The sequence below is a fragment of the Emergencia sp. genome, from assembly GCF_048465375.1.
Lineage (GTDB): Bacteria > Bacillota > Clostridia > Peptostreptococcales > Anaerovoracaceae > Senimuribacter.
This window is the reverse complement of the sequence record NZ_DBFWLQ010000008.1, coordinates 226605-284275: the sequence shown is the minus strand read 5'-3', so window position 1 is coordinate 284275 and position 57671 is coordinate 226605. Positions and strand designations below refer to the sequence as shown.

The following is a 57671-nucleotide window of genomic DNA, read 5'->3' as shown; positions in this document are numbered from 1 at the left end:
ATATGAATTATCACCGTAATATTTCTATGAAAACTCCAGAAAGTGGTGTTCTCACAGGTAATCCTATTATTGGGAGAGCTAGCGGCGGATATGGCAAACATATTGGAGGTGCAGCTAAAATTAGTACACAGTCAGGTTCAAGTAACCTTGATACAATTCAAGTATTTGTCTCATATGCGCATTCAACCGTTAGTATTGAAAGCTTTTTTGATGTTACGATTGAGTGGAAAAAAATGAGCACCTCAATAAGATTTACGCCAAGATTAAATCAAAATATAATTACAGAGGGAAATCATACTTTTAAATATAATAATAATGATATAGCAGAGGCATAAAAGTGCTCACTGTATTAATAATATTAGGACTTATTTTTCCATTTGAATTAATAAGTGCGATAAGATCAGAAAACGACGATAAGGCTTTAAAACACAAAGTATTTTCATCAATAAGTTTCTCTATGATACTTGTTTTGATTCTCATTATTATTGATCAGCGTCTCTAATAAGTTGATGTAGAATATCTGAACAATTTTGTAATGGTGAATTATTGCTTAAATTGATTGAGAGTGTAATAAAAGTTTTCTGTAGAAAGACATCTTCAGCGGAATCCGAAAAGGAAGTAGATGCCGCGGTAGAGGAAATCAGGAGCCTATCATGAGTAAGAAAAAGATAACAATCTCAATTCAACTGGCAATTATCATTCTTTGCATCGGAATTGCAGGTACTTCTCCGATTTCTATTACGCATTTTCCACGGTGCAGGAGGAAGAAACCAACGTCTTTGGAGCCATTGGGCGCGGTTCCCTGCCTTTTCTCTGGTCAGTGGGGCTGGAGCAGGAGGATGCGGATTCGGAATATATATTGGATGTCATACGGCATTTGAACCAGCTGTTCTATATCGGTGTGGATATCATATATGACCGGCAGCCGGAGATGGAATTGGAAAAAGTCATAGAAGACTGCGATGAGCTCCTATCAAGAGTTGTAGAATTAGAATAAGGTAAAAACAAATACAGCCGCCCATGACACATTGTCCCAGGCGGCTGTTTCTTTATGAATCTGCGTCTCCCTGCGGGAACTTGCCTGAATAGTACCTGCTCTGCAGATAACTCGTGCCCTGGCTATACGGCGCAGCTCCCTTTTTGTATACTGACGTCTTTCTGCCATCCCGAATCCAGGTATAGCTGAGGGGCCTTTTCCCGAAGAAGTCCGCCTCCCCCGCTGTCACGGTGATTCTGCCTGCTTCCTCATTGTTTCCGTCCAGGAGGATCAGACTGCCCTTACCATCATACTTGCATAGGAACATCGTAGTCCTAAATCCCGTTGCCTCATCATACTGGCTGCCGTATGGAAGATTGATATAATAATAGTTAAACCCTTCAAATGTCCCCTTCTTTTCATTTGCAAATATCAGATTCTTTTCATCATAATCTAGGTTTTCATTTCTGAAAAAAATGCAGATGTCATGTCCTGATGTGCCGTCCGCCTTCAGATCCTTTGCAGTATTGAAAACACCGTGAAAAAGGACCGCAGGCCTGTGCAGCTTCTCATCCAGCGCTTTTTCATTATCCCCTCTGATACGGATTAGCAAAAATACCAAGGCAACGATAAAACAGAGAACAACAATTATCGCGCTGATAACGGTTTTCTTTCTACTCTTCATTGGAACCCTCCCCTTTGATTATATATAGAAGTATATTGTAAACAAATTATATCATTGAATATTACCTAATTCAATAAAAACGTTTTTGCCATATATAGTCTGGTCCCAAAATATTAATGCCTTGAGGAAACGTAAAGAAAACTGTCCCAGGATGACATTCTGTTACGATAACGTTATGCTTTTTGGGAATATCTGCACATTCTCGCGTAACCGCCTCACAGTCAGAGGGTTTTGACAGGGGGTATACCAGATTCCGGCTACTTTTTCTATCAATTTCTCCGCCGCTAAGGGCTTCCACAATCCGCAAAAGTAACAGAGCACAGCATATTTGTGAATTCTTCAGAGCATCATGTCCTATCACGAGGTCTATGGAGAGATATGGCGTCTGCTACCGCCGTAGCGTTACGCGAAACCTCTTGGATAGGGCTAAAAAACCTAACTTTATTGTAAAGAATGCTTACTCTGTACCCCCAGCCCGTATACGTCGCGTCAAGCAATTGCTTTACACAACCCCCTTTTTAACGTATATATAAAAACGGAATGCCATTCAACCGAACAGCATGCCGCTTTTTTTCATTTTCATAAAGAATTACTCATACAATTTCTGATCCTTACTGATTTTCTCTTCCTCAGGCAGGTCGAATCCCAATGTGCCGCCTGGGTTCATGATGCCGTCAGGGTCGAAGTGTTCCTTGAGTGTGCGGAAGACTTCGTACTCGTTGTGACCGATAGAATCTTCTAACCAAGGGGCGAACATTTTGCCGATGCCGTGGTGATGACTCATGGAGGCGCCGCTCTTTTGAATCGCATCCAAAATGCCGGCGTGATAGGCTTTGAACTCTGCCGGATCGTGCATCAACGTGATGAAGATCCAGTACAGGTTGGCTCCCTGGGGATAGACGTGGGACATGTGGGTCATACAGATGGTGTGCGGTCTGGATTTGACGAACTTCCGCACTTCAGCGTGCACCTTGCTCATGTTGCTCCAGTTGACAGAACATTCCATGGTATCCATAACCAGGCCGAAGTCCTGCATGGTGTCGCGCATGTAAGGGTCGTTGAACCTGCCTTTCTCCCAGCTCTTTGTCACATAACCGGTCAAAGTCTGCCCGCCGTACTTGCGGCACACCCGCTTTGTATGCTTTGCCAGATTCTTCGAAAAGCCCTTTTCGCCGTTGGTAAAGGCAAGGAAAAGACACATTTTACCCTCCTCAAAGCCTTTTAACTTGAACAAGTGACGGAGCGGCGAGTCAATGACGTTATACATGTGCAGCATGATGTTGGTTTCTTCCGGATCGGAGAGACGGAACACCGAAGGATAACCGGCTTCAGACTGCATGATTTCTTTTGCTGCGGCCTGCGCAGTCTCCCAATCCTTAAACATGTAGGAGAATCTTTTGACCGTTTCCGGTGTGTGACGGAAGATCTTCAGCGTGACATGGGTCAATACGCCAAAGGTCCCCTCACTGCCCATCATGATTTGGTCCAGGTCTGGTCCGCAGGCTTTGCGCGGATAAGTATCTGTTTTGATGGGCCCGATCGGCGTCGCATATTCCTGGGCAAGGACGATGTCAGAGATGCAGCCGTAATAAGTGGAGTTTTGACCGGCACCGCGAGTGACTACCCAGCCGCCTACAGAAGAATATTCAAAACTTTGCGGGAAATGGCCGCAGGTATAGGCTCTTTTTGCTCCGAAGAGCTCTACTGCGTGATTGAGTACCTTTTCCAGCTGTGGTCCACTCATACCAGCCTGGACTGTAATCGTTTGGTCTTTTTCATTAAATTCGATGACCTTGTCAAACCGCAGCCGCATATCGAGGGAAATTCCGCCTTTCATACATTCTACGCCGCGAGTGACGGAAGAACCGCCGCCATAGACATAGACGGGAATCTTTTCTTGCTGACAGTAGGCGACAATCTGCTCCACCTGCTCCTTGGTGTCAGGGTACGCAACCACGTCCGGCACATTTTCCACGATTTTGTTGCGCAGCCGCATGATATCGTACATGGTCTTGCCGTAAGCCACAGACAGTCTTGCATAGTTGTCGCATCTGACAAAATCGTCGCCGCAGATTTCTCTGAATCTGGCAATATGGCGCTCCTCCATCTTGACGGGGATGTCAAAATCCACCTCGTCCAGACCCAGATCCTCGGTATAGCCTTTGAAATCATCGTCTGTCAGTTCGAAAACGTCTTTGATCATCTTGTAAAGAGATTCCCGGGGGGCTTTGATCTGCCTTTTTTCTCCCCATTTAAAAATTGAACGATAGCTTTTGTCTGAGTAGTCTTGGTCGAACCATTTAGGTTCAAATTCTTTATACGGATGTGACATTGTTCTCCTCCATTTTCTTGCTGATGTTATGTAATTAACGCATTGTTCTTACAGCTTCGCTGCTAGGAAACGTTCATTGAATCAGGTGCTTTGATTCCCCTCTTCAGAGGAAAGTACATGATATAATGGTTTTAATTTGTCGAATATCTTTATAAAGATTTCGTTGTAGATCTTGTCGTAGATTTTGTGCACCTCCATGTCCGGCTCAAATTTGTCTTTGATGTGGACCATGGATGCCGCCGCCTGTTCCAGGTCGTCAAAGCGGCCGATTGCTGTGAAGGCAATCATGGAACTGCCAATGACGGCTGCCTCGTAGGTCTGGATGCGGTAGACGGGAAGTCCGAACATGTCGGCAGAGATCTGACAGATTTCATCGCTGCGAGAACCGCCTCCCGCCACATAGACACCCTTCGTCCGCGTGCCCATGCGTCTTTCCAGAGTCTTCATGCCCTCCATCAGCGCAAAGTTGATGCCTTCGACAATGGCCCTGTAAATATGTATCCTGGTATGAACATCGGAAAATCCGATGATAGAACCACGAGCGTTGGGCATGGATACGCCTGGTGTAAAGTATGGCTGAAAGACCAATCCTTCACAGCCAGGAGGAATTTCGGCCAGGCGCCTGTTTAAGAGCTCTTCTGCGCTGACACCCTTTTCTTTTGCTTCCCGTTCCTCTTTTTCAGCAAATTCTTTCTTGAACCAGGAAATCAGCCAATATCCCCTGTATATTTCGATTTCCGGGTTATAGCGTCCTTTAAAGGCTGAGACGTATGGTGGAAAGAATCGCTGTGGCTCTACGTACCGGTCAATGGTATATTGGACTGTAGCGGTGGTGCCGAAACTGACGGCAGCTTTTTCCGGCGTGGTACACGATAGACCGACAGTTTCGCAGCCTTTATCAGATCCAGTAGCGATCAAAGGCAGGCCCTCCGGGATGCCTGTCTCGAGGGATGCCTTGGCTGTAATTGTTCCCAGTACCTCACCGGGTTGTACCAGACTACAGAGTTTTTCTGGCGGAATGGGGAAAACGCAGTTGGTCAGATCCTTAGCGGTCTGCCAGCGGGAATTCTTGTTGTCATAAGGTACGTGGCCGATAATATTTGCGGTAGAATCAATCATTTTGCCGGTAAGACAAAAATTCATGTAGCCTGAAAGCATCAGATACTTATCTGTTTTCTGCCAGGTTTCTGGTTCGTTCTTCATAATCCAGTTGCAATGACAGATTTTGCGAATAAAATTGGCTGTGGCAGTCATACCGGCAGCCTTGAACAGCATGGCGTTCTTGGCTGGAAAAGGTTCCTCCATCTCGACTTCCCTTTTGTCTAGCCAGAGGATGGCAGGGCGTACAGGCACGCCATCTTTGTCCACGCAGATATCCGTGTCTCGAATGGTCGTGATACTGACAGCTTTGATGTCATGCCAGAGGTTTCCTGCTGCCGCTTTCAACTCTAGAGAAGCCTGGCAGATCGTTTCCCAATAAAATTCACCCTTTTGCTCTGCCCAGCCGGGGTTTTGGGAAAAATACGGCTGTTCAAAATGAATCTGTCTTTTACAGACCAGGTTTCCCCGGTCGTCAACCAGTACACCTCGCAGACTCTGGGTTCCGATGTCAAATGTGAGTACCAAAGGTTCCATCTTGCACCTCCTTATGCTTTGGGGGACCTAATCCGATTCAGCGAAGGGGAATCGTTGGCAGATCCCCTGTCAAGAGTGCAGCCGGTCAGCGCGTGGCACTCGGGCGGCCGCGTCCCACGAACAAAGTGAGTGGTTAGGCGTATAAATTGGCTGTAGCTATGATTTTGACTCCTGTATCAGCGGCATTTTCAAGAACAACATCACCACAAGTCATTCTCTCAGTTACCAACACGCTTCGCAGTTCCTCTAAAACCTTAGCAATGGCATATTTGGGGATTTCTCCATCTGTCCGCACGGGCAGATAAGGAAAATCATCAAAGGCCGTCTTGACCGTAGTGGTAAGGGAGCGAGTAGGATCAGTCAGTTCCCTGCCAGCAAAGGTTTTGCCTCTGATACAGCGATTACCTGTCACTTCCAATTCCCCACCCTCCGTCAATATGCCGTGGAGACGACACCCGTTGGGACAGATGATGCAGATCAGATCTTTTTCTATTTTATGACTCATGTTCTGCCACCTCCATAACAAAATGTAAATCATCTCTTAAATCAATTTGCGCGAAATCAACTTCGATTTTTTCCATTTCCGGAGGTCGCAGCCCAATATATTTTTTCCTAAATATTTCCTCATCGCCTAAATACACTTTGACGGTGGTATTACCCCGCGTCGCTTTTGTACGGAAAAAAAACGGTACGTTTTCTTTCACACCTGCTGTGACACGGGAAGGGACAATATAGGCAAAATCACTACTGTGCTTTATAGAAACGTAATTAGACGATTTATCGCCTGATACATTACAAATTGGCGGATCTTGCTGGCAGACAGACGCTGCAGCAGCGTAATCGGCCGCAGCCAGACCCGCTTTTTCCCCACTCTCTGAAACATAGTCAACCAGATCGTTAACATGCAATGCATTTCCGCAGCAGAAGACGCCGGGGACTGTAGTTTGGCAGTTTTGATCGCACAAGGGACCTTTTGTTCCAGGCGAAATGGCCGCGCCTAACGCTTCAGAAAGTTCGTTTTCCGGAATCAACCCCACTGACAAAATCAAGGTATCACAGGGAATATATTCTTCGGTTCCTGGTATTGGCTGCATTTTTTCATCTACAGCACAAATTGTAATGCCGGTCAGCCGTTCCCGCCCATGGACTTCGGTTACGGTGTGAGAAAGATGAAGCGGAATATCGAAATCCACGAGACACTGATAAATGTTCCGTGAAAGTCCACTCGGTTCCGACTTTGCTTCATATACCCCGAGCACCTTTGCCCCCTCTAGGGTCAGGCGTCTGGCCATAATCAGACCGATATCGCCGGAGCCGAGGATGACGCAATTCTTCCCTGGCATCTGCCCCAGGACGTTGATGAAGTGCTGTGCAGAACCGGCTGTCAATACGCCGGCCGGCCTGGTGCCATGGATAAAGACTTGCTTCGCCGTTCGTTCCCTGCAGCCGGTGGCTAAGACCAGCGTTTTGGAAAATACTCTTTCATAGCCGCTGCGTTGTGTAAGGGAAAGTGCAAAGCCTTCTTTGGTATTGTTTATTTGCGATGCAAAGGTTGAGGTTCTGATTTCTACAGGAGTCTGTCTTATTGTTTCTATGTAACGACAGGCATATTCACAGCCTGACAGCTTCTCCCCAAATCTGATAAGACCAAAACCGTCGTGAATGCACTGTTTGAGTACGCCGCCCAGACGTTCTTCCCTTTCTATGAGCAGCACCTTTGCTCCCTTTTCGGAGGCAGAAATTGCAGCGGCAAGACCTGCCGGACCTCCGCCGATTACAGTAACATCATAAATGTCCATGACTGCCTCCCTTCTCGCCGAGAAGAATTTCGCTGCCGGGATATCCCTTGCGGACCTGGTCTAAAGGAATCTGTTTTTCAGCAGCAATCAGTCTGATGACTTGCTGTCCGCAGAAACTGCCCTGGCATCGCCCCATACCGGGACGAACGCGTCGTTTGATACCGTCTACTGTGTCACAGGGTAAACTTCTTCTCATAGCATCGAGAATTTCCCCTTTGCTGATTTCTTCGCAGCGACATACAATTTGACCGTAATCGGGATTTTCTTCAATCAAGGAGACCCGCTCCCGATCTGTCAGCATTTTTGGTTTCACAATTGCTTTGCGATGGGGATGGAAATGCAGATTCTTTTCCGTCTTTCCCAGCAATCTTGTAACGATGGATGCTGTCTCCAGGCCGATGGCCGGAGCGGCGGTAAGACCTGGAGACTGAATACCCGCAGCGTGAACGATGTTATCAGTGGCGCGCCCCTTCTCTATGATAAAATCTTCCTCATAAGTTGCTGCTCGGATACCGGCAAAATAGGTGATGATATCACTAGCGGTTAGCCATTTGCCAGCGTGGGCGTGTTTATCAAAAGTATAATAGATACTATCACTGTGCGTGGAGAAATCTTCTTTTTCCATGGTTTCCACCGCATCCGGTCCGATCAGGACATTGCCGTCCACAGTTCCGACAATGCCACCGCCTTTGGTATGGCTGCTTTTGGACTGTGTGCCCATTAAAGTATAGATTGTTTTGATATGTCGCCTGGCTTTCTTGTCGAGAATCGCGGTAGTTCCTTTACGAGGATGAATAGAGAAAAAGCGATCTTCTGCCAACTGAGCGATATCCTCAGCAAAAACGCCGGCTGCGTTTACCACGACGGCAGGATAGATGGTGCCCCTGTTTGTGGACACACTTTCGATGTGGCCGCTTTTGACTTTCATATCGCAGACCATGGTGTTGAGTGAAATCTGGGCGCCGTTATCGATGGCATTTTCAGCATAAGCAATGGTAAGGCCGTATGGACAGACCATTCCCGCACCGTCAAAGAAAAGAGCACACTTGGCTTCTGATGATATGTCCGGCTCCAGACGACGGAGCTTCTTTTCTGTGATGACGCGAGCCTTCCCTGCGATTGTCAAGTTCCAGTAAGGGATCGTCAGGAATAACAGTGGCAGATAGCTCTTTTTCTTGAAACAGAGGAACTGGCCACTCCGTTCAAAAGGCACTTCCAAGTCTCTGCAGACCTGATCGTAGAGAGCGTTGCCTCGGTTGTTCATTTTCTTTTTCAGCAGGCCGGGACGGATATCGATTCCGGGATGTACCATACCATCGTTCCGCGACGAAGCGTGGAGCGCCACATCGTATTCCTTGTCGATTAACAAAATGTCTAATTTCTCTTTTGTCAGCTCCCGGGCAATCGCACAACCTACTACCCCGCCACCAATGATGAGCACATCGGGGCGCCTTCCTTCCAAGGCCTGGTCATGGATTTCTGGCGGTATAGCGGCGGGTTTTTCCAGGCCAGCTGCAGCAATATCATTAATGATGTGTTTCTTGCTGCCGTTTTTTGCACACATGAGGCCTGCTTCTACCGCCTGTTCCCAAGAATCAACGAGACCAGTAAGACGAAAGCCATACTCAATATCTTCAATACGGACCTTTCCGCCAAAACGGACGTCCAGCCGTTTCTGTACTTTTTTGATGTTCAAAAGAATCCCACCTCCCCGAAAAAAGGTCTCTTTCTGAGTCAGCCATACGGCTAACTCTTTCTTACGTTCATTTTACCATTGAAATTCTCGTTGGTCAATGCTATCCTAGATAAGAAGTACCTGAACAACAGTTTTTTCATCTCTTGCATCGCATTTTGCCCATGCAGAGAAAACGAAGGCTGCTAGGCAGCCGATGAAAGGAAACCATTTATGGCAGCACCACATAATGATAATATAAAAGACAAGATTTTGGATGCGGCTACGGTGCTGCTGGCAGAAAAATCTTTTAACGATATATCGCTTTCTGAGATTGCAAAGAAATCCGGGGTGACCAAGGGCAGTGTCTACTATTATTATAAGAACAAAGACGACATTCTCTATGACGTAGCTGACGGTTATCTTCAGCAAATGTATGACGAGCTGATTGCCTGGGTAGAGAATAAGGAAAAGGATACGTCCCTGCCCCGCCTGCTTCGTTATATTTTATCCCGCGGCGTAGATGATCCGGGAAAAAATTTGCGGCTGCATCTCACAGCTGATGCCATAGCAGGCAACGACCAAATCAGAGAGAAGCTGATCGACCGGTACCGTACCTTTCGAAAAGTGATTGGAGAAAAAGTTGCGCAGCGAAAGCCGGGCGCGGACGAGCAGTATTACGGCTGGCTGATTCTCACCATCATCGACGGGCTGATGATTCAGAATCTTTTAGGAAATACAGAGATAGATACGAAAAGTTTCATAGAAGACTTTATTAAAGATACAGAAAGGTAAATGCAGATGTTACAATTTTTGATCGTATGTCCCCTGCTGTTTTTGGCAGGGTTTATTGATGCCATTGGCGGAGGCGGAGGCTTGATTTCAATTCCGGCTTACATTCTTTCAGGTGTACCCGTCCACAATGCCATTGCGACCAACAAACTCAGTTCCTGCATGGGTACGGGACTGACCACCTGGCAATACTGGGTCAACGGGTATATTCAGCCAAAGCTGGCGTTACTCTGTGTGGCCGCGGCTCTGGTCGGCTCTCCCATCGGAGCGGAAATCGCCTTGCGTATTGACGCTGATATCTTTAAACTGTTGATGCTAGTCATATTGCCAGTGACTGCTTTTTATGTGTTGAAGAAAAAAGAGATTGGCGAAGAAGCTGAGAAACTGTCTTTTAAGAAAACTGCGGCCATTTCTGTGGCGGCGGCTTTGATTGTGGGAATGTATGACGGTTTTTATGGACCGGGAACGGGCACTTTTTTGATGCTGTTACTGACTGGCGCAGCAAAGCTTGATATTTACACGGCTGCCGGCACCACAAAAGCAATCAATCTGACAACAAATATTGGCAGCCTGGTCATCTATCTGCTCAACGGCAAAGTGCTTTTCCTGCTTGGTCTTGCCGCCGGTGTTTTTAATATGGCTGGGAATTTCCTGGGGGCTAGATTTTTCCGAGACAAAGGGAGTGATATTGTCAGACCGATCATTCTGGTGGTACTAGTCATCTTCTTTATCAAAATCATGATTGAAATGGTCGGCTGAGTATTTTGTCACTCTTTTCCCAACATATTTACAGCACCCCGCCCTGTTACAAACATGCCCGAAAACAGCGAGATTTTGAATGGGGATGGAAAACTGGCGGCTATGGCGAAGATTTGTCACCGTTCATCTTGAAATGCAATATACGACGAAACGCAGCCAAATCATGGATTTGGGCGTTTAAAGCACAAGGGCTGCCCATCATTTTCTTTCAGAAAATGGGCCAGAACCATGAAGGAGGATATCAGATGTATTACTCAACAACCTACTCATCACCTATCGGCATGCTCACCCTCGCCTGCGATGCAGACGGCAGAAATCTAGTTGGATTGTGGCTTAAGGGTCAGAAGTATCACGGGGATACCATTCTAGAAACCATGACAGCTAACGATGAGATTCCATTATTTGCTACAGCAAAAGAGTGGCTGAATCGTTATTTTGCTGGGGAAAAGCCTGCTATCTCAGAACTTCCTTTGGCCCCCATCGGAGGAGAGTTTCGGCAAGGGGTATGGAGCCTTCTCTGTGAAATCCCTTATGGTGAAGTTGTGACGTATGGAGAAATTGCAAAAAAAATGGCGGCAAAGATGAACAAGAAGAGTATGTCGGGCCAGGCCGTAGGAGGTGCTGTAGGACATAATCCTATATCCATTATGATTCCATGCCACCGCGTTGTCGGCTCCAATGGCAGTTTGACAGGTTATGCGGGAGGAATTGAAATAAAAAGAAAGCTGCTAGAATTGGAAGGCGTTGATTTGTCGCAGTTTTTTGTACCTAAAAAGGGCACTGCCCTTTGATTGACATGGCAAAATAGTATGGAATGTATCAGCACCCAGCAGCATATAAAAGAATGCTGCTGGGTGCTTTGTTGTTTTTTGCAGAAAATTTTTTTAAAAATATGTAAATATTATCTTGACTATTTTCGAAATTGTGAGATAATTAGACTATAGTCAAATTGGACTATAGTCCAATTTAAGAAAGGCAGACAGATAAGCCTATGGAAGTCGGAAAGAAAGAATTGACAAGACGCACTATCATGCGTGCGGCTAGAGGGGTTTATGAAGAGAAAGGGGTTGAAAACACAAATTTTCGTGATATAGCCGAGGCGGCTGGCGTTTCCCGCAGCACAGTATTTAATTATTTTGCAGGCAGCAACGAACTCTTGACAGCGTTATGCGGTCGGGAAATCAACGATTTGGAAAAGGCGTACTGCGAGAGCGGCCATCGCGGGAAAAAAGGCATCATCAGTATTTTTGACAGATTTATCGAAGATACGGCCCGTTATCCTCAACTTGTGACTCAGGTCATATATAACACGATTACCAGTGACAATGAGAACAATCCACTAAAATCCATTGAAGGATTGATTGCCAGAAATCTGGATCACGACCCGAATGGTGAAACGACGATGCTTCTTATGGGAGCGTATTACGGACTCATCAATCATCATCACCTGTACGGTAAACCTTTCGACGGAGAAGAGATGAAGATACAAATGAGAAAGATGATAGACAGAATTATAGGGGAACCACAATACGACTAAATTCACCCAATCGAGCGGTAAAAATACTTGCTCTCTTGGGAATTGTCCGCCAGAGTGCACGGATCATAGAGCCTGCACTCTTGACCGAGGACCTAGCAGCGATTTCGCTTTGCTAAATCGGGTTAGGTCTCCCAAAGCATAAGGTCTGCCAAGCCAAAACAAGCTTTGGGGCAGAACCATTATACGACTAGCGTCAAGCCGCGCGCTATGCTTGCGGGACGCAAAAGCATAAGGTCTGCCAAGCCAAAACAAGTTTTGGGGCAGAACCATTAGGAGGAATGAAAAATGGCAGTAAAGGTAATCACTTACGACGTTGGAACGACTGGCATGAAAGCCTGCATGTTCAATATTTCTGCCGAGGATAGTGTACAGTATATTGCAGGTGAAACCGAAGGATATGAACTTCATGTTCTGAAAAATGGCGGTGTCGAACAAGAACCAGATGATTGGTGGCAGTCTATGTCTGTGGCGACAAAAAAACTTTTGGAGAAGACTGGCATTGCAAAGGAGGAAATTAAAGGAATTTCTTTCTGTTCTCAATTCCAGACAGTTGTCATGGTAGATGAGAACGGTACGCCGCTTCACAGAGGTATGAGCTGTATGGACAGCCGAGCTGACAAACAGCTGAAGGCCTGTATGAACACAGGAATCAAAGTAGAGGGATTGAACATCTTCAAGGTGCTCAAGTACATGAAGATCACCGGCGCAGTTTCAGCCAGTGCCAAAGACCCGGCTTGGAAATATCTCTGGATTAAGGAAAACGAACCGGAGACATTTGCTAAGACATACAAATGGTTAGATGCAAAGGAATATCTGACCTGCCGAGCTACGGGGAAAATGGCTGCTAGCAAAGATGATGCAGGGGGCACATTCCTATACGATGTTCACAACAACTGTTGGAGCCCAACTTTATGTAAAATGCTGGGAATTAATATGGATCATCTGCCAGAGATCTGTGATTCTACAGATGAAGTAGGAAAGCTGCTTCCAAAGGCGGCAGAAGAACTGGGGCTGGCTCCAGGAATTCCAGTCATTTCAGGCGGAAGTGACGTCAGTCTCTGCTCCGTCGGTGCTGGTTGTGTGAACGTGGGAGACGTGCTTGTTTATTCAGGAACCAGCGGCTGGGTAGCAACCACTGTTGACAAGCTGCATTTGGATCTGGGTAACCTGATCGGAGCTTTGGTGGGAGCAGACCCTACTACATATAACTACGTCGCAGAAGTTGAAACTTCCGGTAAATGTATCGAATGGGTAAAAGACCGTATGGATCAGCTGCATATGAGCTACGAAGAAATGATTGATTATGTGCAGGAATCCCCGGCTGGCAGCAACGGTGTCATTTTCTCGCCGTGGATGCACGGCAACCGCTGCCCGTTTGACGATGCCAATTCCAGAGGTGTATTCTTCAACCTGGATATCACCACTAAGGGAAGTGATCTGATGAAGGCCGTTATAGAGGGTGTGTGTATGCATATGCTCTGGCTTTTGGAAGCGACAGAGACCAAGTTCAAGACCAATCCTGCAATCAGGTTTTCTGGCGGAAGCGCCATTGCACCGTTTATCTGCCAGGTTATGGCCGATGTACTCGGCAGAGATGTGGAGACGATTGAAAATCCGAGACAGGTCGGCGCCATGGGAGCTGCGGCACTGATGGCGGTCAGCTTCGGGATGCTGGATGACATCAAGGATATCAAGAAGATTATCAAAGTCAGCAATACTTATAAACCAAATCCTGAGAACCACGCAGTATATCAAAAGCTGCTGCCGGTCTTCAAGGATTTATATAAAAATAATAAAAAGAGTTTTGCCGCCTTAAACGGCTAAAATGGAGGTAAGGAAATATGGAAGCAAAATACGGCGTATCACGTTGGCCGGACGAAAAAGAAGTTTTTAAGAAGATGGAGAGATTGGTCAATGAACCACTGCATCATATCAAACCAGAAGCAATGGCCAGATACATGAAGCATTTTGATGAGAAATGCAAAGGCTCCAAAGCGATGATTGAGGAAGCAAAGAAAGTCATTCCGGGAGGCGTTCAGCATAATCTGGCGTTCAACTATCCGTTCCCACTAGTTGTGGAAAAAGCAGAAGGCGCCTATCTCTATGATATCGACGGTAACCGTTATGTTGACTATCTGCAGGCGGGCGGCCCGACCCTCCTTGGCAGCAACTATGAGCCTGTCAACCAGAAGGTCTGGGAAGTTGTAAAAGAATCCGGTCCTGTTACCGGTCTGTTCCATCCATATGAGATGAAATTAGCAGAGAAAATACACGAATGCATGCCATGGGTAGAGATGTACAGATGCCTTGCCAGCGGCACAGAAGCTGACATGGTAGCCATCAGAATTGCTCGTACATATACCGGTAAACAGAACATTGTCAAAGTCGGCGGCGCATATCACGGCTGGAGTGACCAGTTGGTATATTCCCTGCACATTCCATACACACAGACTTTCGAAGCCCACGGTATTCCTAAAGAAGCAACCCAGAACACGAAAGAATTCTTCCCTGGCGATGTAGAGGGTCTGCGCAAGGTTTTGGAAGAAAACGAAAAGAACGGCGGAACAGCAGCTGTCATCATCGAACCGTTCGGACCAGAGAGTGGTACACGTCCGATCGCTATGGATTTCGCAGCAAAAGCAAGAGAGCTCTGTGACGAATTTGGCGCACTGTTGATCTTTGACGAAGTTGTAACTGCCTTCCGTGTAGGACCTGGCGGAGCACAAGGGTTCTTCAATGTAAGACCTGATCTGACAGTATTTGGCAAGATCGTTGCAGGTGGTTATCCGATGGCTGGCGGTGTAGGCGGCAGTGAAGAGATCATGTCCTGTGTTGCTGCAGGCGTCAAAGCTGGCAAAAAGAAAGCATATGTAGGCGGCACACTGACAGCAAATCCGCTCAGCTGTGCAGCAGGCTACTTTGCTATCGACGAGATCATCAAACAGGATGCAGCTAGAAAAGCCGGAGAAAACGGCGATAAACTCTGCGACGGTATTCAGGCACTGATCGACAAGTATGATCTGCCGTTTGTAACTTGGAATACAGGTTCTATCGTACACTTCGAGGTTTCCGGCGTCATGTACTTAAGCGTAACTGATCCTGATATCTTCAAGAAGATTCCGGAACGCCAGCACTATATCGAAGAATTCGGCGCAGCACTGACTGCAAACGGCGTCATCACCCTGGCAGGCAGCAGGATTTACACCAGCATGGCGGATAATGACGATACCATTGCTGAAACCCTGGCTGCATTTGAAGAAGTATTCTCTAATGTTGAAAAATAAAGTGATTTTACCACGAATTTAGGAGGTATATTATGATTCGTAAATTAGACATGGAAAACCTGACATACGCATTCCCAGAAGTCGCATTTTCTGAGGACTATGTCATTGCAACTTATCAGGCAAAGGTACAGACTTCTAACATTGAAAAGCTGGCCATGGCCATCGCCGCAGAGCAGACAACCGGCACCTGGATCAAAGTAGGCGCTGACTCCCTTGACAAGACAAAACGTTTCGGTTCCAAGCTGGTAGCAATCTATGAAGTTCCAGACATCGGCTGCGACTACAATTCAGATGAACCGCCTATGTACATCATCCAGGTAGCTTATCCGATGGAGAATTTCTCCACCAGCATGTCCGCTATTGAGACAATTTTGTTCGGAAATATTTCTGCATCTGGCATGATCCGTCTCATCGACGTGGCATTCCCGAAGAAATTTATCGAAAAGTTCCAGGGACCAAAGTTCGGTGTAGAGGGCATGAGAGAAGTTTTAGGCGTCAAAGAAAGACCGCTGCTCAATGCGATGATCAAACCGAATATCGGCTGGACGCCTGACGAAGGCGCAGAACTCTTCTATAATGCCTGCAAGGGCGGCGTAGACGTCATCAAAGACGACGAATTGATGTTGGCTGACAGCCCGTTCTGCCCTCTCGAAGAACGTGTTTCCAAGTTCATGGCGATGGAAAAGAAGGTTTATGAAGAGACTGGCGAACACAGCTTATATGCTGTCAATATTTCTGACAACACAGACAAAGTAAAAGAAAATGCCTACAGAGCATTGGAAGCAGGCGGAAACTGTCTCATGGTCAACGTTTACACTACTGGACACGACACGCTGAAGATGCTGGCTGACGACCCTAATATCAACGTACCAATTCTGGCTCACGTAAACTTTGCCGGAACCATGGCAGCTTCTACTTATACAGGTATCGCTGCACCTGTAATCGTCGGCAAACTGACACGTCTGGCAGGTGGAGATTTCCAGATCAACGGACATCCGTTTGGTAAGTTCCCTGTATCCCACAAGGTATTCTACCGCTGCTTCAAGTTCTTCACGCAGCCATGGTGGAACATCAAGCCGATGATGTACGCATGCTCTGGCGGCACGACACAGCTGGCTGTGGAGAAGATCGTCAAGGAAATCGGTACGGATATCATGCTTGCTGCAGGCGGCGGCGTACACGGTCATCCAAATGGCAGTGAAGAAGGTGCAAAATCCATGCGTCAGGCAATCGATGCTGCAATGCAGGGAATCCCTGTTCTGGAATACGCAAAGGACCACGGCGAACTTGCGAGAATGCTGGCATTCCTCAATCCTGACCTTATGAAGAACTTTGACTTAATGCAGTAATTTCAATTCAAAAAAAATGGGGCTGTTATTACAGCCCCATTTTGGTAAGAATAATACGAAAAGAGAGGTGACAGTATTGTACAAAAATATTGTATTCGTCGATTTTGATGGAACCATTACGACTGAAGATACTTTGACGGGAGCGATTTTTCCATTTGTGGACCATAAAGAATTCTTGGAGTATAACGGTAAGCTGGAGAAGGGCGAAATGACCCTGAGTGAAGTCGTGCGTTATGCTTATGACGACAGACCGGCGGAATGGATGCCCAAGATGCTTGAATATATTGATACCGTGAAAATTCGTCCCGGCTTTGAAGAATTTCTCGACAAGATGGCAGAGAAGAAAATTCCAGTCGTGGTCATTTCCGGCGGTTTCCGGCAGTTTTCTGAACGAAAGCTGGCGCCTTATATGGACAAAATTGCAGCCCTTCACACGGTTGAGATGACTGTGGAGGGGGATAAGATTAAATTAGTGTCTCAATACGACGATGGCAACGAATTGCTCAAGAAGACCGACGTCATGAAACTTTATGAGTACGAACATGCTATCGGTATCGGCGACAGCTATACGGACAAAAATATGGCCCAGGCCGTAGACACCTGCTTCGCGCGAGATGTGCTGGCAAAATACCTGGACCAGATCGGTATACCTTATCACCCTTATGAAGACTTTTATGAGGTGCTGAGGGGCCTGGAAGAAGTATTATAAGAATAATCAGGGATTATCTTTGCATCAGTAATTCCAGATAGGATTTCCTGGTCAGATGATCCCTGGATATACCCAGCTTATCTAACAACTGCAGTAACTGCTCTACTGCAGCGTCTCGTTCCCCCTCTGCCTTTGTCAGAGTTTCCAGTTCTAAATAGTCACCAAGTCCTGCAACGCTATCCAGACAAAGGGTGACTGCTGCTTTGCCGTCCGCAGAGGGCATCTTCCATTCCCGCCTAATTTTATCTACTGTAAACACTTCCTTGTAGCCCAAAGCCGTTAATAAATTTCTCATTACCGCAAGAGTCCCGACAGCGGTTTCGTATTCCTGCCGTGTGCTGGATTTTTGGTCCAGCTTAGGTCCTTTGTAGGTGATAAAGGTTTCGGAGCTGCCTGTGGTCAGATTACGACAGCTGCGAAGGCGCAGGGCTTCATCTGTCTTGATAAAGTTGCGGTCGTTTCCGTTGAAATAGATGTCGATTTCTTGCAGACTGTCTGCCGGGACAAAACCCATCTCCGCCACAGATCCTTGAATCTCCTCTTTTTTCAACTCCCCTAAATCAGCTTTGATTTCCACTTCTAACATATTACTTTCCTCACTTTCTGCTGTATCCCTATTTTCTTCTTATGTATTAAATTATATCAAAGTAAGGTCAGACAATCAATCAAAGGACTTGAAACCAATTTCAATAACAATATATATTCCTCGTTTTTCAGTGTAACGAAAAGAAAATACACAGGCAACCCTAGTTTTCGGAAGATTTGAAATCTTTGCTTTACATTCCGCGAGAACGTGATATTATGAGAATAGAAACACTGTTCCGGAATATCGTTCCGAAAAGTTAATGGATTTGATTGCTGCATGAATGCATCTTCAGGCAAGTGTTTTTTTCAATTCTTCGACAGTGTAATCCGCAGTTTTTAGAATGGCAGATATTTTGTGAGTAGCATCTAGAAGCCTGCTCTCAATATCCTCTTTCTTCGAGAGAATGCGGGACTTAGGACCTGAAACGCTGACTGCTGCAATGAGATTGTCGTTGGCATCATAGATTGGCGCTGCAAAGCACGATAAACCGTATTCAAATTCTTCATCGTCATACATGATGCCACACTGAAGATATTGTTCCTTTGCCAATTGGAATGATCTGTAGTCGATTACGGTGTTGGGGGTGCGCTTCTCCAAAGTATGCGAAAAGTATTCCTCCGCCGATGCCTCATCCATATGGGAGAGAATGGTCTTGCCCATAGACGAACAATAGAGTTCAGATAAAGGCAGTAAATTAGCCACTAATAGATAAGATGCAGCAGGGATGTTAAAAAGTGTAAGGACATAGTTTTTATAGGCGATACCTAAATTGACATTTTCTTCAATAGCAACCGCTAATTCAGTTAATATTGGTTCAGAAATATTTTTTAAAGATAATGAAGCATGCACTCGATTGCCATAGATGAGAAACTTAGGGCTGAGACTATACAAATCATCTGCGTTTTTGAAAAGCAGGCCAGCGGCTACCAGAGAGTTGAGGATTCTAAATGTTGTCACCTTAGGCATATCCAATATTTTTGCCAGGGTGCTGATACCAAGAGGTTCTGCTGATTCGCATAAGGCATCCAATATATCTACGGCGCGAATCACTGCGCTGCTGGTATCGGATTTATTATCGGCTTGTTTATCTATCATTGTATATCTCCTAAATATTCTGTATTTTAAATTAAATATAGCATATTTGGAAGAATATAGCAAGATTTGCAAATGTGACAGAGATAGAAAGAATGAAACAATTTGGTGGGAAAAGATATGGAAATAAATAATCTGGATAAGTTTACAAATGTCTATGGCAGAATTGACGCCATACTGATTGTGAATAAAAATAACATCATAGAGTATTCGGCAATGGTCACAGAGGATAAGGAGTATCTGCGCACAGATGATATTTTAGGCAAGAATTTATTTGACGTATATCCGGAACTGGACGAAAAGAGCAGTACACATGCCAGAGTGATGACCACAGGGCTGCCGGTGATCAATCAAAAACAGACGCTGACTGAACCGTCTGGAAGGCGGCATACTTCGATAACCAGCACCTTTCCTATTGAAAATGGCGGGGAATTGATCGGCAGCATTGATTTGTCGGTGGATTTGTCTGAGAAGAGCAGCACTGCCCAAAGGCGAAAGCTTTTCTCCATGAATGACATTGTCACCTGCAACGAGTCAATGAATCTGATTAAGGAGAAATTGGCGAAGATTGCCAAAAATGATTCTCCGGTCATGGTGATTGGTGAATCCGGTACCGGCAAAGAATTGATCGTAGAATCAATACATACTCACAGTCACAGATGTCAGTATCCGTTCATCTCTTTGAACTGTGCGGCTGTACCGGATGCCTTAATTGAAAGCACACTTTTTGGAACCGTAAAGGGCAGCTTTACGGGGGCTGAGAATAGAAAGGGACTTTTTGAATTGGCTGACAAAGGCACATTGTTCCTGGATGAGATCAATTCTATGAATATAGAGCTGCAGGCGAAGTTATTAAAAGTTGTAGAAGAACAGAGATATATGAAAGTCGGCGGTGAAAGCTATATCGATGTAGATGTCAGACTGATTTCGGCTATGAATATCAGCGCGCAGGAAGCAATAGATGCCAAAAAGCTGCGGCAGGACCTTTTCTATCGACTCAGTGTAGTGCAGTTTCTCGTGCCGCCGCTGAGAAAACGAAGAGAAGACATTACATTGCTGGCAGAACATTTTATCACCATATATAACGAGAAGATGAATAAGCAAGTTTCTGGCATCAATGACTTTGCCATGAAAGTATTACAGGATCATTCCTGGCCCGGAAATGTACGTGAGTTTAAAAATGTCATGGAGTCGGCCTTTAATGTGGTCGAGGGACAACAGATTCGTATGACAGATTTGCCAGATTATCTGATTACAGGCAGTAATATCCTCAGCGATTACGCAGAAGATGGCGTAACGGGGAATCTTGCACAAATGGTAGAGGATTATGAGAAAAAAATCATTTTGAAAGTTCTCAAATCATCGACATCGCTTAATAATGCGTCGGCAAAATTGGGCATTACCAGACAGACGCTGAAATACAAAATAGAAAAAATGCATATCGATTACCAGACGTTACTTGGCAAGTGAGGCAAATTTTTATACCGGCAAGGTGGTAAATTTTTTTGCATTCCTTCTATAAGAATTAGAAAAGTGTTGAAATTTCAACACTTTTTTCTTGGCATGATTGTTGCGATATAAAGAGATAAGAACAATCGCTTTAAGCTAATTGGTTTTATTTGACGCATATAGAAAGGAGAAACAATGAGCAAGATTAACGTCTATTCGGAGATCGGAAGACTGAAGAAGGTCATGCTCCACAGACCAGGGGACGAGATCGACGGCGTGATCCCACAGACCATGCCCCGCCATCTATTCGATGACATCCCGTGGAAGAAGGGGGCGCAGTACGAACACGACTGCTTCGCGGACATCCTGCGGGGCGAAGGCACGGAGGTGGTCTACATCGAAGACCTGTTCCGGGATTCCTTTGACAGGGAGGGGAGCCGAGAGGCCTTCCTGGAGCGGTTCCTGGACGTCCACGGCATATATAACAGGCACCTAAGGAGCCAGCTGACGGAATACCTGCTGTCCCTGGACGCCCGCGGCATGGCGGATAAAGTCATGGCGGGGGTCAGGAAGAGCGACATCGGGGGGAGGGAGGCTTCGGACTTCCGCCGCTTCTTTCCGGACGAGGAATACGAGCGGTACCATACGGAGCCCCTGGCGAACCTGTATTACACAAGGGACCCTGGTTCCTCCATCGGACGGGGCATGAGCTTCCACAACATGGAGAAGCTGGGCAGGGAGCTGGAGACCGTGGTCTGGCAGCAGATCTTCGAGAACCATCCGGACTTTGCCGACGAGGACACGCCCATGTGGCTCAGTAACGAGAGCCCCTTCGGCATCGAGGGCGGAGACATCGCAGTCCTGTCCAAGGAAGTCATCGCCATCGGCAGCAGCCTGAGGACAACGCCGGAAGCCATTGAGCAGCTGGCGCGCAGCATCCTGCCGCGGGATTCCTTCAAGAAGGTGCTTGCCTTCACCATCCCCCACGACAGGAAGTTCATGCACCTGGATACGGTGCTGACTATGATCGACCATGATAAGTTCACCATCCATCCGGGCATCGAGGCGACACTGGACGTCTTCGAGATCAGCCTGGGCAGGGACGGGGAGCTGGCATACAAGGACCGTTCCGCCCCGGTGGAGAAGGTGCTTTCCCAGGCTCTGGGCCTTGACAGCGTGCAGGTACTGCGCTGTGCGGGCGGCTCCTACATCGATGCCGAGAGGGAGCAGTGGAACGACGGAACCAACACCCTTGCCATCGCGCCGGGGACGGTGGTGACCTACAGCCGCAACGAGGTGACCAACGAACTGCTGGAGAAGAATGGCATACGGGTGCTGCAGATGCCGTGCGGCGAGCTTTCAAGAGGCCGCGGCGGCCCGAGATGCATGAGCATGCCGCTAGTGAGAGAAGATTTATAGGAGGAAATAAACAATGGAAGTAAGACACTTTATTGAGACAGATGATTTTACAAAGGAAGAATACCTTGAGATGCTGAAGGTGATCAAGTCCTTGAAGGATGCGGAGAGCAAAGGCATCCGCCTGCCGTTGCTGAAGGACCAGTCCCTGGCCATGATGTTCGACCAGCCATCCACCAGAACCAGGGTCTCCTTCGAGGCGGCTATGACCCAGCTGGGCGGTCACGCCCTCTATCTGGAGACCAAGACACTGCACTGCGGGGAAGACCGTGAAACGATTAAAGACACGGCACAGGTGCTGTCCGGTATGTGCGACGCCATCGAGATCAGGACAGAATCCCAGGACACCATCATCGAACTGGCAAAATATGCAGGTGTCCCTGTATTCAGCGGCATGAGTTCCAAGTGCATGCACCCGACCCAGGCTCTCTGCGACCTGTTCACCATGACAGAATACATGGAAGAGGGCAAGGAGATTGAAGACCTGGTCTACATGTTCATCGGCGATAACTCCGTGCTGGGCGACAACATCGGCGGCGTCTGCAGGACAGAGGCGAGACTTCTGTCAAAGATGGGCGTCACCTTCATCTCCTGCGCACCGAAGGAAGCGGAGATGGCGCCGGAAGACGTGGCATACTGCAAAGCGGAGATGGAGAAATCCGGCGGGAAATTCATCCAGACCAACGACCCCTATGAATACATCGACCAGGTGGACTTCATCGCCACGGATGCATGGTGGTACCACGGCAGCGACCATCTGAAGGACAAGAAAATCGCAACCTTCTATCCGATGTACGCGGTCAATAAAGAACTGCTGGCAAAGGCGAAGCCGTCCGTCAAAGTGATGCACAACCTGCCGGGAAACCGCGGCTACGAAATCGCTGACGATGTTTGGGACAGCGAACAGTCCATCTTGATCCCACAGGCGGAGAACAGATTACATACAGAGAAGGGCCTGCTCGTCTACTTCATGTACCCGCTCCTGAAAGAGAAGGAAGCGCTGCACACAGAAGAAGATATCGTTTACTACAAGGATGTTGTCGACGAACTGGTCTTAGGAAAATAACGGTAGGATGACCGGGCGGATGGCAGAGCCGTCTGTCCGGGATTCAGTGATTTATTCAGAGTTCTGGCAGAAATCAATAACTGAAGACAGCTGAATAGAGATAGGAGAAAGAAAGATGGGGAAGAAAATACCGTTCTGGCAGGCGATACTGGTTATCGTGGTCACTGCCTTTAACATCTGTTATTGTCTGGGCGTGCTGGAGAATGTCTTTGGCAAAGCCTTCGCCTGTTCTTACGGCGACATCCACGTGGGTCTGATCATATCAGCGATTTTTGCAGCCCTGGTGGCTGCAATCAATGGCTGGAAATGGCCAGTCATGGAGAAGGGTCTGCTGAAGTCCATCAACAGCACTATGCAGTCTATGCTCATCATCATTGTAACCGGCGCACTGATCGGTTCCTGGATCCAGGCGGGCATTGTGCCGGCCATGGTCTATTACGGATTGGGAATTCTGAGCCCGGGCTTGTTCCTGGTGGCGACCTGCATCATCTGCGCCATCGTGTCCTTATCAACAGGTACTTCCTGGGGCACCGCCGGCACCGTGGGCATTGCCCTGATCGGCATCGGCGGAGGTCTGGGGATTCCCACTGGCGTCGCAGCAGGCGCGGTCATTTCCGGTGCCTATTTTGGCGACAAGATGTCTCCGCTGTCTGATACGACCAACATGGCCTCAGCGGTAGCTGGCGTCAACCTGTTCGAGCATATCCGCCACATGGTCTATACTGTGACGCCGACCATCATCATCGCCTTGGTTTTGTACGCGATCCTCGGCATGCGTTATTCGGGAGAAACAGACATGTCCCAGGTGGAGGTTCTGCGCAGCGGTATTCTTGACTGCTTCAACATCAATCCTCTCCTGGTGCTGCCTCCGCTGTTCGTCATCGTCATGATCGCCTTGAAGCTTCCGGCTTTACCAGGTATGCTCTTTGGTGCAATCCTGGGGAGCGTCTTTGGCGTGATCTTCCAGGGCATTCCGATAGGCGACATCCCGTATGTATGGCATTATGGGTTTGAATTTGCAGACCCGGACAGCGTCCTGCCTGAACTGGTCGAGCTGCTGACACGCGGCGGCATGGATTCCATGCTGTGGACCATCCACCTGATGCTCTGTGCCCTGGCGCTGGGCGGCATCATGGACTGCACCGGCATGCTGGGCGTCATCACGGAAACCATGATGCGCCATGTTAAGAGAAGGGGCTCCGTAGTCGTAACGACCCTGTGCACGGCCATCTTCATCAACATCATCCCTGGCGATCTGTATCTGTCCATCGTCATGACAGGCAGGATGTACAAGGAAGTTTTCGAGGACATGCGGCTCAAGAGGAAGAACCTGTCCCGTATTCTGGAGGATTCGGCGACGCTGACCTCCAACCTGGTGCCGTGGAATGCCTGCGGTGCATATATGCAGGGCGTCTTCGGCATTCCTCAGTGGGGCGCGGGCGGTTATGCACCCTATGCCTTCCTCAATCTGATCTGTCCTTTCGTTTCTGCCTTTTATGGCTTCACCGGCATCACCATGGAGAAGATGACGGAAGAAGAGTATCAGCAGATTCTGATTGAAAGGGAAAAGGAGAAACAGGAAGCGCTAGCGGCTATTGAGGCATAGACAGACAACAAATTAGACAAAAAAGGACGCTCTCTGTGCAGGGAGCGTCCTTTTATAGATTTGACGGCAACGCATTGTCAATTGTCATTGTATTTTTCCAGCATGCGATAGAACGTGTTTCTGGAAACGCCAATCAACTCCGCAGCCTCTTTTTTGTTCCCGGCAGTCAGTTCTAAAGCTTCCTTTAACAGGCTGGCATAAGCATTGTCTATTTCGGCCAATTTTTGGTTCACCCGTTCTGCAGGCGTATCTGTAGAGATTGCTTTCAGCATGTAGCCTTTTGAAGCAATCGATTCTTCCAAGATCTCTTTGCTGATGATCTTGGACTTAGAGAGAACGGTAGCTCTGGTAATCACATTGCGCAGCTCCCGCACGTTCCCCGGCCAGTCGTATGACATGAGGATTTTCTTCGCCTGGCTGCTCAAAATCTTTGGCGTGTCGCGATAAGGTGCGGCTGCCTGACTGAGAAAGGTGTCAGAGAGCAAGACTAAATCGTCCTTTCGATCGCGAAGCGGCGGGATTTCTAAGGTCAACACCTGTAACCGGTAGTAGAGATCCTGACGAAACAACCCTTCTTCCACCATTTCTGCCAGATTTCTGTTTGTAGCGGTAATAAGCCGGACATTCACCGGAATCTGTTTGGAGCTTCCGATTCTCGTAACCATCCAGGTTTCCAGGACTCTCAGCAGTTTAGATTGAAAATGCAGCGGAAGTTCCCCTACTTCGTCGAGGAATAGGGTGCCGCCGTCAGCCAGTTCGAACTTACCGATCTGCCCGTTTTTAGATGCTCCTGTGAATGCTCCGCCGACATAACCGAAGAGTTCGCTTTCAATCAAACCGTCAGAGAAGTTGGCACAATTCAGAGCGACAAAGGGACCCTTGCGCCGCGGGCTGTAATTGTGGATTGACTGCGCGAACAGTTCCTTTCCTACGCCGCTTTCTCCAGTAATCAGAAAATTGAAGGGGCTGCTGGCATATTCTTTTGCCGTTCGTATTTTTTCTTTTATGGCTTTGCTCGCACCTACAATATCATGAAAGGTATATTCTGCAGCAAAACCCATGATTTTCCTTGTCCGCTTGATATCCTGCTGGCGGGAATGGGTGAGTTCGACCATTCCTCTGACCTTGCCTGCATCGTCTAATACGGGATACATATCGTTGGAAACCAGCTTGGACTCTTCCCCTGAATCAACAGGTTCAATGCGCACTTCCCAGTCGATGACTTCTTCTCCATTTTTTAGAACATCCATCATTTTCAGGCTGCTGCTGTTATCCTCCATGGAATGGACTTTTGCACCGATGTCTCTGATCACATCATTAATGTTGCGCCCCAGAGCGTCTTCTAAGTTGGGGATTGATAAATCCTTACAAAAACTGGTGTTTGCATATAACAGCGTCGCATTTTCGTCATAGATGGAAATGGCATTTTTGACAGAGTTCAGGCAGTGAAGGAGATGGCGGCTGTTGTTTTCATCTTTGCTGACCATTTCAAGTAAGTTGACGAGATCTTTTTGAATTCGCGCGACTGCCGCCGACTCCTGATGGCTGCAAAGAGAAATGATAATATAATCCTCCGCTTCACGAAAGAAGTGCAGTTCGTCATACTTCCCAAGCTCGGTCAGACTCAGCGTATGACCGGCTATTTCATCGCCTAAGGCAGCGGCATTGCAGTGGAGAACCAGACCGTCCTGCCTGCAGAAGAGCATGAGTTTTGTGGGAGGTTCGCTCTGCGCACACAGAAATTGAAAGAGGTTTCTGGCGAGGGCTGCTGATCCTGTGATCTGGCGATGCCCACTGGTTAGAGCCATTTCCTTAATATGCGTAATCAAAGTGTTTGTCGTTTCCATAAGCATTCCTCTCCTTTTCTGTGCTTTGCGGTACATCTTTTTCTACACAAAGGATACCACGGCTGCAAAAAAAATACAAGAACGGTCATCCATAATGATAATGTAATGGGAAGTGTCCGGGGGATCGGAGCTTTGCCGGCGGATGGTCATAAAAACTGCCGTAAAATAAGGGGCTGCCCCATAAACTAAGAAACGGCGCAGAGCATTGTTTTGATATGCTTTACGCCGTCTGGGCTGATTCATGAAAAATGAGGTCCGGTTTTGAGCTTATTGGGACAGCACCTTCATCCTATATGGGCAGGCTCCCCCTGCGGCTTCTTTCAGCCCGCCACGCTCAATTTATGCAGGCTTATCAAAATCAATGCAAAAAGCTCGTTACTCTATACGTCTAGTAAAAAGCCCTCTTGAAACGGATCTTTCGGATCCAGAATCCAGGTGGCGAATCCGATGACACAGGCGTTGCCGGTAATCTTTGGCACGATGGCCTTGATGCCTCCTACTTCGGTCTCTTCTACGATTTCACATTTAAATTTTGATCCGATGACGCTCTCGTGAACAAAGGACTCACCGACTGACAGCCTGCCTTCTGCATACAGGAGGGCGGCTTTGGCTGAAGTTCCCGTGCCGCAAGGGGAACGGTCGATGACCTTCGGCAGTGCGACGACCACATTTTGGATATCGGCGTCAGGGCTCTGCGCGGGACCAGAAAATTCAACGTGAGTCACCTGATCTACAAAAGGCAGCTCTGGATGGCGGACGACGACCTGTTCGTTGATGTCTTTGGCTATGGAGCGGGCGATTTCTGTAAACCTGCCGCAGTTTTCTGGCTTGATCTCAAGGCCGACCTTCTCTGCCGGCAGAATCGCATAAACATTTCCTCCCCAGGAGATATCCATGGTTAATTTCCCGAACGCAGCAGTTTCTACTTCGACATCTCTATTGAGGACCAGGGCTGGCGCATTGACAAAGGAAACCTCTTCTACCACGCCGTCTATGACTTTGGCTTCTACTGTAACGACACCGGCCGGCGTATCCAATTTTATCACCGTAATCGGCTCTTTTACGTCGACAAGCCCGGCTTCGATGAGAGCTACGGATACACCCATGGTATCATGTCCGCACATCGGCATCCAACAGCTGGCTTCAAAATACAATACGCCTACATCAGTACCAGGTGTACAGGGCTCTGTAATCAAAGTACCAGACATGATTTCACTGCCTCTCGGCTCAAACATCAAAACCTTACGGAACCAGTCTTCATGTTCTCGCATATATTCGAATTTTTCCTGCATTGTTTTTCCGGGAACATGGCGGAATCCGCTCACCACATTACGTGTAGGCTGTCCCAGGGTGTGTGTTTCGATGGTCCTGAAAAGTTTTCTGGCTTTCAAGTTAACACATCCTTTCTATTCATTATTTCTTTTTCAATTATATAAAGCAAAAAATGTGCCAATGGCATATATGGGGCAAAACGCACTTTTTTAGCATGGAATCGTAAAAAAGTGTCATAAATTTGGTACAAATCGATATTAGTGTGTTTCAAAATTGGAGCATAACGAAGTGGGTGCTTTTATTTGCAGGCATCTGGCTGGATAAGCGCATTCAATATGTGCCAAAAAAGGGACACGACTCCCTCGTTCTAAGCGATATATCTGAGAAAAATCGGCAAAATGTGATTGCTTTTCCCTATTTTAGCACAAAAAACATGCCTAGACAATCTTTTGACGATTGGCACGGAATTTGCTTTATATATGGCAACAGAAGAAAACAGAAAGGAGGTGTCAGGGTGATATTCAATATACAGAAATGTTCCATACATGATGGAGAGGGACTCCGCACCCTGGTATTTTTCAAGGGATGTCCTTTGAAATGCAAGTGGTGCGCAAATCCTGAATCACAGAACTATGATGCAGAAATCATGGAATCGCCGATTCGGTGTATTGGCTGCGGCGCATGCAGAGAGATCTGTCCCCAGGCAGCAATTTTGGAGGATGGAACCATTGACCGATCCCTCTGCGATAACTGTATGAAATGCATAGATGTATGCTACGCAGAGGCAAAGAAAATTACAGGCAGAGAATATACAGTAGAAGAATTATATAAAGAAATTGAAAAGGATAAACCGTTTTATTCCATGTTTGGAGGAGGTGTTACCTTTTCTGGCGGCGAACCTCTGACTCACAGTGAACTGCTGAAAGATATTGCGGAGAAATGTCATGAAAAAGGAATTAATGTAGTCGTGGAAAGCTGTGGCTGCGGAGACTTTGAGAAGTTTAAAATGGCACTTCCTTATATAGATTCCATGTTTATGGACATCAAGCATATCGATGCAGCCGTGCATAAGACACTGACTGGAGCTGGAAACGAACTGATTCTTGATAACATTAGAAAAATTTCGGAATACGGGATTCCGCTTACAATCAGAACACCTATTGTTCCGGGGCTTACCGATGCTGAAGAGAATATCAGAGGAATTGCGGAATTTGTGGCAGGTCTTCAGACGGCAAAGGAATATGAGCTTTTAGCTTATCACAGTCTTGGCGAATCAAAATACAAGGCACTGGGAAGAGGTTATGGGTTGGAAGATACAAAGACGCCCGATGATGAAAAAATGAGAGAACTTGTAAAAATCGGCAACAGCATACTGCTTCAATATGGGAAACAGTGCTGCTGGACGAAGAACAACAATAAGGAGGTAGTAAAATGATTTCAGAAAGAATAATTAGGTTAAGCGAAAAGGTGCGCGATACGCCAGTAACAATCTGTTTGGATCGTGCCAAACTGGTCACAAACTTTTACAGCGAGCCATCCATGGAACCGTTTATCTTGAGAAGGGCAAAGGTCTTTGCCCACGTCTTAGACAACAAGAAGATCTTCATCGATGACGATTCGATTATCGCAGGGCATTTGGCGTCCAGACTTCACGCAGCACCGCTGTATCCAGAGATGACAGCATGGCTGCGCGATGATTTGGAGGAACTGGATACAAGAGAATCCGACAACCTGCAGTTCATGCCAGGAGAAAAGGACGAACTACGAGAAATCGTTAAAAAATGGGAAGGAAGAACTTTTGGCGATATGACGGCAGAGCTGGCTGATGAAGATATGGATATCATGGTAGACATCGGTATCTTTACAAAGGGAGTCTCCAACAAGTCCACCATGAACCATGCGCCATGCTACGACGAAATGGTGACAAAGGGCTACCGCTACTATATCGATCAGTGCAAGGCTAACATCGCATCCCTCGATAGAATGAATATTGAAAACATGGAAAAGAAGTACACCTGGGAAGCCATGATTATCGTAATGGAAGCGATTATCCGATTTGCTCATAGATATGCAGATCTTGCTGAACAGATGGCGGCAGACTGCAAGGATAACGAACGCAAAATGCAGCTTCTCAATATGGCAGAAGTCTGCAAAATTGTTCCAGAGAATGCGCCGCAGAACTTCTACCAGGCAGCACAGTTTGTATGGTTTACCCACTTGGCGCTGCAGATGGAATATAACAGTAACGACAACTGTCTGGGCCGTTTTGACCAATATATGTATCCTTTCTATAAGCAGGATATGGAAAACGGAATCAGTGAAGCCTTTATCGCAGACGTCATTCACGAATTTAAGCTGAAAATTGCTGAATTGTGGGAAGTGCGTACTACGAGAGAATCTATCGCTTACCCAGGCTGCCCTCTGTGGATTCATATGATGATCGGCGGTGTTCTGCCTGACGGCAGCGACGGCTGCAATGAACTGACCAGACTGATTCTCCACTGCATGGAGGATCTGCAGACAAAAGAACCATGCGTATCCTTCCGCTACCATGACGGGGTAGATGAAGAGACTTTCAGACTGGCACTTTCTGTTGCAAGAAAGGGCGGAAGCCATCCGGCATTTTTCAACGACAGCACTAATATTTCCCATCTTCTTTCCCTCGGCCACACCCTGGAGGAAGCTAGGAACTGGGGTATCTGCGGATGTATTGAACCGAGCGTTCCAGGTATGACGGACTTCCAGTCTAATGCAGGCTATTTTAATCCGAGCAAGGTGCTTGAAATCACGCTGAACAACGGAAAAGATCCTCTGACTGGAAAGCAGATTGGGCCAGAGACAGGTGATATCAGAACCTTTACATCAGTACAGCAGATTATGGATGCCTATGCAGTCCAGCAGGATTACTTCATGGATAAGTTCTGCGAACTCTTTGACAGAATCGTTTCCTGCCATGCGTGGACAGCACCAACCATTACTGGTTCCTGTTTTACTCATGGATGCATGGAAAAGGGTCAGGTTCTTCAGCGCAGAGGTGCAGACCACAGATATTCCGCAGTGGCTATCACCGGTATTGCAAATATTGCGGACTCTTTAGCAGCAATCGAAGAGTGCGTATTCAATAAAAAGTATCTGTCCATGGATGAACTGATGGACCTTCTCGCTACAGACTTTGAAGGGAAAGAAAACCTGCGTCAGCTTTTGATCAACAAGGCGCCAAAGTATGGCAACGACATCGAAAGTGTAGACCAATATGCCCATTGGCTGACAAAGCTTTGCAACGACCAGATCTGCAAGCATACAGACGGCCGTGATGCAAAATATACAATGGTTATCTCCACGCAGTCTTATAACGTGGTACTGGGGCAGTTGATTGGCGCACTGCCTGATGGCAGAAAAGCCTATACTGCTCTTGCAGATAACGCATCACCGATGATCGGTATGGACGTGAATGGCCCTACTGCAGTCGTCAAGTCCCTTGGCAGAATCGATCCGCTGATTGCGCAGAGCGGCGTCCTGGTCAACCAGAGATTTGATCCGACCATCGTCAAAGGCGAGAAAGGACTGAATATCATTGAAACAGTCATTCGCACCTACTTCGATACACAGCATGGACAGCACATTCAGCTAAACGTAGTGGATAATGAAACTCTCTGTGCAGCACAGAAGGAACCACAGAAATATCGCAACATTCTGGTAAGAGTGGCAGGCTATTCTGCATACTTTGTCGATTTGGAAAAGGATATTCAGGATAATATCATCGCAAGAACACTGCAGCAGTCGCTGTAAAACAAATGTGATTTTCACTCTGCTTCTCTGCCCTGCTTTGCTTGCAGGCGGGGGAGCAGAGTTGAAATAAAAACGGTACTTGAGGAAGGAGGATGATACTTACACAAAAATAGGTCATGTCGGGGGCTTGGAGATGGCGAGAATAATGTTCACATCTTTAACTATGACTAAAAAGGAGAGAAAAATGTCTGGAATTACAATAGCAATGCTAATTGTATATGCGGTCGTATTCGGCGGCGGCAGTATTTTCTTAGTTATGAAATCCATGTCTAAGAAAAACAATACCAGAGGCGAAATTGTAGAAAACAAACAGAGCGATGGATTTGGCTCTAGAATTGGATTTATCTTATCAACGATAGGCATGGCTGTCGGCGTTGGCGCAATGTGGAGATTCCCGATGATGTGCGCACAGTGGGGCGGCGGTGCATTTGTACTGGCATTCATCACAGTCTGTGTTGTAATCGTGATTCCTGCGGGCTGGGCAGAAATCGCTTATGGCAGACACTTCAGAAAAGGCACCGTAGGCTGCGGTGCGGATGCTGCAGGCAAACCGGGCAAGCTGCTGGGCTGGTTCATGAGTTTGGATCAGGTGGCTGTCTGGGCTTATTATCCTGCAATTATGGCAATTGTTATTTGCTATATTTTTAAATCCTTTGGCGGTATTGATTACGCGGCAAATGCGGAGGCGGTTTATGAGACGACCAATGACAACAGACTTGTCATTTACCTGATCGTAATCGCAGTGCTGGCAGTTGTGGCGCTGATTGGTGCCAGAGGAATTCAAAACGGTATTGAGAAAGTTTGTAAAATTTTACTTCCACTGTTGTTTATCATCCTGGTGGTTTTGATTGTACGCGTATGTATGATTCCTGGGATTGCAACAGGGATTGAGTTTTACTTAAAGCCTGACTGGGCACAGCTGGCAAATCCACAGATGTGGGCGGCTGCGGCAGGTATGGCACTCTTTGCAGTAGGCCTTGGACCTGGATGCTTGTTGGTATACGGAAGATATGTAGACGACAAGCAGGACGTGGCGACGGATTTTATCACAGTAAACGTAGTTCAACTCTTTATCTGCCTGCTGTCCGGCTTCGTAATTATTCCGGCAGTGGCAACTTTCGGACTTGACCCGCTGATGGGAAAAGGCGTCATGTTCGTGGCGCTGCCGAAGGTATTTGCGACGATACCGGGAGGCGCGTTCTTCCTGATTCTGTTCTTCGTGGCCCTGCTCTTTGCGGGGATTTCATCCTCCCTCAACCAGGTAGAGATTGCCACTTCGGCGTTCATGGATAAGGAAGGCTTTGGAATGAGCAGGAAAAAGGCGACAATCGTATGCTATGTCATCGCAATCCTCGTTGCCATCCCCTGTGTTTGGAACGATGCATTCTTTGCGGTCTTTGACAATGTATTCGGAAATATCGGATACTGCATCTGTGCCTTGGGACTGGCAATCATCCTGGCTTGGAAGATTGGTGCAAAGAAGGTCAGAGAAGAATGGTACCTGCCTACTTCGGCAATCAAGTGGGGCCCATGGGTTGACTTCTTATATAAATATGTTGTAGTAATTGCTTTAGGCTACTTTACAATTACTGCGGTATTATCACTGTTTTAATAAATGATATCATCGCTGGTCACAGATTGAACTGTGGCCAGCGTATCCAATGAATGATTCTATTTTGTACATATGACATTGATTTTATTTCACTACCGATATACCTGGTACAATGATAAAATATAAATAGCTAGATATAATAGATGCCGGACTCTCGTCGCTATAGGCGGTGAGTTCCGCTTCTGAATCATGATGGTTTTCTTCCATCAAAGTTCAGAGGAGCTTTGCTCCGATTGTAACAGGAGGCAGATCTTGAACTACGCGATTTTATTAGATTTTGGAAGCACTTATACGAAGATTGTGTGTGTAGACTTAGCAGAGAGGCGCGTCGTTTTGACGGATAAATTTCCATCTACTGTACATACCAACGCTGAAATCAGCCTGCATCAGTGTTTCGAGGCTGCAAAGAGGACCATAGGTGAAGACGCTTTTCGAGTGGCACTGAAACTTTCTACTAGCAGCGCTGCCGGAGGCCTTAGAATTGCAGTATCCGGCTTGACGAAATCTCTCAGCATAGAGGCGGGGAGAAACGCCAGCTTTGGCGCAGGCGGCAAAGTCGTATATACTGCCGCAGGTCTGATTACAGAGGAGGATCTGCAAGGGATAGGAGGTTCTCAGGCGGAAATTCTGCTCCTGTGCGGCGGCTATGAAGGCGGAAACCGTAAGACCGTCCTTCACAATGCAGAAGTCCTGGCTGGCAGCAGGCTTAACATTCCGATCATCTATGCGGGGAACTCCCATGTCGCAAAGGACGTGAGAATGATGTTCACCGGCAGAGGAAAAGAATGTTTTATGGCAGAGAATATCATCCCGGGCGTGGGGACTTTGAACATCGAACCGACTGTCGCTATTATCAGAGACTTATTTATGAACCGTATCACCAATATGAAGGGTGTGGGAAAGGTCAAGGAGGTACTTGACGGACCGATTATACCGACGCCGGCTTCTGTGCTTGCTGCAGGGCAATTGCTCTGCGACGGAACGGAAACGGAACCCGGAATAGGGCCTTACATGATGGCAGACATCGGCGGCGCTACCACGGATATCTATTCCTTTATAGAGAACCGCAGCTACGAAGGGGCAAAGCAGGTAGGCTCGCCCGAGCCTTTTGCCAAGAGAACGGTAGAAGGTGATATGGGAATGAGAGAATCTTCCATCTGTCTTGTAAAAGAAGTGGGAGAAGACAACTTTGCTCAGAAATGTGGTATTACGAGAGAAAAATTGAGCGATGCCATACAGAATCGTATTACGGATAGGAAGTATATTGCAGATATAGAATCCGAGAAAGAGATAGACTTGCAGATTGCCTGCAGTGCAGTTCAAATCTCGGCGAGACGGCATGCAGGTTATGCCGTCAAAGAGTTTAACGATGGCTGCAGACTGGTGCAGCACGGAAAAAATTTGACAGACATCAGGACCGTGATCGGAACTGGCGGCATCTTGGTAAATAATTTGAGTACGGCACCGCAGATTTTGCAGAATGTGGAAGTGAGAAAGTCTGAAACGGGGCGGGTTCTGCTGCCGAAAGGTGTAAAACCCTTTGTCGATGAGGATTACGTTTTTTTTGCGGCAGGCTTACTTTGTGAATATGACCAGGAAGCGGCCCTTGCAATCATGAAAAAAAGTATCAGAACAGGAGAAAAGAATGGATATTAAAATCAACAGACGATTTAACGAAAAAGAGCTGCCTGATATGAAAACCATCAAGGCGGATGCGAAAAAAATTGCATCAAATATTACAGTCGGTGAAACTCTTTTCATGAAGAAATACGGCGTCAGATCAGAGGCTGAATATAAGCGTAAAATGATGGATGCCGGCAAAATCATGAAACACAGTATCCTCGGCTGGAATTCATGGAGCGTAACTGAGGACGGCATTCGAAAGGTATATGACTCGCTGGTTGAAGCTGGTTCTTCTATCGACCGTCTCGGCATCTGCTGTGACTGGATCATGGGCGTGCCGGAAGAATACAGAAATCGCTTTCAGGCCAGCGGCAGCTTGATTTTCAATTCACAGGAAGAATGGAATGCAATCGGCCAGGTCGTTCCTGTAAACCCTCATCTGGGCGATCACATGATCGGTTCTTTGAACAGCGTGGAAAATGTTACCAATGGATTGACTGCCGGGGTGACCACCATCGGAAACCTGGCACAGTATTTTACTTACGAATACCCGGGTCTTGATATGGAAGGCTATCGGACAGAAGATTATATCAAAGCAATGGCCATCATGGGGGAATTCAAAGAGAGAGGTGTATGCATGCACTGCAACCTGGATGATGGATACGGTGCGCAGTTCCATGATGTTGCCAACCTTCTGGGATGGGCAAAGCTGGAAAGATATATTGCAGAAGACTTGATGGGCGGCAGAGTTGCTCACTGCTATGGAAATCTGTTCAGCGACTCCATGCTCCGAGTGGTATTCAACCGGGCAATCAGCATGATTGACAAGTATCATACACCAGGAACTTTTGTCAACGGCAACACCATCGACTATGGTTCCAGCTTGCCAAGAAACTATGCGGCGCTGACTTCTTATGCTATCGCTGACGTTGCCTGCCAGCTGACCTATCCTAGCGGTTATGCCGTAGCACCGGTTCCATATACTGAGGCGATCAGAATTCCAGCTCCGGAAGAAATCGTAGAAGCACAGTTAAGTATGGACATGGTCATCGAGAAAGCACCGTATTATGCCAGATATATGGACTGGGACAAGATCAATGCAGATGCAGAACTTCTTGTGACGGGAGCCAACGTCTTCTTTGAGAGAGTCATGAATGCGTTAGATGACCTGGGAGTGGATACCAGCCATGCAGGCGAAATCGCGGCTGTGCTCAAAGCCATCGGACCAGAGCAGCTGGAGGTTGCTTTTGGTGCAGGCGGCAGAGAAAAAGAAGCTATGAGAGGCAGAGTGCCAATCAGACCGACCAGTATCGTGCAGACGATTCAAAAAATTGAAAATGATGCTTTGGCAAAACAGAAGTTTGAAAATGAAGGACCGCTGCAGGGCGTCAACGTCGTTGTCGGCTCTACTGACGTTCATGAGTTCGGCAAAGAGGTCATCAGAAATGTACTTCGCAAGGCAGGAGCTACTGTGTTTGATCTGGGTACATCTGTATCAATTTCTGAAATCGCTGATACGTTGGTAGAGACAGGCAGCAACATCGTATGTATGAGCACATACAACGGCATGGCCTATAGCTTCGGAAGAGATTTGAAAGCAGCACTGGCAGACGCAGGCCTGACCGACACCCATGTGCTGATGGGCGGCAGACTGAACGAAGCCATGGATGGCAGCGATGTTCCGATTGACGTTACAGATAAACTGATCAAGATGGGCATCAACGCCGAAAACGATATCGATACGATCGTCGGCACAGTCGGTTCCTATAGTGGAATCAGTTTACAATAATATATTTGCAAAGGAGAAAATGAGAATGGCAAAGAAAGGTGACTGGGTGCGTATTCACTCAATCGTATTAAAAGCAGACGAAAGAACAGCAAAACTGCCTGAGGACACACAGAAGTGTGACTTGCAGCAGTGGACAAAGGGTTATCTGCAGGAGGAAAGTGCGGAAATCGGCGACGAGGTATCCGTAGAAACAGCAGTCGGCAGAATTGTAAAAGGCACTCTGTTGGAAGTGGGTCCTTATTACACCCACAGTTATGGAAAGTTCGTACCAGAAATCATAGAAATTGACAAGCAGCTGAGAGAAACAATGTTCGGAGGTGACAGATAATGACACTAGCAAAAGATTATGATTCCGTCATGGCAAGATCCAATGAAATCAATTTGAAAGCCCTGGGAATCGACTACAGCGAATTTGAATCAGGATCAGTAGCCTTCGATTATGAAGCGCTGATGTCTTCAACAGGATATACCCTGGAGGAAGTGGCAAAAATCCAGTCTAAAACAGCAGTCGGCAATACCCCGCTGATTGAACTGAGAAACCTGACAGAACTGGCAAGAAAGTGTGCAGAACCTGGCAAAGGGGCAAGAATCTTTGCAAAGGATGAGGCAGCAAACGCTTCTGGCTCTTTCAAAGCGAGAAGAGCAGCCTGTGCAGTCGCTCATGCCAAGAAGCTGGGATACAAGGGCGTCATGGCGGCCACTTCAGGCAACTACGGTGCTGCGGTAGCATCACAGGCGGCGATGCAGGGTCTCAAATGTATCGTAGTACAGGAATGCTACGACTCAAACGGAGTAGGCCAGCCTGAAATCATCGAAAAAGCCAGAAAGTGCGAAGCATATGGCGCAGAGGTCGTGCAGCTGACAGTCGGTCCAGAACTGTTCTATTCTTTCCTCTCCATCATGGAAGACACCGGCTTCTTCAACGCTTCTCTCTATTCTCCATTCGGCATTGCCGGTGTAGAAACCCTCGGTTACGAGATTGCCGAGCAGTGCAGAGCAATGACAGGAAAGAACCCGGATATGGTCGTATGCACAACAGCAGGCGGCGGCATGATTACAGGAACCGCAAGAGGTCTGATCAAAGCTGGCGCTACAGACACAGAAGTGGTCGCTGCATCCATCGACTTGACAGGTCTCCACATGGCTTCAGATACACAGTTCAACAAGAAGTCATGTACCACTGGACATACAGGATTCGGCGTGCCTCACGCAACTGGTCCGGATCACTCCGATACGCCGCGTTCCGCTGCAAGAATTCTGAGATATGCAGATAAATACGTGACAGTTAAACAAGGTGAAGTCATGTACATGACAGAGGCCCTTGCAAACCTGGAGGGAATTGAAAGAGGACCGGCAGGAAATACCGCATTAGCGGCAGCGTTTTCTTTGGCGCAGGAGCTGCCAGAGGATGCAATCGTAGTCATCAGTGAGACGGAATATACAGGCGCAGGCAAGCACATCCAGCCACAGCTGTCTTTCGCGAGAGATAATGGAATCGATCTCAGATTTGGAAACCCACAGGCAGAGGACCAGCCGGGCGAGAATATCATCTTCCCGCAGAGCCCTGCCATGATCAAGCACCAGGTGGCAGATATTAACCGCTTCAGACAGTCTATGATAAAGAGAGCATGTAAAGAAGCAGGCGTTGCACCAGAGGATTTGACGCAGGCAGATATCGCATACCTTGCAGAAGAGACAAAGACAGACGAGCAGTTTGTCAAAAACACACTGGAACTGAAATAGAGGTGAAAAATATGAGCAAGAAAATCGTATTCTGTGGCGGCGGCAATATGGCAGAAGGCGTCATGAGAAGCCTGATAAAAAGAGAAGTAGTAAAGAGCGAAGATATCGCCGTCAGCGAACTGAATCCGGTCCGCTGTGCGTATCTCAAAGAAACGTATGGAGTCAATGCCATGGTAGACGCAAGTGGCGCCATGAAAGAGGCCGACATGATTATCATAGCCGTACTTCCGAAAATCGTACCAGTGGTGGCAAAGACAATTAAGGAAGCAGCAACGGCGGAAACGGTCGTTCTGTCTATCGCAGCAGGCGTTACCATCGCATCGATGGAAGAAATGCTGGGCGCTGACAGGAAGATTGTCCGCGTCATGCCTAACACATTGGGACAGTCGGGAAACGGACATAGTGCTGTCTGCTTAAATGACAATGTGAGCGAGGAAGAAAAGGCTTTTGCTCTCCAGGTTCTGGAGGCGCTGGGGCAGACAATCGTTCTGCCTGAGAACATGTTTGGAGAATTTACAGCATACAGCTGTTCCGGTCCGATGTGGCTGTATCAGATGGCGGACGTACTCATCGATGCAGGGGTTTATGCGGGTTTCAGCCGCAGCGATGCACGCCAGATGGTCATCAAAAACATGCTGGGCGTAGCCATGATTCTCGATGAAAGCGGCGATGAGCCGAAGTCGAGAGTCAGCGAGATGTGTTCTCCGGGCGGCGTAACTATTGAAGGCTACAAGTCCCTCGTAGACGAAGGATTTGCTTCTGCTGTCATGACATCTGTTGATAAAGCAGTAAAAAAAGCGAATGCAATTTAGTAAATAATCAATCAGATCCGGCGCAAATACGTTGTTTTGAACGCAAGTGTGCCGGATCTTTACTTTCATAGGAGCATTTTGATGGAGAAATCCGGGGCGGAGGGTGCTTGAAATTGCCCTGCGCCGGATGACAATGAATAAAGAAAAAGGAAGGAATCATGACAATACAGAAAACACCAGTTGTCGCTGCGCTAGCACTGTTTTGCTGCGTTTTATGGGGAAGTGCGTTTCCATGCATCAAAATCGGCTATGAATGGTTTGCCATTGAAGGGGCTGGAAGCCAGATGCTCTTTGCTGGCTGTCGATTTTTTTGCGCAGGAGTGATGACCTTTTTGCTGTTCAGCTTAAAGGAAAGAAAACTCCTGACAATAAAAAAATCATCCATTCCTGCTGTCTTCGGACAAGGCGTACTGCAGACGACCATACAATACTTTTTCTTTTATCTGGGCCTTGCAAATACTACGGGAGCCAAGGGATCGATTATCACCGCATCAAATGCATTTTTTTCCATCATCATCGCCCACTTTCTCATGAAAGAGGAGCGCTTTACTTGGAAAAAGGCAATAGGCTGCATTGTCGGTTTTGCTGGTGTGGTTGTGGTAAATCTCACACCTGGCGCCTGGAGCAGCGGTTTTGCATGGAATGGAGAGGGTTTTGTTCTGTTATGCGCGATCGCTTATGGGGCGAGTTCTGTGACCACAAAGCTTCTTTCAAAGCGGGAGCAGCCGGAATCCATTACCGCCTATCAGTTAATGATCGGCGGTGCGATTCTGATGATTATGGGATACCTGGCATCAGGTACGATAGGCAGCTTTACAATAAAATCGGCGATCTTGTTTTTTTACCTGGCCTTTTTATCGACCCTTTCCTTTACTATTTGGGCAATCCTGCTGAAATATAACCCTGTCAGCAAAGTAGCGCCCTTTGGTTTCACCATACCCGTGTTTGGAACTGCCCTTTCGGGACTTCTGCTTCACGAAGAAATCCTGACATGGAATAATCTGGCGGCCCTCGTGCTCGTCAGCTGCGGCATCATATGGGTCAACTTAGAACTACCGAAAAAAAGAGGCAGAGGAGGAAATGAAAATGACAAAAGACCAGTTTTACGAAGAACTTGACAGCAGGTTTGACGCGCGGCAGCACCCGGAAGAAATTATGAGATGGCTGAAAGACGTGTACGAACAAAGCCAGGGTGGTGGAGACGTACATATTGCCTGTACCAGTGAGCTGGCAGCATTTTGCCGCAGCATCAGCGAGTATCAGGATTCTGTCAAGTATTACGAAGAGGTTTTGGAGGCTTTGCGGCCGACTTTTGGTGAATCGTCTTTTGAATATGCGGTAACCGTAAATAATCTGGCCGGCACTTATAGACAGATGGGAAAAATGCAGCGCTCTGAGAAACTCTTCTTAAAGGCAAAAAAACTTTTCGAGAATTGTAATGGGGAAAAACATTTTCTCTACGCCTCTGTCCTCAACAACCTGGGCTTGCTGTGCATGGATACGCAGCGGGAGGAAGAGGGTCTGGAACTGATGGAGCAGTCCATGGCAATTCTGGACGAACTGGGCGGACATGAGGAGGATGTAGCTACAGGACTTTTGAATCAGGCGTATTACTATGCGGGGAAAGCGCAGGACGAGAAGGCGATGTCTCTCTTGATGAAATCGATCAGATTGTTTACCTCCCTTGCCTATGAGAACCCCCATGTGATTTCCGCTAAAATGTTATATGGCCAGCTTTTATCTCGCTCAGGCAACGAAAAAGAGGCAACAGAGTGCCTGCTTTTGGTGTTGGAGGAGATTCGAGCAGTTTTTGGAAAAAACAAAGACTACTGCACAACACTGCAGATTTTGGCAAGGATTTGCAGAAAGTATGGTAGAATTGAAGAGGCACAAGGTTATGAGGATGAGGCATATCATCTCCTTGACCAGATGCAGGAAAGCAATTGATAGGAGGGGAAAAGCATGAATAAAGGAATGGATTTGGCCAGAGGATATTACCTGGAATTTGGCAGACCGATGCTGGAAAAGAATTTCCCCCAGTATGTATCGCGGATTGCCTGCGGGTTTGCAGGCGAAGGCTCCGATGCCTTCGGTTTTGATGATCGGCTGTCCCGTGACCATGACTTTGGACCGGGTTTCTGTCTCTGGCTCACTGATGAGGATGCGGAGAAAATCGGGCCTGCTCTGCAGGAAGCATATCAAGGGCTGCCAGAAACTTTTCAAGGCATTGGGAGAAAAACCGATGAAGGCATGGCCTCTGGAAGAACAGGCGTTATACGGATATCGGACTTTTATGCCAAATATACTGGTATGCCGCAAGGGCCTTCTACATTGAGGCAGTGGCTGCAGGTTCCAGAGCAGTTTCTGGCGACCGCTACAAATGGCTGCGTCTTTGCCGACCCTCTGGGAGTCTTTACGAAGATCAGAGAGCGATTACTGGCGTTTTATCCAGAGGACGTTAGAATTAAGAAATTGTCCTGCAATTGTCACAAGATGGGGCAGGCAGGACAATACAACTATCCACGTCTTCTGCAGAGAGGGGATTTTGTGGCAGCGATGCTGGCGCTGTCAGAGTTTACAGAGGCAGCCATGAAAGCCGTATATCTGTTAAACAAACGATATGCTCCATATTATAAGTGGACATTCAGAGGTCTGGCAGACCTGCCCAAACGAAGGGAAATCGCACCGCTTCTTTCCAGGCTCTGTAAAGACCCGTGTTGGGAGGAAAACGTGCAAGTGATTGAAACGATTTGTATTGCAATCAGAGAAGAATTGATGGAACAAAAGCTTACAAAGAAGACGAGCGACTTTCTCTGTGATCAGAGTTTCAGCTTGATTGCGGAGATCAAGGATCCAGCCATAGCCGGGCTGCCACTGACTGTAGGCTGAGGAAAGAAAGGAAAGCCCATGGATATCATAGAGAAAATTATTGAAATAGAGTACAGGATGTTTGACAAAGTCAATGAGGGAGGAGCCAGAGCTTCTTGCCAGGACGACAAAGAAACTTTTTACGCCATGCGCAGGTGCCAGTTCACCGCTTGGAATGAGGCCATGCGTGAATCCTATCTTGAGGATCTGATCTGCGCCGAGGAGGCCGGTTTTAATCTGGTGACAGAGAAATATGCCCGTATGATGAAATACACGGCGCCGGCAGAATATGCGCAGATTGAAGGGCTGCTCAGGCCGGTGACTGCAGAAAAGGAAGAACTGGTGGATCAGATTCACGCTATTTCCATGGAGTGGAGCCGCCAGCTGCACAGGCAGTACCCCCATATTGCTTCTGGCGGACGCAGTCTGGATGACGATGAGACCTCTCAGTTTGGCGGTACATCGATTTCTACGTACCTTAGGGGAGAACTGCTCACCTATTCGGAAAACACGCTGAGCGCTTATCTCGCGTGGCAGAAGGTGTTACTTGAAAAAGGTGAAAACATGGATCAGGCAATTTTAGAGGCGACCGTGAAGCTCTATGGATTTGCCTCTCTAGCAGAGGCTGAAAGCTATCACAGACAGTAGATTGTTCCAATTTGTCAACCTGATGTGAAGATTTATCCAATACAAAAACAAAGAGGGATAAAGTATAATTAACGATAACGAAATATTCTAATTTTTTTAAAAAGGAGGAGACGAAATGTTTCATTTACATGTATTTTATACAGCAAAGGATCAGGAAACTTTGAACCAGTTTTACGATGAGGTCAAAAAGGCTGGCATCATTGAAGCCACCCACGAGGAAGAGGGTAACATTCGATACGAATATTATTTCTCGGCAGAGCGCGACAACGAAATACTCATCGTGGAGCAATGGCAGGACAGAGCGTCCCAAGAATATCATGATACACTGCCCCATCTTGTCAAGCTCGGTGAAATAAAAGCAAAGTATGAAATTGAGACGGTAATAGAAGAGGTCAGATGAAAACAGAACGAAAGAATTCATTTTTAATGGCGCTCTCTGTACTTCTCGTAAACATCCTAGTCCTGTTGACCGGCGTAGTTTTTCTAAAGTTGGAGCCCCATGTCCCCATTTTGATAAACATCGGCATCGTTCTATGTTTTGGTATTTTTCGCAGGATTTCGTGGGCAGAGCTGATTGCGGGCATGCATAAAGCTGTAGCAGATTCAGTCGGTGTGTTTCTGACGATCCTCATGGTGGGTGTCGTAGTCGGAACCTGGACCATGTGCGGAACGGTACCTGTAGTAATTTATTATGGACTGATGTTCTTCTCACCGCAGTGGTTTTTGATATCGATCATGATATTATGTTTTATCATGGCTTTTGTCACTGGATCGTCCTGGACGACGGCCGGCACTATAGGTGTGGCATTTATGGGTGTGGGCATCAGCCTGGGAATACCAGCGGGCTTGACTGCGGGATGCATCATATCTGGCGCCATGTGCGGCGACAAACAATCTCCCCTTGGCGCGGCCACCAATCTCACTGCGGCGATTTCCAAAGTGGACTTGTACGAGACCCTGCATTCGCTGGTTTATGTGACCATTCCTTCCATTGTGGGATGCGGAATCATCTTTACCATTTTGGGATTTCGATATTCAAAGGTAACGGCAGATACGACCCAGGTCGAGGAAATCATGAATGGCCTTGCCAGCACCTTTCACCTGAGTCCTGTTTTAATTCTGCCTATCATTGTTTTGCTGATTTTGATCTTTCTTAAGATTCCAACGGTGCCTACATTGATTACGGCGTCTCTGTGCGGAGTGCTGTTGTCGGTGCTGTATCAGGGCAATTCTCTGGGGGACAGCTTAGGTTCCATGTATTACGGCTATGTTTCAGATAGTGGAATTGATTTACTGGACAGGCTGCTTACCCGGGGAGGACTGATGGCCATGGCATCGACCATCTTGCTGATTATTTTGGCTCTTGCACTGGCAGGCTGCCTTGAACGGACCAGCATTATGAGTACCGTCATCGTAAAAATAAGTGGGATTTTGCAAAAGCGTTTTTCCGTCATCATGACCTCCTATATCATGAGTACGGTTTTGGGTTTCTTTTCTGCCGACTGCCATATGGCAATTGTTTTGACATCAAACGCCATGGGAGAACGTTTTGATAAGCTGGGCATTCATAAATGTGTGCTTGCCCGAACTGTCCATGACGGGGCAACAGGTCTTGCGCCTCTCGTGCCGTGGACGACGGCAGGCGTATATTTCAGCGCAACCCTCGGTGTGACCGTGGCGGAGTATGTGCCGTTTTACATGCTGGCGCTGACCATGACGGCGGCCACCTTGTTTTTTGCTGCAACAGGGCTGGGCGTGCGGAAGGAAGTACGTTGAATGATATTAAGAAGTCAATTTTTAATAATGACTTATATCAAAGTAGTGTTTATATATAATTGACTAATTACAAAAAATGTATCTAGGTTTAGCATCTTAGGAGACTATGAATATGTTAAAAAAGAGAAAGGATCGGTTCGCACGAACTGATCCTTTCTCTTACTTCATTCCTATTTAATAGAGATAATTTCCTGAATAATATGGACGATTTCTCTTTCCTCCATGACAATTCCGCGTACTGTCGTATCCATATCCATCGTAGTCCGCTCTCTGGTTCCAATCAGGGCGGAAATCAGCGTTACGGATAAAATCGCAGATACAATTTCTCTATCACAGATGTGGATGTTCGTGCCTTGTGGGAATGCAGATGTGCACTTTCCAATCTCGTAAACAGATGGTTCTACATAATGAATTGTGAGATGTGGGCGACTTCTTTTTATTGGAGTCATATTTGTACCCTGTGGTACCAACCTGTCAAAAAGTTGACAAGATAGGCAACGGATGCAATGTATATGACCCCCTTAGAGCAAGATATGTCATTTACAGAATTTTAAAAATCAAGTATGATAAATACAACAAAAGCGAATGTACAGACGTAATTGTTTATGTTAAAAAAATAGCAATTGAATACAGGGGAAGGGGAACCCAAACTATTTAGCCGCAATGTTTTGGCGGCAAAAGTACGTAGTACGCAGGAGGAAGAAAATGAATAAAAAAATAAATTGGAAGGCGATGTTTTTGACAGCGGGCGCATTCGTTTCCTTCTCGATAGGATCTGGATTTGCATCAGGAAACGAGTTGCTGCAGTTCTTTGGTTCGTGGGGAAGCGGCGCGCCGATTGCAGTAATCGCCGGGCTCATTACAACTCTGTTATACTGTATATGTCTGTATACTGTTGGGGCTAACGTCAGTTTTGAAAAATCTGAAGAAACGTATTTGTTCTTTGGCGGAAAGATTCTGGGCAGATTCTTTCAAGTCTTTGTGGCTGTCCTGCTTGTAGCGACGGCAATGCTGATGTTCTCAGGAGCAGGATCTTTATTGTGGCAGGAATTCGGACTTCCGCAATGGGTAGGCTCAATTATTTTGGGCGTAATCTCAGTCGTCGTAGTATTAGGCGGGTTGAAGAGGGTGCAGAATGTGCTTGGATTTGCAGGCGTCGGTATGTTGATCTATATTGCAATCTTCGGTATCATTTCTCTAATAAATCCAGATTCGGGACTCCATCAGGCGGAAAATGTCGGACAAATGGTAGAGGATGGACAAATTTATCAGGCCAATATGTTTACGCTGCCGCCGTTCAGTTGGATTCCTAAATTAGAAGACTGGAATTCTCCGGTGCTGGAAGGAATATTATACGGAACCCTATGTGTGACGACGGGTTTCCCCTTCTATCTTTCTTTGGGCAAACGCTCCAAAAACACTGTGGAAGCGGTGGGTTCTGCTGTGATGACTTCTGTTGCATTCTATGGCTGCATCGTACTTGTTCTGCTGCTGATTCTGACGAATTTTGATGCAGTCCTTAATCCGACGACAAACGAAATGTACCCATTCCCGGCGGTTTCTGCGATCGGCGTATTGTGGCCTGCGGGAAGATGGACTTATGTGGTGCTCATCTTTGTAGGAATTTTCACGACCTACACTGGATTCTTATGGTCAATCAACAACATTTTCTTCGAGAACAGAGAAAAGACAACCAAGAGCAGGGTCTTCGTTGCACTTCTGACCGTATTCGGTATCTGCATGGGAAGTGTGATTCCATTTTCGCAGTTCTTGAACATTTTGCAGCCACTCAGTGGAGTCGTCGGCGTGATCATGGTAATTTCTATTATCGTCAAGACCTTTTCTTTTGTGAAAGCGAGGAGGAACTTTGGAGAGGTTCCTTCCGAAACTCAATAAATAACCGTTATAACAAAAGTCATCCTGCCGCCCGTGGTCAGGGCGGCAGGATGACAACATCAAATGTAGTGAGCAAGATATGTCATTTGTATGAAACAAATGACAAAATAGAAATCAGGAGGATATCATGTTTAAGCAGCCATTTTTTGATGGAAACAGTAAAGTAAATGCCCGCTCGGTATATAAGGGATGCGGGTGTACACCGGAGGAGCTTGGAAAAAGACCGCACATCGGCATTGCAAATACCTTTAGCGAAAACTCCGCAGGTCACGCACATCTGAGGCAGTTGGCTGACGCAGTGAAGCAGGGAATCTGGCAGGCAGGAGGCATTCCTTTTGAATTTGGGGTACCTTCTACCTGTGCCGAGGTAGCGATTGGAAGTGATACTATGTGCATGGATCTGGCTATGCGTGACTTGGTTGCTGGCGGAATAGAAGTGGTCAGCAGCATTCAGCATTTTGACGGGGTAGTCATGCTGTCCGGGTGTGATAATATCGTTCCCGGAACCCTGCTTGCAGCGGCAAGGCTGGATATTCCGACCATCTGCTGCACTGGAGGAACGATGTTGACTGGAACTTTGAACGCAAAGCCTTTCATGCAGTGTGATGTTACAGAATTCTGCTATGGAAAAGTATCTAAGGGTGAAGCTGCGGAAGAGGAAATAAAAGAAGCTGTTCACCAGGCCTGTGCTACTATGGGAGCATGTCCTTCCATGGGCACGGCGAACACCATGCAGATTCTTGCAGAATCTCTCGGCATGGCCTTTCCTCATTCGTCTACGATTCCGGCAGTATATACGGACAAAATCGTCAGCTGCAGAGCAATGGGGAACAGAATTGTGGAGATGGTCTTTGAGGGACTTACCCCGTCAAAGATTTTGACAAAGGAAGCATTGGAAAATGCGATCTGCATGGATCTTGCGATTGGAGGGTCCACCAATGCGGTCATGCACTTGCTGGCCCTTGCTAACGAACTGGATATCAATTTGACTCTGGATGATTTTGAGAGATACAACAGCTGCATTCCTTGTATCCTAAATGTCCGCCCAACTGGAAAATATGGAATTGATACGCTGCATTCTATGGGCGGAATTCCTGCTGTATTTAAACAGCTAGAGGACAGGATTCATAAAGAATGTCTGAATGTGAATGGGCAGACGCTTGGGGATATATTGGAAGAAGTATCCGCAGAACCTAATGAAGTAATCAGAAGTATGGAAGATCCGATGACATGGGATGGCGGATTAGCGATCCTGAAAGGAAATCTTTCCCCTTGCGGATGCGTCATCCGTTCCTCGACAGTTCTTCCCAAAATGCATCATTTTGTGGGAAGGGCAAAGGTATATACCAGTGACAGAGCAGCACATACGGCAATTATCAATGAAGAAGTCCAGCCAGGTGATGTTGTCGTCGTGCGCGGTGTCGGACCTGTAGGCGCTCCCGGCATGGTAGAAGTTATGGAAGCGACAGAAGCAATTGTCAATCTTGGTCTGGATGATCAAGTGGCCCTCATAACAGACGGGAGATTTTCTGGATTCTGTCATGGGCCTATTGTGGGGCATGTATCTCCTGAAGCGGCAAAAGGCGGCTTGATCGGCATGATTGAAGACGGTGACCTCATTGAAATTGATATTCCCGCTCGTCGTCTGGAACTGAAGGTTCCTGAAGAAATCATTGCAAAAAGAAAGGAATCCTTTGTTCCTCCTCAGCCGCAGATCAAGAAAGGATTTATGAAACTCTTTGCAGATACCTGTCTGCCTGCTGAACGAGGTGCAGCAATGCAGAGCTGGAAAAAATAGCTTATATCGAGTTGATTTTATCAACTGATTCCAAAAAGGCTTTGGAGATGCCGGTATCTTCTTGAACAGAAAGTAATTTTCGATATTCTGCAGGACTGATGCCTACAATCTGACAGAATGTACGGTAAAATTGGTTATAGTTATGAAAGCCTACAGCTTTACTGATATCCTGAATGGATGCTGTGTCGCTCATCAAGAATTTAGCATTTTCAATTCTTTTGGAGTTGATATATTTGTTCAGCGTCGTACCGGTGTTTTTCTTGAAAATCCGACACAGATGATAGGTGCTGAAGTTGGCTACTTTGGACAGCTGCTCTAATGAGAGATCCTCAGCAATGTGTTCATCAATGTATCGAACCAGGGTGGTAAGGACTGATCGGTGCATGACATCAGCCGATGTGACAGGTTCGTCGGAGTAATATAAATCATAAAGCAAAGCGACACAGTTGAACAGAAGAGATTGTTCTAAATAGCGCTGGCTATGTTTTCTGAGAGGCAGTTTACTTTCGTAGTGATGATACATATCGAGAAAATCCGCCTGCAGAGCTTCGTCCATGTGCACTAGAGGGTAATTGCTATTGGTCCTGCTGTAGATGTTATAGAAGTCAGCGTGTTCAGCACTCATGAAGCTCATCAGAGAAGGGGATATGGAAATACAATATCTTTCGTATTCTGTCTCCTCCTCCATAACGATGTAGTGGGGAATGAAGATATTGATCAGCAAAACATCACCGTTTTTCAGTTGATAGGACTCGTCTCCAAGCTTGACAGTTCCGATGCAGGCATCCTCATCTTTGCAGAAGTAAAATTGTGCTTCGTAAAAATCGTGATAATGGAGGCGATTGGTAAATTCCTTACCAGGTGTTCGCTTGATAATATGATAGTCCCCTTTATAGGTGTTTGCATGGGATATAAAACTTGCAGCCATGATGTAATCCTCCTTTGGCTGGATATGAGTAAATACTACATGATAAAAATAAGAAAATCAAGTGTGAGGTAATAGTTATGAAGGTATTATTAGTAAATGGAAGTCCCAATGAAAAGGGTTGTACATGGCGGGCTTTGATGGAGGCCGCTGGTACACTGAAAGAAGAAGGGATTGATACAGAGCTTCTCCACCTTGGAAAGGAACCGATTGCAGGCTGCATAGGCTGTGGCAAGTGCAGGAGTCATGACAATCGCTGTGTCTTGGAAGATACGGCGATTGTCAACGAGGTCCTTGACAAAATGAAGGACTCTGATGGAATGATTGTCGGGTCGCCAGTTTATTTCGCTTCACCAAGTGGTGCGCTGATTGCATTGATGGACAGAGTGTTCATGGCCGGTGCAGATTTCGAGTTCAAACCGGCGGCTGCTGTAACTTCGGCGAGAAGGGCGGGGACGACGGCAACCCTTGAGGTAATGAACAAATATTTCCTGATGTCCGGGATGCCCGTTGTACCGGCGAATTATTGCAATATGGTACACGGCCATCTGCCAGAAGAAGTAGAGCAGGATCTGGAAGGGCTTCAGACCATGAGGGTTCTGGCAAGAAATATGGCATATATGCTGAAATGTCTTGATGCTGGTGAAAAGCAAAACATAACTAAGCCAAAAAAAGAAACCAAAGTGAAAACCAGTTATATTCGATAAAAGGAGAACAGAGATGATATTACTTACAGCAAACGATATAGATCAAGTATACTCGATGAGGGATGCGATTGAGGCAAATAAAACCGCATTCAGTCTGATGACGGAGGGAAAAGTTGTAACTCCGCTGCGTTCAAACATCGCAGTACCTGCGTACGATGCCTTTTTTCAGCTGATGCCGTCATATTGCGAAGAAATCAACATGTCAGCGGTCAAACTGGTGAACACCTTTCCTCAGAATTTGAAGGCGGGTCTGCCGTCCATTCCCGCACAGGTGATGCTCATGGATGGAAAAAATGGACAATTCCTAGCTTTGATGGACGGTACATATGTAACTAGAGTTCGAACAGGAGCGGCCTCAGGGGCGGCCTTTGATCTGCTGGCAAAGAAAGATGTGTCCAAAGGTGCTCTGATTGGAACTGGAGGACAAGGAGAAAAACAGCTTGAAGCAATGATCACTGCCAGAAGACTTGACTGTGTATATATTTACAGCAATGATGCAGAAGGAAAAGAAATCTTTGTGGAGGAGATGAAGAAAAAACTGGCTCGCTACGATGTGGAATTTATTTCTGCTGACTCTTCCGATGAAGCCATAGAAGATGCCGATTTGATAACAACTGTTACAACGGCTAGACAGCCTGTATTTAATGCGGATAAGGTCAAAGACGGTGCAACGATCAGTTGTATTGGATCCTTTCGCTATGAGATGCAGGAAATAGATCCGCGAATCTTCAGCAGGACATCGAAGATCTTCTTTGATTCTCAAGAAGCAGTTCTCAGTGAATCCGGGGATTTTATCAAGCCGTTAGAGCAAGGAATCATCACCAAAGAGGATTTAGGTGGAGATATCGGCCGCGTGATAAATGGAACGGCAGCAGGCAGAGAACGAGACGACGAGATTATCATCTTCAAATCAGTCGGAGTAGGCGCAATGGATTTAATGGCGGCAAAATCAATCTATGACGGCGCTTTAGAAAAGAACATTGGTACAATTTGGGGTTAATCCTCACAGCAAAACAGCAGCCTTTTGCTCATCGGCAGAGGGCTGCTGTTCTATTTCTGAATTGATTTAGTTGAATATCCCTTGCTGCGGTCTACGCTTTCCCATGAATCTTGTTTTGAATCTGGTCGATAGCGTCGATGACTGCGAATCTAAAACCGTTCTTTTCTAAAGTTGAAACGCCCACAATGGTGGTTCCTGCAGGAGAGCAGACCGCATCCTTCATCTGTCCGGGATGATCTCCCGATTTGAGGGCCATCTTTCCGGTCCCTGCCAGCATCTGGGCAATCAGCTTGTAGACGACAGGTCTGGTGAGACCATGCTTGCATCCGGCATCTCCCAGTGCTTCCATGAACATCGATACAAAGGCCGGAGTACAACCGGCGATGACACCGCCGATTCCCATGTGATCCCGATCCATCCAGAGAACTAGCCCCAGGTTTTCCAAAAGCTCGTGAACAAAAGTTTTCTCCTCTGCGGCTAAAGTGTTTTCTTCTTCGCATATGAAAATCCCTTCACAGGCGGAAACAGGTGTATTAGGTGCTGTAGCAACATGGTGTGAGGCAGGCATGATTTCCTCAAGGACATCATGATATGTATTCGCGGCGAGGGAAACGATGATTTTGCCATCTAAGGCATCCTTTAAAGGAGACATTACACTTTCAACCATATAGGGTTTTACGCCGATAAAGATTACGTCACATGTTTCTATGACCTCAAGGGCTGTCTTACATGGATGAACGCCGTCTGCAGCCGCTTTCCTGCAGAGTTTGTCATAATTATTTGCACAGGCGTAGATCTGCTCCGGCTTAATTGCGCCTGAGAGCATGAGGCCTGCGGAGGTAGCCCCCGCCATATTGCCGTAACCGATGAATCCGATTTTTACGGTGTTCGTATTTAACATATTCATTTCCTCCTTGAAATTTTGTTTATTTCCTTAACTTCGCATACATTTCCAGGTCGGCTTGCAGGTGCTCATAGGCGATTTTTCTCGCCTTCTCACCGTCTCTCGCTTTAAATGCTTCCACAAGTTCTCTGTGCTGCTCTAGGGCATTATCTCTGAAGCTCCCTACACGTTCCTTTAGAAGATAATAAATGGTGTCGATGATATGCTTGTTAAAAATATCATAATATGCAGTTAATGCACTGATAACGAGGTTGTTTTTTGCCTGGATCCTGATGAATTCATGAAAGTTGTAATTGGCTGTGTTGAGCGCTGCGGGGTCCTCAGCGTTAAGTTCGCATTCTATCATCAGAGATTCTAACTGCCTGATGCCTTCTTCGTCAATTTTTTGAGCTGCCAAACATGCGGCTTCTGGTTCAAAGGCGGAAATAAATTCAACCATTTCCTGCTTTGTCGCCAGCTCCAGGCTGGCTGAGAAGTTGCCTTGCATGGCGATGGTTTCTTTACATTTTACATAGGTGCCTTGCTTTGTTCTTTCTATAAAACCTTGGGTGTCCAGCTTTTTGTAAGCATCTCGCAAGGTTCCTCTGCTGACATTGAGAATTTTGCAGAACTCGTTTTCGTTAGGGAACACGAATCCGTCTTCGAATTCCTCGCTGGTTATCATCTGTTTAATTTTGTCTGCCAGATAGTCCGACTGTGTTTTAAACTGCTCAAAAGCAAGTTTGCCTAATAATTCTGTTTTATCCATGTATTCCTCCCCATAAGACAAGCACGTATTCCATTCATAATTCGTAAATATTATATCTACTAACCAATTTGTCGTCAAGCTTCTTTTAGTTAGATGTCTAACAACAAAAGACACTTCCCAAAATTAACCGCTTATTTTTGAGACCAAAAGATGGTAAGATGTGTTTATAACGCGGCAAAGTTCCAAGCAGATCTTCCTGCAATTTGCAGGCTTTCAAACATCACAAAGACGTTGCATCCAGCTCGGCTCACCCATTGTTAACGTTTTATCAAGGAGGGCTTGACGAAATGCGAATTGTCAGAGAATAGATTTTGGGATATTATGTTGTTAAACAACATGCATGTTGAATATTTGGACACACTTAATGTCCAAATCGTATCAGGCCGATTAGGCAGACGATGTTTCTTTTTCAGACAAATCAAAGGAATTATACAAGCACTCTTTGATAAAACGGTTATTAATTAGGAGGAAAAATGGACAAGAAGAAAATTAAAGCTCCATCCTTTATTCAAGCTTTACTGATATTGCTGGTGGTAGTTGCAATATTAATGCTGAGCGTCACTTTATTAGACGTATCTATTCAGATCGCATTGCTATTTTCAATCATTATCGCATCCTGTTTCGCTATATTCTTAGGCTATAAATGGGATGACGTTCAAAAAATGATGATGGACGGTGTTATGAGTATGCTGATAGCGACATTCATATTGATGCTGATCGGCGCAGTTATCGCCACATGGATCGCATCAGGCACGATTCCGTACATCATTTACCTGGGATTAAAACTGATATCCCCAAAATTTTTTTTACTTTGTGCATGCCTGGCAGCAGCATTCATGTCGATGGCATGTGGTAGTTCCTGGTCATCAGCAGGTACAGTCGGTATCGCCTTTATGGGTATCGGTGCTGGTCTTGGAATCAATCCGGCTATGACAGCAGGCGCTATCGTTTCAGGTGCATACTTTGGCGACAAACAGTCTCCATTCTCAGATACGACCAACTTGGCCTCCGCTATGGCAGGCACGACATTGTTTGAACATATGAGCTCCATGCTTTGGACTACAACGCCGGCTCTGGTTATTTCTTTAATCCTCTACACTGTTTTAGGATTTACCAGTGCAAGCGGCGGTACAGTTGACACGACGACAGCTGACTTGTACATAGAAAATCTGTCAGCACATTTCAACCTTTCACCGGTATGTCTGATTCCTGTCGTAGTGCTGATCGTAGTCATTGTTAAAAAAGCGCCAGCAATTCCGGGACTTGTGGTATCGGCCCTCCTGGGTGCAATAATGGCAGTGATTTTCCAGGGAAGCAATCCGATCGATGTTGCGAACCTGATGTATGACGGATTTACGATTGATACAGGTGTTGAGCAGATCGACTCCCTGTTGAATAGAGGCGGAATCTCCAGTATGCTGTGGACAGTAGCCCTTTACTTTATGGCCTGCATCCTCGGCAACATTCTCGACGTTACTGGCGTTTTGAGAACGGTTCTTTCAAAAATTGCAGCAATTACAAAGAGAGCAAGCACGCTGATCACTTCAACTTTAGTTTCTTCCTTTGTAATGTGCGGACTGACAGGATCACTGGAAAGTTCCATGCTGATCACTTCAAAACTTTTCGGACCTGCCTATGACGACCTCAACCTCGACAGAAAAGTTTTATCGAGAAGTTTAGAGGATACGGGAACCATGTGCGCGGCACTGATTCCATGGAACTCAAATGGTATCTTTATGGCCACGACCTTAGGTGTTGCGACTGTACAGTATATCCCATATGCATTCCTCGGATTAATTACGCCAGTCGTTGCAATCGCGTTTGCGTTCCTCGGCATCGGTGTCTTCTACAAAAAAGATAAAAAGGCTGCATAATAAATGATAAACAATCACAAAAACATCTCTTTCTTTAGAGATGTTTTTGTGGTTGTCAGGGCACTATAAGGGGAGATATAATTGGTTTAGAGCAGAATCGATATTGACGTAAGACAGGAGATTACTTATGGATATGGTAAAATACGAGATATTTTTAGACATCATTGAAAGGGGCAGTTACAGCAAAGCTTGCGAAGATCTGGGATATTCTCTTTCAGGAATTTCCAAGATGATGAAAAGTATGGAGGAGGAAATCGACATTCCTTTGATTACCAGAACGAATAAGGGTATCAGCTTAACCCCGGATGGAGAAAAAGTGCTGCCTTTGATCAGACAGCTGATTAACTACAAAGAAGTCATAGAAGAAGAATTCGCCCTGATCAGAGGGGTGGAAACCGGTAAAATTAGAATCGGCTGTTTTCCTACTGTGTCTTTTGCCTGGATTTCCTCTTTAATCGCTATGTTTAAAGACAATCACCCCAATATAGCGATTGAAGTCATAGAAGAGAATGGCATTAAGAACCTTGAGCAGTGGCTGAATCAGGGGATTATCGATATCGGCGTATTCAGCAAACAGCCCTATCACAATTACGATTGGGCCGGCGTGAGAGAGGACCGTTACGTAGCGTTATTCCATAAGGAACACAGGCTGGCGTCTCTTGAGCAGGTCCCTGTTAAACAATTGTTTGATGAAGATCTGGTTCTATTTAAATCTCACGAAGGCATTGATCAGGATGTAGTAAAGGTCATGGAATATGTGGAGATGGACAAGGTGCCGAAGTACACGTCAAATTCAGACTTTACCGTAATCCGCTTGACGGAACAGCTGGGATTTGTAGCACTGATTCCGGAGTTAATTGCAAAAATTGCGGTTAATTTCTTTGATGTGACCTATCGTCCCATTGATGTAAACGTATCGAGGGAACTGGGGTTTGCCGTGAGAGATGTCAAACGGGTTTCTCCTGCAGTCAGACAACTTCTAAAGTATGTGAAAGAAGAAAAATTCTAAAGTAAATAAAGTCCGTTGTGCCGCATGGCTGAATTCTGGATGGGATATCTGGAAATCTGCTCATGCGGCTTTTTGATTTATCTCGGCTGTCCTATTCTCTTTCTCTGATTGCATTCAAAATCTGAATAGATATAATTGAAAGTCGGCATAGGGCATTTTGAAAAGTGCTGAAATATCTGATTTTTTTGCTGACTTCTATGCATCGTCTTTTTATTTACATTTTCATTCCAGATTAGAATGAATCGAATAAGATAGATTCATTTTACACATTGTCCCTCTTGCTATAAACTGGTTACAAAAGAAGTTAATGCGGTGTTATATTTTGGAGGTATATGATGTTAAGCCAAGCAGCTCCCGCTCTGGAGTCGCGGGACAATTTCAGCAGCCAGTTTGGTACGATGATGTCAATGGCCGGTCTTGCCATTGGTCTTGGTAACTGCTGGCGATTTCCCTATCTGTGTGCGCAGTGGGGTGGTGGTCCGTTCTTATTTGCCTATTTATTTGTCGTTATTCTCCTGGTCATTCCATTTCTGATTGTCGAAATTGGTATGGGAAAAGGACATGGGAAGGGGGTTGCCGACTGTTATGAAGCGTCCTGGCACAATCGTCCATTCGCTATGATTTTCGGCAATTTTTTTGCCGCTGAAAACTGGGTGCAGAATTTCTTTGTTGTTGGTCTGGGATCAACTCTGATTTATATGCTCTATTCCGCGGTGACCACAAAATGGGATGATATGCCTGCGGATCAAATCTATGGTGAATTCAAGGGCAATACGGTACTATGCGTCATCCTATTTCTAGTCGTCATTGTGATGATTGCGGTTGTCGCTTTCCGCGGGGTCAGCAAGGGAATAGAAAAAATCAGTTCTATCGTGATTCCGTTAATGCTGTTCATCTTTATCTTGGTATTCGTTCTGGTTTGCATCACGACGCCTAACATCACCACAGGGCTCAACTATTATCTGAACCCTGATTTTGGTAAACTGAAAAGTCCACAGCTTTGGAGCGATGCTTTGGTTCAGGCCCTGTTTTCTACTGGCGCCGGACCTGGACCTGTCCTCGTCTATGGCAGTCACATCGCGAAGCATCGTGAATCTACTATGATGGGTATTTCACTGGGGCTGATGGATACGATGGCTGGTGTTCTGGCGGGTCTTGCCATCATCCCCGCCTGTGTCGCCATGGGAATCGATCCGCAGTCAGGTTCCAATCTGATTTTCCTGGTATTCCCGACGGTCTGTTCAAAGATCCCCTTCGGTGCAGTCATCGGTGTATTACTATTTTTCGGCATCTTCTGTGCAGGGGTCACCTCCATGATCTCCAATCAGGAGTGCGCAATTACGACTTTCTCGGATTCATTGAAAAAAGCGCGTACGAAAGTAATCCCTTTTGTCATTGCTGCCACAGTTATTTTTGGATTGCTGGATATTTTAAATGTAAAAGCGGATGCCTTCTTTCAATATATGGCAGGAGATCTGACTTTCCTGCCGGGGGCTATGATGGGTTCGATTACATACGTATATGCCTTTGGTGTAAAACGTGTTCGTACAGAGTTCCTCAACCCGACAGCAAAGGTAAAACTTGGCCGCTGGTTTGATCGCTGGGTCCAGTTTGTCGTCGTCCCGATTTTCATATTTTTCTGTGCCAGATCGTTCATCATGCTGTTTATTTAATAGAAAGGAGGAATCTATGAAACCTGGAGCCATTGTCATTCTCATATTTATCATTGCTTTACTTTTTGTAACGATTTTCTGCGTTAGAAAAAGTATATCTGACGATAGAGAGGTACAGAAAGAGTACCAAAAAAAGCAATTAAATCGGTGCGATAACTGATCGATTTCCATAAACGCCGCATGTCTGAAAATGAAACATGCGGCGTTATTTATCTGTTATACATTTTTTGCTGTCTGCTCTGCCAGTTTTATGAATTCTTTCGTAGCCGGAGAGGCGTGTTTGAAGGAACGAAGACAGATTCCGATCACTCGATACAGATCTTCCGCGAATTCTTTGGCAATGGCCCCGTCAGGAAGCTTTGTAAGCTGCAGCGTCGAAGTGACATATACGCCCAGGTTTTCTTTTGCCATGGCGATGCCGGCAGCATCGCTGGCGGTGTGAAAAGTGATATGAGGCGTAAATGGATGTTCTCGCATAATCTGATTTACGATGTCGTCGCACCCATCCATAGGCATGATAAAATCACAGCCATTAAGCATTTTAACGGGTATTCTGTCGTGGACGGCGAGGGGATGCTCGCGGTTCATGATGACACAATATGTATCGTGGAACA

50 protein-coding genes (2 of these 50 cut by a window edge) are annotated in these 57671 nt (G+C 46.5%); 35 read left to right on the top strand and 15 right to left on the bottom strand.

Annotation, left to right across the window (positions count from 1 at the left end; translation table 11 throughout):
- Together ACMQ5W_RS07605 and ACMQ5W_RS07600 are read left to right on the top strand one after the other, a co-directional pair.
- Window positions 1-335, top strand: partial view of a hypothetical protein gene (locus ACMQ5W_RS07605; protein WP_419024658.1) — the 3' end only. The gene continues 589 nt to the left of window position 1, outside the view; the window shows 335 of its 924 coding nt (coding positions 590-924); the start codon falls outside the window, past its left edge; its stop codon occupies window positions 333-335.
- Window positions 336-754: 419 nt separating this feature from the next.
- Window positions 755-997 (top strand): hypothetical protein, encoded by a 243-nt coding sequence (locus ACMQ5W_RS07600; RefSeq protein ID WP_419024657.1) that lies wholly within the window; start codon window positions 755-757, stop codon window positions 995-997.
- A 52-nt stretch (window positions 998-1049) separates the two neighbouring features.
- Here ACMQ5W_RS07600 and ACMQ5W_RS07595 read toward each other — a convergent pair whose 3' ends face one another.
- The 6 genes from ACMQ5W_RS07595 to ACMQ5W_RS07570 all read right to left on the bottom strand — a co-directional run bounded on the left by ACMQ5W_RS07595 (window position 1050) and on the right by ACMQ5W_RS07570 (window position 9123).
- The gene (locus ACMQ5W_RS07595) at window positions 1050-1661 is read right to left on the bottom strand and encodes a hypothetical protein (RefSeq protein WP_419024656.1); all 612 of its coding nucleotides are present in this window, start codon (window positions 1659-1661) and stop codon (window positions 1050-1052) included.
- A 589-nt stretch (window positions 1662-2250) separates the two neighbouring features.
- Window positions 2251-3993: an FAD-binding oxidoreductase gene (locus tag ACMQ5W_RS07590; RefSeq protein ID WP_419024655.1), complete on the bottom strand. Its 1743-nt coding sequence runs from the start codon at window positions 3991-3993 to the stop codon at window positions 2251-2253.
- Window positions 3994-4074: 81 nt separating this feature from the next.
- Window positions 4075-5628 carry an FGGY-family carbohydrate kinase gene (locus ACMQ5W_RS07585; RefSeq protein ID WP_419024653.1) on the bottom strand — a complete coding sequence of 518 codons (1554 nt, stop codon included), beginning with the start codon at window positions 5626-5628 and terminating at the stop codon, window positions 4075-4077.
- A 133-nt stretch (window positions 5629-5761) separates the two neighbouring features.
- Window positions 5762-6133 (bottom strand): DUF1667 domain-containing protein, encoded by a 372-nt coding sequence (locus ACMQ5W_RS07580; RefSeq protein WP_419024651.1) that lies wholly within the window; start codon window positions 6131-6133, stop codon window positions 5762-5764.
- On the bottom strand, window positions 6123-7427 hold the full coding sequence (locus ACMQ5W_RS07575; RefSeq protein WP_419024649.1) for an NAD(P)/FAD-dependent oxidoreductase: 1305 nt from the start codon (window positions 7425-7427) through the stop codon (window positions 6123-6125). The genes ACMQ5W_RS07580 and ACMQ5W_RS07575 overlap by 11 nt, the downstream gene beginning before the upstream one ends.
- Window positions 7414-9123 carry an NAD(P)/FAD-dependent oxidoreductase gene (locus tag ACMQ5W_RS07570; RefSeq protein WP_419024647.1) on the bottom strand — a complete coding sequence of 570 codons (1710 nt, stop codon included), beginning with the start codon at window positions 9121-9123 and terminating at the stop codon, window positions 7414-7416. The genes ACMQ5W_RS07575 and ACMQ5W_RS07570 overlap by 14 nt, the downstream gene beginning before the upstream one ends.
- Before the next feature lie 210 nt (window positions 9124-9333).
- Here ACMQ5W_RS07570 and ACMQ5W_RS07565 point away from each other — a divergent pair, with 210 nt between their 5' ends.
- From ACMQ5W_RS07565 to ACMQ5W_RS07530, 8 genes are all read left to right on the top strand, one after another.
- Entirely contained in the window at window positions 9334-9894 is a 561-nt protein-coding gene (locus ACMQ5W_RS07565; protein WP_148490472.1) for a TetR/AcrR family transcriptional regulator, read from the top strand.
- A 6-nt stretch (window positions 9895-9900) separates the two neighbouring features.
- On the top strand, window positions 9901-10650 hold the full coding sequence (locus tag ACMQ5W_RS07560) for a sulfite exporter TauE/SafE family protein (protein WP_419024645.1): 750 nt from the start codon (window positions 9901-9903) through the stop codon (window positions 10648-10650).
- Between the two features lie 245 nt (window positions 10651-10895).
- The gene (locus tag ACMQ5W_RS07555; RefSeq protein WP_419024643.1) at window positions 10896-11441 is read left to right on the top strand and encodes a methylated-DNA--[protein]-cysteine S-methyltransferase; all 546 of its coding nucleotides are present in this window, start codon (window positions 10896-10898) and stop codon (window positions 11439-11441) included.
- A gap of 200 nt (window positions 11442-11641) precedes the next feature.
- The gene (locus tag ACMQ5W_RS07550; protein ID WP_148490475.1) at window positions 11642-12187 is read left to right on the top strand and encodes a TetR/AcrR family transcriptional regulator; all 546 of its coding nucleotides are present in this window, start codon (window positions 11642-11644) and stop codon (window positions 12185-12187) included.
- A gap of 285 nt (window positions 12188-12472) precedes the next feature.
- Complete coding sequence (locus ACMQ5W_RS07545) at window positions 12473-14011, top strand: xylulokinase (RefSeq protein ID WP_419024642.1); 1539 nt, start codon at window positions 12473-12475, stop codon at window positions 14009-14011.
- A gap of 17 nt (window positions 14012-14028) precedes the next feature.
- Window positions 14029-15471, top strand: coding sequence for an aspartate aminotransferase family protein (locus ACMQ5W_RS07540; protein WP_419024640.1), 1443 nt, complete (start codon window positions 14029-14031; stop codon window positions 15469-15471).
- A 32-nt stretch (window positions 15472-15503) separates the two neighbouring features.
- On the top strand, window positions 15504-16820 hold the full coding sequence (locus ACMQ5W_RS07535; RefSeq protein ID WP_148490478.1) for a RuBisCO large subunit C-terminal-like domain-containing protein: 1317 nt from the start codon (window positions 15504-15506) through the stop codon (window positions 16818-16820).
- Between the two features lie 76 nt (window positions 16821-16896).
- Window positions 16897-17529: an HAD-IB family phosphatase gene (locus ACMQ5W_RS07530; RefSeq protein ID WP_419024638.1), complete on the top strand. Its 633-nt coding sequence runs from the start codon at window positions 16897-16899 to the stop codon at window positions 17527-17529.
- 13 nt (window positions 17530-17542) lie between these two features.
- On the opposite strand, the gene cyaB is transcribed toward ACMQ5W_RS07530, so the two are convergent.
- A complete protein-coding gene (cyaB, locus tag ACMQ5W_RS07525; protein ID WP_419024636.1) occupies window positions 17543-18115 on the bottom strand; it encodes a class IV adenylate cyclase in 573 nt (190 codons plus the stop codon).
- A gap of 288 nt (window positions 18116-18403) precedes the next feature.
- A complete protein-coding gene (locus tag ACMQ5W_RS07520) occupies window positions 18404-19210 on the bottom strand; it encodes an IclR family transcriptional regulator (protein WP_419024634.1) in 807 nt (268 codons plus the stop codon).
- 117 nt (window positions 19211-19327) lie between these two features.
- Between ACMQ5W_RS07520 and ACMQ5W_RS07515 the strand changes: the two genes are divergently transcribed.
- The 4 genes from ACMQ5W_RS07515 (at window position 19328) to nhaC (ACMQ5W_RS07500) (ending at window position 24744) form a co-directional block, all read left to right on the top strand.
- Complete coding sequence (locus ACMQ5W_RS07515) at window positions 19328-20677, top strand: sigma-54 interaction domain-containing protein (protein WP_148490482.1); 1350 nt, start codon at window positions 19328-19330, stop codon at window positions 20675-20677.
- A gap of 174 nt (window positions 20678-20851) precedes the next feature.
- Window positions 20852-22075 (top strand): arginine deiminase, encoded by a 1224-nt coding sequence (locus tag ACMQ5W_RS07510; RefSeq protein WP_419024632.1) that lies wholly within the window; start codon window positions 20852-20854, stop codon window positions 22073-22075.
- A 13-nt stretch (window positions 22076-22088) separates the two neighbouring features.
- Window positions 22089-23138 (top strand): ornithine carbamoyltransferase, encoded by a 1050-nt coding sequence (gene argF, locus ACMQ5W_RS07505; RefSeq protein ID WP_419024630.1) that lies wholly within the window; start codon window positions 22089-22091, stop codon window positions 23136-23138.
- A 115-nt stretch (window positions 23139-23253) separates the two neighbouring features.
- Window positions 23254-24744: a Na+/H+ antiporter NhaC gene (gene nhaC, locus ACMQ5W_RS07500; protein WP_419024628.1), complete on the top strand. Its 1491-nt coding sequence runs from the start codon at window positions 23254-23256 to the stop codon at window positions 24742-24744.
- Between the two features lie 77 nt (window positions 24745-24821).
- Here nhaC (ACMQ5W_RS07500) and ACMQ5W_RS07495 read toward each other — a convergent pair whose 3' ends face one another.
- Together ACMQ5W_RS07495 and ACMQ5W_RS07490 are read right to left on the bottom strand one after the other, a co-directional pair.
- Window positions 24822-26591, bottom strand: coding sequence for a sigma-54 interaction domain-containing protein (locus ACMQ5W_RS07495; protein ID WP_419024626.1), 1770 nt, complete (start codon window positions 26589-26591; stop codon window positions 24822-24824).
- A 380-nt stretch (window positions 26592-26971) separates the two neighbouring features.
- Complete coding sequence (locus ACMQ5W_RS07490; protein ID WP_419024624.1) at window positions 26972-27982, bottom strand: proline racemase family protein; 1011 nt, start codon at window positions 27980-27982, stop codon at window positions 26972-26974.
- Between the two features lie 395 nt (window positions 27983-28377).
- Between ACMQ5W_RS07490 and ACMQ5W_RS07485 the strand changes: the two genes are divergently transcribed.
- From ACMQ5W_RS07485 to nhaC (ACMQ5W_RS07420), 14 genes are all read left to right on the top strand, one after another.
- Window positions 28378-29298, top strand: coding sequence for a glycyl-radical enzyme activating protein (locus tag ACMQ5W_RS07485; protein WP_419024622.1), 921 nt, complete (start codon window positions 28378-28380; stop codon window positions 29296-29298).
- The gene (locus tag ACMQ5W_RS07480; protein ID WP_419024620.1) at window positions 29295-31652 is read left to right on the top strand and encodes a glycyl radical protein; all 2358 of its coding nucleotides are present in this window, start codon (window positions 29295-29297) and stop codon (window positions 31650-31652) included. The genes ACMQ5W_RS07485 and ACMQ5W_RS07480 overlap by 4 nt, the downstream gene beginning before the upstream one ends.
- A gap of 184 nt (window positions 31653-31836) precedes the next feature.
- Window positions 31837-33264, top strand: a complete 1428-nt coding sequence (locus ACMQ5W_RS07475; protein ID WP_419024618.1) for a sodium-dependent transporter — start codon at window positions 31837-31839, stop codon at window positions 33262-33264.
- A gap of 252 nt (window positions 33265-33516) precedes the next feature.
- Window positions 33517-34920 carry a glutamate mutase L gene (locus ACMQ5W_RS07470; protein ID WP_419024616.1) on the top strand — a complete coding sequence of 468 codons (1404 nt, stop codon included), beginning with the start codon at window positions 33517-33519 and terminating at the stop codon, window positions 34918-34920.
- Complete coding sequence (locus ACMQ5W_RS07465; RefSeq protein WP_419024614.1) at window positions 34910-36676, top strand: cobalamin B12-binding domain-containing protein; 1767 nt, start codon at window positions 34910-34912, stop codon at window positions 36674-36676. Before ACMQ5W_RS07470 ends, ACMQ5W_RS07465 begins: the two co-directional genes overlap by 11 nt.
- A gap of 25 nt (window positions 36677-36701) precedes the next feature.
- A complete protein-coding gene (gene ortA / locus ACMQ5W_RS07460; RefSeq protein WP_419024612.1) occupies window positions 36702-37004 on the top strand; it encodes a 2-amino-4-oxopentanoate thiolase subunit OrtA in 303 nt (100 codons plus the stop codon).
- Window positions 37004-38419: a 2-amino-4-oxopentanoate thiolase subunit OrtB gene (ortB, locus tag ACMQ5W_RS07455; protein WP_419024610.1), complete on the top strand. Its 1416-nt coding sequence runs from the start codon at window positions 37004-37006 to the stop codon at window positions 38417-38419. Before ortA ends, ortB begins: the two co-directional genes overlap by 1 nt.
- An 11-nt stretch (window positions 38420-38430) precedes the next feature.
- Window positions 38431-39231, top strand: a complete 801-nt coding sequence (gene proC / locus ACMQ5W_RS07450) for a pyrroline-5-carboxylate reductase (RefSeq protein WP_419024608.1) — start codon at window positions 38431-38433, stop codon at window positions 39229-39231.
- Between the two features lie 158 nt (window positions 39232-39389).
- On the top strand, window positions 39390-40349 hold the full coding sequence (locus ACMQ5W_RS07445; protein ID WP_419024606.1) for a DMT family transporter: 960 nt from the start codon (window positions 39390-39392) through the stop codon (window positions 40347-40349).
- Window positions 40318-41178 carry a tetratricopeptide repeat protein gene (locus ACMQ5W_RS07440; protein ID WP_419024604.1) on the top strand — a complete coding sequence of 287 codons (861 nt, stop codon included), beginning with the start codon at window positions 40318-40320 and terminating at the stop codon, window positions 41176-41178. Before ACMQ5W_RS07445 ends, ACMQ5W_RS07440 begins: the two co-directional genes overlap by 32 nt.
- Before the next feature lie 15 nt (window positions 41179-41193).
- Entirely contained in the window at window positions 41194-42120 is a 927-nt protein-coding gene (locus tag ACMQ5W_RS07435) for a DUF4037 domain-containing protein (protein WP_419024602.1), read from the top strand.
- A gap of 18 nt (window positions 42121-42138) precedes the next feature.
- Window positions 42139-42747 carry a DUF4125 family protein gene (locus ACMQ5W_RS07430; RefSeq protein ID WP_419024600.1) on the top strand — a complete coding sequence of 203 codons (609 nt, stop codon included), beginning with the start codon at window positions 42139-42141 and terminating at the stop codon, window positions 42745-42747.
- Between the two features lie 115 nt (window positions 42748-42862).
- Window positions 42863-43147, top strand: a complete 285-nt coding sequence (locus tag ACMQ5W_RS07425) for a putative quinol monooxygenase (RefSeq protein WP_419024598.1) — start codon at window positions 42863-42865, stop codon at window positions 43145-43147.
- On the top strand, window positions 43144-44523 hold the full coding sequence (gene nhaC / locus ACMQ5W_RS07420) for a Na+/H+ antiporter NhaC (RefSeq protein WP_419024596.1): 1380 nt from the start codon (window positions 43144-43146) through the stop codon (window positions 44521-44523). The genes ACMQ5W_RS07425 and nhaC (ACMQ5W_RS07420) overlap by 4 nt, the downstream gene beginning before the upstream one ends.
- A gap of 170 nt (window positions 44524-44693) precedes the next feature.
- On the opposite strand, the gene ACMQ5W_RS07415 is transcribed toward nhaC (ACMQ5W_RS07420), so the two are convergent.
- Complete coding sequence (locus tag ACMQ5W_RS07415) at window positions 44694-44972, bottom strand: hypothetical protein (RefSeq protein WP_419024594.1); 279 nt, start codon at window positions 44970-44972, stop codon at window positions 44694-44696.
- 256 nt (window positions 44973-45228) lie between these two features.
- Between ACMQ5W_RS07415 and ACMQ5W_RS07410 the strand changes: the two genes are divergently transcribed.
- Window positions 45229-46419, top strand: a complete 1191-nt coding sequence (locus ACMQ5W_RS07410; protein ID WP_419024592.1) for a hypothetical protein — start codon at window positions 45229-45231, stop codon at window positions 46417-46419.
- A 127-nt stretch (window positions 46420-46546) separates the two neighbouring features.
- Entirely contained in the window at window positions 46547-48217 is a 1671-nt protein-coding gene (gene ilvD, locus ACMQ5W_RS07405) for a dihydroxy-acid dehydratase (RefSeq protein ID WP_419024590.1), read from the top strand.
- Window position 48218: 1 nt separating this feature from the next.
- Here the strand turns inward: ilvD and ACMQ5W_RS07400 are convergent, their stop codons facing one another.
- Window positions 48219-49145 carry an AraC family transcriptional regulator gene (locus ACMQ5W_RS07400; RefSeq protein WP_419024588.1) on the bottom strand — a complete coding sequence of 309 codons (927 nt, stop codon included), beginning with the start codon at window positions 49143-49145 and terminating at the stop codon, window positions 48219-48221.
- A 77-nt stretch (window positions 49146-49222) separates the two neighbouring features.
- Between ACMQ5W_RS07400 and ACMQ5W_RS07395 the strand changes: the two genes are divergently transcribed.
- Window positions 49223-49849 (top strand): flavodoxin family protein, encoded by a 627-nt coding sequence (locus ACMQ5W_RS07395; protein WP_419024586.1) that lies wholly within the window; start codon window positions 49223-49225, stop codon window positions 49847-49849.
- Window positions 49850-49862: 13 nt separating this feature from the next.
- On the top strand, window positions 49863-50849 hold the full coding sequence (locus tag ACMQ5W_RS07390; RefSeq protein ID WP_419024584.1) for an ornithine cyclodeaminase family protein: 987 nt from the start codon (window positions 49863-49865) through the stop codon (window positions 50847-50849).
- A gap of 91 nt (window positions 50850-50940) precedes the next feature.
- Here ACMQ5W_RS07390 and proC (ACMQ5W_RS07385) read toward each other — a convergent pair whose 3' ends face one another.
- Together proC (ACMQ5W_RS07385) and ACMQ5W_RS07380 are read right to left on the bottom strand one after the other, a co-directional pair.
- Complete coding sequence (gene proC / locus ACMQ5W_RS07385; RefSeq protein ID WP_419024582.1) at window positions 50941-51750, bottom strand: pyrroline-5-carboxylate reductase; 810 nt, start codon at window positions 51748-51750, stop codon at window positions 50941-50943.
- 25 nt (window positions 51751-51775) lie between these two features.
- Window positions 51776-52501, bottom strand: coding sequence for a FadR/GntR family transcriptional regulator (locus tag ACMQ5W_RS07380; RefSeq protein ID WP_148490505.1), 726 nt, complete (start codon window positions 52499-52501; stop codon window positions 51776-51778).
- 473 nt (window positions 52502-52974) lie between these two features.
- Between ACMQ5W_RS07380 and nhaC (ACMQ5W_RS07375) the strand changes: the two genes are divergently transcribed.
- The 3 genes from nhaC (ACMQ5W_RS07375) to ACMQ5W_RS07365 all read left to right on the top strand — a co-directional run bounded on the left by nhaC (ACMQ5W_RS07375) (window position 52975) and on the right by ACMQ5W_RS07365 (window position 57057).
- The gene (nhaC, locus tag ACMQ5W_RS07375; protein ID WP_419024580.1) at window positions 52975-54375 is read left to right on the top strand and encodes a Na+/H+ antiporter NhaC; all 1401 of its coding nucleotides are present in this window, start codon (window positions 52975-52977) and stop codon (window positions 54373-54375) included.
- A gap of 127 nt (window positions 54376-54502) precedes the next feature.
- Window positions 54503-55384, top strand: coding sequence for a LysR family transcriptional regulator (locus ACMQ5W_RS07370; RefSeq protein WP_148490507.1), 882 nt, complete (start codon window positions 54503-54505; stop codon window positions 55382-55384).
- 335 nt (window positions 55385-55719) lie between these two features.
- Window positions 55720-57057, top strand: a complete 1338-nt coding sequence (locus ACMQ5W_RS07365; RefSeq protein ID WP_419024578.1) for a sodium-dependent transporter — start codon at window positions 55720-55722, stop codon at window positions 57055-57057.
- A 216-nt stretch (window positions 57058-57273) separates the two neighbouring features.
- On the opposite strand, the gene ACMQ5W_RS07360 is transcribed toward ACMQ5W_RS07365, so the two are convergent.
- On the bottom strand, window positions 57274-57671 hold the 3' end of the coding sequence (locus tag ACMQ5W_RS07360) for a LysR family transcriptional regulator (protein ID WP_419024576.1). It continues 475 nt past the right edge of the window; only the last 398 of its 873 coding nucleotides appear in the window; its start codon lies off the right edge, out of view — the gene reads right to left on this strand; it ends in the stop codon at window positions 57274-57276.

What these genes read in the sequence shown, in the direction of transcription:
- ACMQ5W_RS07595 (WP_419024656.1), bottom strand. Translation starts at nt 1,661, where the DNA reads ATGAAGAGTAGAAAGAAAACCGTTATCAGCGCGATAATTGTTGTTCTC.
- ACMQ5W_RS07590 (WP_419024655.1), bottom strand. Translation starts at nt 3,993, where the DNA reads ATGTCACATCCGTATAAAGAATTTGAACCTAAATGGTTCGACCAAGAC.
- ACMQ5W_RS07585 (WP_419024653.1), bottom strand. Translation starts at nt 5,628, where the DNA reads ATGGAACCTTTGGTACTCACATTTGACATCGGAACCCAGAGTCTGCGA.
- ACMQ5W_RS07580 (WP_419024651.1), bottom strand. Translation starts at nt 6,133, where the DNA reads ATGAGTCATAAAATAGAAAAAGATCTGATCTGCATCATCTGTCCCAAC.
- ACMQ5W_RS07575 (WP_419024649.1), bottom strand. Translation starts at nt 7,427, where the DNA reads ATGGACATTTATGATGTTACTGTAATCGGCGGAGGTCCGGCAGGTCTT.
- ACMQ5W_RS07565 (WP_148490472.1), top strand. Translation starts at nt 9,334, where the DNA reads ATGGCAGCACCACATAATGATAATATAAAAGACAAGATTTTGGATGCG.
- ACMQ5W_RS07560 (WP_419024645.1), top strand. Translation starts at nt 9,901, where the DNA reads ATGTTACAATTTTTGATCGTATGTCCCCTGCTGTTTTTGGCAGGGTTT.
- ACMQ5W_RS07555 (WP_419024643.1), top strand. Translation starts at nt 10,896, where the DNA reads ATGTATTACTCAACAACCTACTCATCACCTATCGGCATGCTCACCCTC.
- ACMQ5W_RS07550 (WP_148490475.1), top strand. Translation starts at nt 11,642, where the DNA reads ATGGAAGTCGGAAAGAAAGAATTGACAAGACGCACTATCATGCGTGCG.
- ACMQ5W_RS07545 (WP_419024642.1), top strand. Translation starts at nt 12,473, where the DNA reads ATGGCAGTAAAGGTAATCACTTACGACGTTGGAACGACTGGCATGAAA.
- ACMQ5W_RS07540 (WP_419024640.1), top strand. Translation starts at nt 14,029, where the DNA reads ATGGAAGCAAAATACGGCGTATCACGTTGGCCGGACGAAAAAGAAGTT.
- ACMQ5W_RS07535 (WP_148490478.1), top strand. Translation starts at nt 15,504, where the DNA reads ATGATTCGTAAATTAGACATGGAAAACCTGACATACGCATTCCCAGAA.
- cyaB (WP_419024636.1), bottom strand. Translation starts at nt 18,115, where the DNA reads ATGTTAGAAGTGGAAATCAAAGCTGATTTAGGGGAGTTGAAAAAAGAG.
- ACMQ5W_RS07520 (WP_419024634.1), bottom strand. Translation starts at nt 19,210, where the DNA reads ATGATAGATAAACAAGCCGATAATAAATCCGATACCAGCAGCGCAGTG.
- ACMQ5W_RS07515 (WP_148490482.1), top strand. Translation starts at nt 19,328, where the DNA reads ATGGAAATAAATAATCTGGATAAGTTTACAAATGTCTATGGCAGAATT.
- ACMQ5W_RS07510 (WP_419024632.1), top strand. Translation starts at nt 20,852, where the DNA reads ATGAGCAAGATTAACGTCTATTCGGAGATCGGAAGACTGAAGAAGGTC.
- argF (WP_419024630.1), top strand. Translation starts at nt 22,089, where the DNA reads ATGGAAGTAAGACACTTTATTGAGACAGATGATTTTACAAAGGAAGAA.
- nhaC (WP_419024628.1), top strand. Translation starts at nt 23,254, where the DNA reads ATGGGGAAGAAAATACCGTTCTGGCAGGCGATACTGGTTATCGTGGTC.
- ACMQ5W_RS07495 (WP_419024626.1), bottom strand. Translation starts at nt 26,591, where the DNA reads ATGGAAACGACAAACACTTTGATTACGCATATTAAGGAAATGGCTCTA.
- ACMQ5W_RS07480 (WP_419024620.1), top strand. Translation starts at nt 29,295, where the DNA reads ATGATTTCAGAAAGAATAATTAGGTTAAGCGAAAAGGTGCGCGATACG.
- ACMQ5W_RS07475 (WP_419024618.1), top strand. Translation starts at nt 31,837, where the DNA reads ATGTCTGGAATTACAATAGCAATGCTAATTGTATATGCGGTCGTATTC.
- ACMQ5W_RS07465 (WP_419024614.1), top strand. Translation starts at nt 34,910, where the DNA reads ATGGATATTAAAATCAACAGACGATTTAACGAAAAAGAGCTGCCTGAT.
- ortA (WP_419024612.1), top strand. Translation starts at nt 36,702, where the DNA reads ATGGCAAAGAAAGGTGACTGGGTGCGTATTCACTCAATCGTATTAAAA.
- ortB (WP_419024610.1), top strand. Translation starts at nt 37,004, where the DNA reads ATGACACTAGCAAAAGATTATGATTCCGTCATGGCAAGATCCAATGAA.
- proC (WP_419024608.1), top strand. Translation starts at nt 38,431, where the DNA reads ATGAGCAAGAAAATCGTATTCTGTGGCGGCGGCAATATGGCAGAAGGC.
- ACMQ5W_RS07445 (WP_419024606.1), top strand. Translation starts at nt 39,390, where the DNA reads ATGACAATACAGAAAACACCAGTTGTCGCTGCGCTAGCACTGTTTTGC.
- ACMQ5W_RS07440 (WP_419024604.1), top strand. Translation starts at nt 40,318, where the DNA reads ATGACAAAAGACCAGTTTTACGAAGAACTTGACAGCAGGTTTGACGCG.
- ACMQ5W_RS07435 (WP_419024602.1), top strand. Translation starts at nt 41,194, where the DNA reads ATGAATAAAGGAATGGATTTGGCCAGAGGATATTACCTGGAATTTGGC.
- ACMQ5W_RS07430 (WP_419024600.1), top strand. Translation starts at nt 42,139, where the DNA reads ATGGATATCATAGAGAAAATTATTGAAATAGAGTACAGGATGTTTGAC.
- ACMQ5W_RS07425 (WP_419024598.1), top strand. Translation starts at nt 42,863, where the DNA reads ATGTTTCATTTACATGTATTTTATACAGCAAAGGATCAGGAAACTTTG.
- nhaC (WP_419024596.1), top strand. Translation starts at nt 43,144, where the DNA reads ATGAAAACAGAACGAAAGAATTCATTTTTAATGGCGCTCTCTGTACTT.
- ACMQ5W_RS07415 (WP_419024594.1), bottom strand. Translation starts at nt 44,972, where the DNA reads ATGACTCCAATAAAAAGAAGTCGCCCACATCTCACAATTCATTATGTA.
- ACMQ5W_RS07410 (WP_419024592.1), top strand. Translation starts at nt 45,229, where the DNA reads ATGAATAAAAAAATAAATTGGAAGGCGATGTTTTTGACAGCGGGCGCA.
- ilvD (WP_419024590.1), top strand. Translation starts at nt 46,547, where the DNA reads ATGTTTAAGCAGCCATTTTTTGATGGAAACAGTAAAGTAAATGCCCGC.
- ACMQ5W_RS07400 (WP_419024588.1), bottom strand. Translation starts at nt 49,145, where the DNA reads ATGGCTGCAAGTTTTATATCCCATGCAAACACCTATAAAGGGGACTAT.
- ACMQ5W_RS07395 (WP_419024586.1), top strand. Translation starts at nt 49,223, where the DNA reads ATGAAGGTATTATTAGTAAATGGAAGTCCCAATGAAAAGGGTTGTACA.
- ACMQ5W_RS07390 (WP_419024584.1), top strand. Translation starts at nt 49,863, where the DNA reads ATGATATTACTTACAGCAAACGATATAGATCAAGTATACTCGATGAGG.
- proC (WP_419024582.1), bottom strand. Translation starts at nt 51,750, where the DNA reads ATGTTAAATACGAACACCGTAAAAATCGGATTCATCGGTTACGGCAAT.
- ACMQ5W_RS07380 (WP_148490505.1), bottom strand. Translation starts at nt 52,501, where the DNA reads ATGGATAAAACAGAATTATTAGGCAAACTTGCTTTTGAGCAGTTTAAA.
- nhaC (WP_419024580.1), top strand. Translation starts at nt 52,975, where the DNA reads ATGGACAAGAAGAAAATTAAAGCTCCATCCTTTATTCAAGCTTTACTG.
- ACMQ5W_RS07370 (WP_148490507.1), top strand. Translation starts at nt 54,503, where the DNA reads ATGGATATGGTAAAATACGAGATATTTTTAGACATCATTGAAAGGGGC.
- ACMQ5W_RS07365 (WP_419024578.1), top strand. Translation starts at nt 55,720, where the DNA reads ATGTTAAGCCAAGCAGCTCCCGCTCTGGAGTCGCGGGACAATTTCAGC.